Origin of the sequence: Streptomyces sp. NPDC007875, assembly GCF_042868035.1 — a bacterium.
GTDB lineage: Bacteria > Actinomycetota > Actinomycetes > Streptomycetales > Streptomycetaceae > Streptomyces > Streptomyces antimycoticus.
This window is the reverse complement of the sequence record NZ_JBIADZ010000044.1, coordinates 1-57055: the sequence shown is the minus strand read 5'-3', so window position 1 is coordinate 57055 and position 57055 is coordinate 1. Positions and strand designations below refer to the sequence as shown.

Below are 57055 nucleotides of genomic sequence, written 5' to 3'. Positions count from 1 at the left end.
CCTGTACGTACGGAGTCCGGGCGGTCTCCCATTGCCGGTACACGTCAGCGTGTCCGGCGCCTCGGACCAGGGCCCCGGCCAGCCGCTCTTCGTTCACGCCGGGACAGCCCTCCGCAATGTCGAGAATGACCGAGGGCATGCTGATACACCGGCTTTCCGCGTAGAAGGCTTCGCGAAGCGCCGCGTCGAGTTCGTCGCTCGCGGCCAGGCCGCCGACTTCCGGAATCTTGCAGGCTTGCACCGCCGCCATGGCCGGCAGCGTGGTGACCGGGTACGTCGCATCCTGGGCGTTCCACCGGCGCCAGGCCAGTTCGGGCAACGCCTCGAGGATTGCCTTCACTTCGGTGTCGAGAAGCGGCTTCGGGGTGGGGCGACGGTTGAACAGCTCGAGGGGGAACGCCCGGTGGTCGATGTGCAGGGGTATTCCGCGCAGGCCGGCCTCGGCATGGAGGGTCGCCAGGGCCAGTGTCGCCCAGGGGCAGCCGAGGTCGGACCACACCGTGAGGGTGCGGGGGTCGGGATTGACCAGTTCCCCGGCGCCGGGCGGGGCGGATGCGTCGGTCATCTTCTTTTCCCGTCATGGTCGTTGGAGACGAGCGAGGGCGGGCGGGCGGCACGAGAATGAGCGCCGCCTGCCCTCGCCTGCCTGTGAAGTGACACCCGTCAGTGGATCCGCCTGTCCGCGAGGACAGAGAAATTCCGCCGGTACGCCACGAGTTCGTCCAGGTGGAGGTCGGCGATGAGGCACTCCTCTTTCGACCCACCCTCGGCGAGCACCATGCCGGTGGGGTGGACGATCCGGCTGTGCCCGCCCATCTCGGTGCGGCTGTGTGTTCCGGCGGTGTTGCACTGCACACTGAAACACTGGTTCTCCACGGCGCGAGCCCGGCCCAGGAGCCGCCAGTGCTCCACCCGTGGGGCCGGCCAGGCGGCCGGCACGAGGAAGATCTCGCTGCCGGCGTCGAGCAGTCTGCGGAACATCTCCGGGAAGCGCAGGTCGTAACATGTGGCGAGGCCCAGTACCGCCGTGCCAGTCGTGTTCGTGTCGCGCACTTCGGCGGTGACGATCTCCTCGCCCGCGTCAAGCAGTTTGGGTTCGCCCTCGCCGAAGCCGAAGCGGTGGATCTTCCGGTGGGAGCGGAGTAGGGCGCCGTCGGCACCGATGAGTACCGTGGTGTTGGCCGGGCCCCGGTCCCCCTGGGCAGCGCGCTCCACGATCGAGCTCCCGTGGACGGTCGCCCCGATGTGCTGCGCCGCGGCGGACAGTGCCGCGGACATGGGGTCCGTCCAGGCTCTCGGCCCGTTCCTGCCAGTGCCGGTAGGCGAAGCCGCCGTGTGCCCACAGTTCCGGCAGGACGACCAGATCGGCGCCGTTCCGGCCGCGGACCAGCTCGGCCACTCGCTGGATGCGTTCCGCGACGGGTTCGCTGTCGTCGTACGCGATCTGCAGGGCATGGACCCGCAGCGTGTGCCGGGAGGGTTGGTCCCGGGCGGGTTCCGTACGTGCCGGGGATTCGATCATGGAGGTCTCCTTGTCCTCGGCGTATTCCGCGCGCGGTCAGTCCCGCAGGGCCATCGCCAGCGGCCGCAGCGGGGAGCCCGTCGCACCTCGCAGCTTGATCGGCGCGGCCACCAGGCAGAATTCGTGCACGCCGTCCCGCGCGAGCTCCTCCAGGTTGACCAGTTCGATCATGGGTACGCCGGACTCGGTGAGGAAGTGGCAGTGGCCGGGCAGCCAGTTGTCCTCGTGCTCCGAGGGCCCGACCTCCACGCATTCCTGGTCGGCCGCGACGGCGATGATCCCCTGGTCGGTGAGCCACCGGCAAGCGTCCAGGCTGAGGCCGGGGGGCGCGCCGAGGACCTTGTCGCCGTTGGGCCAGAACGCCATGCGTCCCGTATGCACCATGGCCACGTCGCCGGCTTCGAGGGTGAGTTCCTGGCGCTTCAGGGCCCGGCGGCAGTCGTCCGCGGTGATGGAGTACGAGTCCGGCAGGCACTCCACCTCCTTCAGGGCGGCGATGTCGAGCAGCACGCCGCGCGCGACGATCGGCGGGATCTGTTCGGCTCCACCCCGGTTCCAGTGGCGGCTGCCGAGGTGTTCCTCGGCAGTGAACCCGTTGTAGATCTTGCCGTCGACGCCGAAGTGGTTGAGGGAATCGATGTGGGTGCCGGTGTGGGTGTACATGAAGATGACGTCGCCGGAGTAACAGACGTTCCGGTTGATGTCCTCACCGACACCGTTGAGGTTGTCGACCGCGGTGCCCTGCGGGGTGTGGCTCATGAAGATCTGGTACGAGGGGTCGCCGGCCGCCTGGAAGGACGGCATCCCGATGAAGTAGTCGATGCTCAGGTCGTAGACCCGGCCGGCGTCGGCGCGGGACATGATCGCCGCCTGGGAGGCGGGGGTCATCCGGTTCAGGGCGCCGAGCTGGTCGTCGGGACCGTACGGGCTGGAGCCGACCTGGACGTTGGCCTCGATCGTCATCAGGCTGCCCTCTTGTCCTTCGCGTCCTGCTTGCCCTTCTCTGCGTCCACGACGGCGCGATCGGCGACGAGCGGCTTGAGCTGGGCGACGATCTCGATGTGGAACGGGTGGAGGGAGTACTCCTCCAGGCCGGCCCAGTCGTCGAAGTCGGAGATCAGCATCCCGTCCCAGGGGGCGCCGTTGTCGCCGGGGTCGCCCTTGTGCTTGCCGATTTCCCAGCTGCGCAGTGAGGGGATACGGGTCGAGAGCTGGCTGAGCAGGTCGATGACCTGGTCGGGGTCGGCGCCGGGCGCGAGCTTCCAGAGGAAGACGTGACGGATCATGGCGTGTACTCCTTGCTCGAAATGGCTCCCAGGCGGGAGCGGCGGGGGATTCCGGGTCCGCAATTCCGTGATGAGGACGGGGTCCGCAGGCACCTGACCATGGGTCAGGCCAGTTCCACGTCCTTGGTCTCGGGACCGAGGAGGGCGCCGACCGTGGTCAGCAGGCCGCCGAGGGTCAGCAGGACGATGGGCGTGTATTCGTAGGGCATCAGGTCTTCCAGCCACAGCATGTAGAAGCTGTAGAAGGAGGGGATGACCAGCGAGAAGCTGTAGGCGACGCCGTATCCGGAGGCCCTGACCCGGGTGGGGAACGCCTCCAGGAGGTAGACCGTGGCCACTCCATAGGGGCCGATGGCGACGACCAGGCCGATGGTGTACATGGCGGTGGCGGCGGCGAGGCCTCCGCCGGTGCCGAGAGTGTGGAGGGTGGCGTAGAAGGTGAGGGCGGCGACAGTCGCGGTGGCGATTCCGGTGATGATCAGGACGCGGCGTCGGCCGAAGCGCTGGCCGAGCACTCCGTAGAGGAGGTAGCCGGCGAAGAGGAAGATGTTGGCGACGAGGAGCGCGACGGTCACCGCGTCGGCGTCCTGGCCGAGGGACGAGATGAGCAGTCCCGACACGGGCGTGACGATGGACTGCACCGCGAACCACAGCCCGGTCATCAGGGTGAAGACCTGGAGCAGGCGCCGCGCGTTTTCCCTGGCGAACAGCTGCTTGAGCGGTGTCTTCGCCTTGGTTTGATTGGTGGTGGCGGCGGCCTTCTCCCAGACCTCCGACTCCTCGACGGAGCGGTAGAAGTACCAGAAGAACGCGACGCCGAGCAGCCCGCCGATGACGAAGGGGATACGCCAGCCCCACTGCACGTACGCGGAGTCGAGGCCGTCTGAGGGTAGGAGCTGGAGCAGGGGCAGCGTGACGGCGGAGATCGCGATGTAGCCGATGGGGTAGGCGCCGGCGATCAGGGCCCCGACGAAACCGCGCTTCTGAGGGGGACACGTCTCCAGGGCCAGGGGGTTGGCGCTGGTGTACTCGCCTCCCATGAACACGCCGCCGATCAGGCGGAGCCCCATCAGGGCGATGAGCCCGCCGTACCCCCAGGTCTCATGGCCGGGCAGGGCCGCCATCAGCAGGGTGGCCACGGTGAACCCGGCGACGGCGATCAGCGTGGAGCGGCGACGGCCGATCCGGTCGCTGAGGCTACCGAACAGGGCGGAGCCGATGGGCCGCCCGATGAGGGTGCAGGCGAAGGTGAGATAGAACAGGGTGGTTTCGAGCGACCCCGAGATCGAGGCGGGCTGGAAGTAGTGGATGGCCGGGGCGAGGGCCACTACGGGGAGGTAGATGTCGTAGTAGTCGACGGCGAAACCGAAGAACGCTGCCCTGGTCGCGCGGCGTGACCGGTTCGACGTCGGCGACCCGACGGGGGCTGGTGCGGGACTGATGGCCGTCGCTCTGCTCTGTGTACTCTCCATGGGGCGGACTCCTGCCTGGATCTGGACGGTGCGAAGAAGGGCCGGTGTGGGGTCCGTGCGTTGGGGCGGTGCGGTGCCGTCAGCAGGGCGTCGGCCGGGTGAACGGGCTGCCGATCAGGTTCCGGGCCCGGTCCAGATCGGCCGGACGGCCTGCCGTGAGCGCGCCGACGACACGGCCGGCGAGCTCGTACCAGACGGTGAAGTCCCCGTCGTCGAGGGAGCCGTCGATGCGTTCGCTGTCCCAGGTCGGGGCGGCACCGACGTACTCCAGGCGGAGCCAGTCGCTCAGATCGGTCCAGAAGTAGGGGACCTCGGCGTGCGGGGCGGGCTTGCCGAGCATGCCCCGGGCGGCCGTGACGCCCTGCGCCTGGGCGTGGCGTTCGTGCTCCACCCGGACGTGCTGTCCGTGGATCGGGCTGAGGAACTCGCACACGTCGCCGGCCGCGAAGACGTCCGGGGCGCTGGTGCGCAGCTCCGCGTCGCACAGGAGGCCGCCGGTGGCGCCGATGGTGAGGCCGGCGGTGGCGCCGAGCCTGGCGTCGGCTGTCGCGCCGATGCCGACGACCACGAGGTCGGCGGGGAGCTTGCGGCCCGCGTCCGTGACCACTTCGCCGACCCGTCCGGTTCCGGCGAAGGCCGACACGTGCTCGCCGCAGACCAGGTCCACGCCGCGGGAGCGCAGCAGACCGGCGACGGTTGCTGCGACGGTGGGGCCGAAGGCGGTGTGGAGCGGGGCGGGCTCCGGCATGACCAGGGTGCAGTGCATGCCGAGTGCCGTCAGCGAGGCAGCGGTCTCGACGGCGATGAAGGATCCGCCGACGATGACGGCGTGCCGGGCGCCGTGGGCCTCTTTGCGTAGCCGGTGCGCGTTTCCGGGGGCGCGCAGGTAGTGGATGCCTTCGAGAGCGGCACCGTCCACCCGCAGCCTGCGGATCCCCGCTCCGGTCGCTAGCAGTGCCTTGTCGTAGCCGATGACGGTGCCGTCGTCGAGGGTGGTGGTGTGGGCGGCGACATCGAGCGAGGCGACGGCGGAGCGGGTGCGCAGTCGGATGCTGTGGGTCTGCCACCAGTCGTCCGCGTACACGGCCGGGTCGTGGCGGTCGGCGCCAGGGCCGAGGAGGTCCTTGGTGACCGGCGGCCGGTGGTAGGGGGCGAGAGGTTCTCGGGTGACGAGGTCGACGGAGCCGGTGAAGCCCTGTCGGCGCAGTTCGGCGGCGGCGGACGCGGACGCGACGCCTCCACCGATGAGCAGCATGTCGGTACGGCTGGTGCCGCTCATGCCTCGGCCTCGGACATCGGCTCGTAGTCGGACTTGCGGGCGCCGCAGACCGGACACATGTAGTCGTCGGGAAGGTCCGCGAACGCGGTGCCGGGCGCGATGCCGGCCTCGGGGTCGCCGAGGGCGGGGTCGTAGATGTCCCCGCAGGCCATGCAGATCCACTTCTGGGCGGTCTTCGTGTTCATGAGGTGCTGCCTTCTCCGTGCTCGGGGGAGGGTTCGGAGCTCCATCGGGTGCGGCTGGGGTCGAGGAGCGGATCCAGGTCCTGGTGGCGTGACCAGGCGAGGGATTCGAGTTCGAGGGCGTCGAGTTCGACGCTCTGCCGAGTGCGCAAGTCCTCGATCCGGAGGCGGGAACGGCCCTTCCCGGATGCGTGCACAGTGACCGCTACGGCCGCGAATTCGTTGCGGATCACGAGGCGCCCGGCGTCGGGTTCGAGGGCCTCCTGAAGGCACCTGATCCGGGTTTCCTCGGCGGCGGCGGTCTCGGCGTCGGAGGGTATTTCCGTCACGGTCCGCCGCCTCACAGCGGCAGGCTCAGGTTGCCGAAGTGGCCGTCGACGTCGACGAGTTCCACCTTCTTCTCCCGGATGAGGAATCCGTCTTTGCTGCGGCGCAGCCGGTAGCGGCACCGGCCCGCGTAGAGCATCCGCGCGCCGCGGCGGAACTCGGCGACATGGAAGACGGACTCGGCCAGGACCTCGTCGTCCGGGTGCCCGGGCGGGTTTTCCAGGACGCGGACGTTGCCGATCGTCCGTGCCGTACGGGAGCGGGGCTCCTGCGCGTAGGCGAGGCCGCTGTCGAAGCGCCAGACCCGTTCGGTGAGGAAGCCGATGTCGTCGCGGACCAGCGACACCTCGCGGGTCGGGTCGATGTCGTTGCGGGCGGCGGGGATCCAGTAGAGGGTGTCCTCGGTGAACAGGGCGAGCCAGCCGGCGAAGTCCTGGGCGTCGAGGAGTGCCGCCTCGTCGTACAGGAATCGCTGCACGGCGAGTTCGAGGGTGGTGTCAGTTGCCGTCATGGTCGGCCTCCATGAGTTCCAGCCAGCGGCGCAGGTAGGCTCGTTGGGGCACTTCGTCGGACGAGGTGCCGTAGCGCAGTCCGGTGACCTCGTCGGTCTTCTCCCGATGCAGGCCGCGGCTCATCAGGGTGTAGTCGGCGGGGGAGGCGGAGCCCTCGATGCCCGCGGTGACGCGGTCGAAGGCGACCTCGACGTCGTCGGTGGACCCGAAGCCGGAGGGCCCGTAGAAGATCTCGTGGTCGCGCAGGATGCGGGTGCGGGTCTCCTCGTCGGCGCCGCGCGGGAACATCGGGTAGAGGTAGACCCAGGTCTCGTCCACCGACCGCGGGACGACCAGGCGCAGGTGCGCGCCCACGAAGGCGAGGCTGGGGAAGACGTTGAGGTTGAACGGGATGAGTTCGCCGATCGCGATGGCATGGGTGTTGGTCGCGGTGCCGGACAGCGGGCCGAACTCATGGACGGCGTGGCCGCCGCCCAGGTCGATGCCGCGCCAGTCCGGATTGGTCCTGACGTGCTTCACCCAGGGGCTGCTCTTGCCGTTGCGCTCCTTGAGGATGTCGAGCCAGCTCTGGTGGGTGAAGGAGAAGTGGTACGGGTCGATGGTGTTCTCGATCTGCAGCTTCCAGTTACCGCGGAAGACCATCTTGTGTGCGTTGGCGGTGGACTCCGGACCATCCCCGCCGATCTCGGCGATGAAGTCGAGGTAGGTGCGGGCGTTGCCCAGGTACTCGTCCAGCGGCGGCACGTCGGCGGCGAGGCTGGCGAAGATGAGCCCGCGGTAGGTCTCCACGCGGGGCACGTGGACGAGGCCGAAGGACGCCTTGTCGAAGTCGTCGCCGTAACCGTCGTCGAACGGGACGCCGACCAGTTTGCCGCCGGAGTTGTAGGTCCAGCCGTGGTAGGCGCAGCGGAAGAAGTTGGCGTTTCCGGTGTCGCGCTGGCAGACCGAGGCGCCGCGGTGCCGGCACCGGTTGTACATGACGTTGATCGTGCCGTCGTCCGCGCTGCGGTTGACGATCACCGGCTGCCGGCCGATGTACGCCGTGCGGTAGTCGCCCGGATCGGGTATCTCGCTCTCATCGCCGACGAACACCCAGGTGCGGCCGAAGACGGAGGTCATCTCACGTTCGAAGATCTCGGGGTCGCGGTAGATCCTGCTGCTGACCCGCCAGTCGTCGGTGATGAGGGGGGCCTTGGACCCTGCGCTCGGTGAAACCATGTGCCTGTCCTTCCGGGGTATTTCGGGGCGGGTCAGGGGATCACCACGGAGCGGATGGCCGAGGCGTCCTGGCCGGAGAACGTGAGGGCCCGCTCGGTCTGCTCGATCGAGAACCGGTGGGTGTTCAGCCGCTCCAGCGGGTATTTGCCCGACTCGATGAGACGGAGAGTCGGCGGCACGGCCCGGCTGGGGCGACCACGCACCCCGCGGAAGGTGAGCACCTTGCGGTTGAGGGCGTCGACCAGGGCCTCGGCACCGCCACCGCCGTCCTTGGGCAGGCCGACCTGGATCACGGTGGCGCGGTCGCCCGCGACGGCGACCACCATCTCCAGCGCCGCGGAGGAGTCCGCAGTGTTGATCACGGTGTCGGCGAGCCGTCCGCCGGTACGGTCGGCCACCTCGGCGGTCACCTCCTCGACGGAGCCGGCGAGGGTGAGGTCGGCCCCCAGGGCCTTGGCGACCTCCAGGCGGGGTACGTCGCCCGGCCGTCCGACAACGACCACCAGACCGGCACCGGCCTCGCGTGCGCCGACGACGCACGACAGGCCGTGCGGGCCGGGCCCGACGATCACCACTGTGCCGCCGGGCGGCAGTTGCCCGACGCGAGAGACCCAGTCGAGTCCGTTCGACAGCGGGATGTACAGCTGGACGAGCTCGGCCGACGGCTCCTCGGCGACTTTGTGCACGATGGCCTGCGGGTGCAGGTAGACGTAGTCGCTGAAGGCGCCGTAGAGGCCGCTTCCAATGTGGATCGACTTGCCCCCGTAACGGGGTACGTCGCACATCTGGTAGGCGCCCGCCAGGCAGGAGCGGCAGGTCCCGCACGGGAGGTACTCCTCCACGACGATCCGGTCGCCTTCCTTGACGCCCCAGCGCCTGCTCGCCTCCGGCCCGATCTCGACGATCCGGCCGACGAACTCGTGCCCGAGGACACACGGAAGTTCGTAGTACGGGTTGACGCCGTGATAGGCGGCCATGTCGGTGCCGCAGACGCCGGTGGCCTCGACCTTGAGCAGACCGTCGTCCCAGCCGACGGCCGGCAGTGGAAGGGTCTCGATCCGGAGGTCGCCGGCGCCGTGGAGCACGGCCGCCCTGCTGGTGTTGGCCATGGGGGCTCTCCCATTCGCTGAAACAGGGGCGGCGACATCAATCCGGTGCGCATACCGCCCATGATGTATACAACCTTGCTTCTTGGTGAGGTGATCGAAGTTCATTGATCCGCGGTCCCGCTGTCGATTCGACCCGCCCTCGACGCGCGGCTACAGCAGATAGAATTCTGTTTTCAGGACCTTGAAGGCTGGGCAACCCGTCTGTCAAGGGGTTGCGGCAGACATGTCGCTCGGTGAAGATGACGTCAATGCGGAGGGGTGGACTGTCGATGGAGCCGCCGTAGTGATGCTCCCGCGGGGGCGACGGTCGCCCCCTTCGTCGCAAGTTGCATACAACTCTGGCTCCGATGGTCCGGCTGCAGCACGGGCAGCCGACCGCACCCCGGTGCCTCTTCCGGCTCCGGACGGAGCACTGCCCAGGAGGCGATGGATGAGAGACAGCAGTCCCGCACGACGCCACGGGATCGGCGCACGCACTCCACGCCGCGAGGACGACCGGCATCTCGCGGGCCGCGGGCGCTTCGTGGCGGACATGAAGCTCCCGGGCTTGCGGGAGGCCGCCTTTGTCCGGAGCCAGGTGCCGCACGGCCGCATCCGCGCCATCTCTGTGCCCGACGACGTCGAGCCCGGCTCGGTGTGGACGGCTGAGGATCTCGTGCCGCTTGCCGAGCCGCTGACCGCGACCTCGACCCTGAAGGGTTTTCGCGCGGCACCGCTGCCCAACCTCGCCACCGACAAGGTGCGTTACGTCGGCGAACCGATCGCCATCGCGATAGCCGCCACCCGCGCGGAGGCCGAAGACCTGGCCGGCCGGATCACGGTGGACATCGAACCGCTGCCCGCCGCCGTGGGCTTCGCCGACGCGCTGGCCCCGCAGGCGCCGCTGGTGCACGACGACTGGCCGGACAACGTGTACGCCACGACCGGGGGCGAAGTGGGCGACGTCGACCGTGCGGCCGAGAAGGCCGCCGTCACCGTGACCCGCGAATTCACCATGAATCGGCAGGCCGTCGTACCGCTGGAGACACGCGGTGTGATGGCGCATCGCGACCAGGCCACCGGACAGCTGGTCGTCCACTCCTCCACCCAGACCCCGCACATGATCCGGGACATGATCGCGATCCTCCTTCACCTGGAGGCGAGACAGGTGCGGCTGATTGCCCCCGACATGGGCGGCGGCTTCGGCGCCAAGTGCTCCGTGTACCCGGAGGAGGTCGCCCTCGCCGCGGTCGCGGCGCGCCTGCCGTACCCGATCCGCTGGATCGAGGACCGCTGGGAGGCGATGGTCTCCTCCACTCAGGCGCGCGATCACCACTACCGGATCACGGCCCATGCCGCGGCCGACGGCACCCTGCTCTCCGTCGACGCGGACATCCTGGTCAACGCCGGCGCGTACTCGGTGCACCCGTGGACGGCGACGATGGACGCCACCATGTCGGCCGCGATGATCCCCGGCCCCTACCGGCTGCGCGACTACCGGTACCGCACGCGCAGCGTGGCCACCAACAAGACGCCACTCGGGCCGTACCGCGGCGTGGCGCGGCCCGGCGCCTGCCTGGCGATCGAGCGCACCATCGACGAGCTCGCGCACGCGCTCGGCATCGAGCCGCACGAGATGCGCATCCGCAACATGGTGCGGCCCGAGGACATGCCGTACACCTCTGTCTCCAACAAGGTCTACGACAGCGGGGACTACCCGGAGGCGGTGCGCCGCGTTGCGCAGCTCATCGGCCACGACACCTGGCGCAAGCAGCAGCGCGCCGTGCCGGACGACGCCCGCTACCGGATCGGCATCGGGTACGGCTCGTTTACCGAGCAGACCGCGCACGGCTGCATCGAGTGGGCCTCGCGCGGGCTCGCCATCACCATCGGCACCGAAGGCGCCCGCCTGGAGATGGACTCCTCCGGGAGCCTCACCCTCAGCGTCGGCATCAAGAGCCACGGACAGGGCTCGGAGACGACCCTGGCACAGGTGGTTAGCCAGGTCTTCGACGTCGAACCCGCACAGGTCACCGTCGTGCACGGGGACACCGCCCTCACTCCGCGCGGCGACGGCACCTTCGCCTCCCGCTCGATGGTGATGTCCGGCGGCGCCACCCACGGCGCGTCGCAGGCACTGGCCGCCAAGGTGCTCCGGATCGGCGGCGTCCTGCTGGGCGAGGACGTCGAGACGCTCCGGCTCGAAGGCGGAGCGGTCGTCGGCGCCAAGGGCTCGGTCGGCTTCCGTGAGCTGGCCAAGGAGTTCCTGTTCACACCGGACCACGTGCCTGGCATCGAAGCCGGCCTCGAGGTCTCCTACTACTATCGGCCGGACGTGCAGACCGGCGCGTTCACCTACGCCACCCACGCCGCCGCGGTCCGCGTGGACCTGGACACGGGGGAGGTGAAACTCCTCGACTTCGCGATCGTCGAGGACTGCGGCACCGTGGTGAACCCGCTGATTGTGGACGGCCAGATCATCGGCGGCATCGCCCAGGGCATCGGTACGGCGCTGCTCGAGGAGCTCGTCTACGACCACGACGGCCAACCCAAGTCCACATCGTTCCTGGACTATCTGCTGCCCGGGGCGACCGAGATACCCATGATCAAGATCGGTCACATGGAGACTCCCTCACCCCACACCGTGTTCGGCATGAAGGGCGCAGGCGAAGGCGGAGCCATCGCCCCGCCCGCGGCCATTGCCAACGCGGTCACCGACGCCCTGCGCGCCTTCGGCGCCGAGGCCAACGAGACGCCGATGACGCCCGCGCGCGTATGGACGGCTCTGCAGCAGGCCAGGGAAACCGCCGCGACCGGCGCCGCCATGGCGGGAGCCGACCAGTGAAACCAGCCCCCTTCGAGTACCACCGGCCCGGCACCAGTGCCGAGGCGGCCGACCTGCTGCACCGGCTCGGCGATGACGTCAAGGTGATCGCCGGCGGCCAGAGCCTGCTGCCGATCATGAACATGCGGCTGGCCGAGCCCGCGCACTTGGTCGACGTCTCCGCCCTGCCCGAACTACGCCGCACCGTCACCACCGCCGAAGGCGCGACGTACGGCGCCGCGACGACGCACATGATGTTCGAGCACGAGCTGGTGCCCGATGTCACGAACGGCCTGCTCAGCCATGCCGCCGCAGGCATCGGCTACCGGACGATCCGCAACCGGGGCACGGTCGGCGGAAGCCTCGCCCACAGCGACTCCTCGGCCGAATGGCCCACCGTGATGTCGGCACTCGGCGCCACCGTGCACGCCGTCTCCGTGCGCGGCGAACGCCGCATCCCCGTCCCCGAGTTCCTCCTCGGCTTCTTCAGCACGGCGTTGGACGCCGACGAGCTGATCTCGGCGGTGACCGTGCCCCGCGTCGCCGCTGGAACCCGGTGGGGCATGTACAAGATGGCGCGCAAGCCCGGGGAGTTCGCCGAGTCACTCGCCGTCGTCCAGCTGCGCGACACCGAGGGCGACGGTCCCGCCGCCGCGGTGTGGCTCGGCGCCGCCCGGGATGTTCCGGTCCGCCTGGAGCGCGTCGAAGAGGCCATCGCGAACGCACCGGCCAGCGGACTCTCCCCGGCAGACCTGACCGACCCGCTCGCCGCCGACATCGCGGCAGACACCACTACAGCGTCGCCGCACGCCGGCCACGCGCTGCAACTGCACGCCGTCACGGTGCACCGGGCCCTGGCGGCGGCGGAGAGGGCACCTCATGCCGCATGACCCGACCATCGAACTCAAGATCAACCACCGGACCAGCAAGGTGACGTTCCCTGCCCGGACCACCCTTGCCGACCTGCTGCGCGACCAACTCGACCTGACCGGCACCCACCTGGGCTGCGAGCAGGGCGTCTGCGGGGCGTGCACCGTCCTCGTCGACGACCTGCCAGTCCGCGCCTGCCTGACTCTGGCCGCTGCGTGCGAAGGCGCCGAGGTCGTCACGGTGGAGGCCCTGGACGGGCCCGACGCGGATGTGCTGCGCGCGAACTTCGCGCGGGAGGGCGCCCTCCAGTGCGGCTTCTGCACTCCGGGGATGCTCCTCACCGGCTGCGACCTCGTCCGTCGGCGCGAGCACCTGACCTGCGAGGAGGTGCAGGTCGCCATGGCCGGGAACATCTGCCGCTGCACCGGCTACAACGGCATCGTCCGCGCCATCGAGAAGACCATCGACGAGCGGATCGCCGCCGAGGACGGGTGAACTCGTGCCGCCCCTGCGGCGACACCCTCGAACGATCAACCCAGAGAAACATGGAGTACGACATGGAGTTCACCAACGAGTTCATCGTGCCGACACCACCGGACGAAGCCTGGAAGCTGCTGACGGACGTACCGCGCGTCGCACCGTGCCTGCCCGGCGCGGCCGTGACACCCCAGGACGACGGCACCTATGCCGGGACGGTCACCGTCAAGGTCGGCCCGATCAAGGTCAGCTACTCGGGCACAGCCGCTTTCACCGAGCGCGACGCGACCGCACGCCGGATGGTTCTTGACGCCGGTGGGCAGGAGCGCAGCGGCAAGGGTTCGGCCAAGGCCCTGGTCACCGTGGTCCTGACCGGTGAAGGGCCGGACAAGACGCGGGTCGTGGTCGACACCGACCTGCAGATCACCGGAAAAGTAGCCCAGTTCGGCCGTAGCGCGATGGCTGACGTCGGGGCGCGGGTGATCGGACAGTTCGCCGCCAACCTGGAGACGATGATCGGTGCTTCCTCGGACGGGGGCGCCACGGTGTCAGCGGACGCGGGGAACGGCCTAGCGGGAGCCCCTCGCACAGCCTCGGCGGACTCCGAGCTGAACGCCGTGGCCCTGGTGGCCCCGATGGTGCGGCGCAGCGCGCCCGTCGCTGGCGCGTTCGCCGCCGGCGCTCTGATCATCTGGCTGTTCAGCCGCCGTCGTTGACCGTCTCGGGGTCCTGCGCTTGCAGCGCGGCGTTCTCCGCCGCCCGGATATGCACCTTCATGATCATTTCAGCGAGGGGTGCGTCCCCGGAGCGCAGGGCCTCCACGAGCTCGCGGTGGTGCTCCACGCTGCGTTCGAGATCGCGTTGGGAGTAACGCAGGAACGTATGCCGTACGAGGGACAACCCGAGCACCCCGTTGAGCAGCGTGACGAGGCTGTCGCTCGCGGTCGACTCCAGGACCAGAGCGTGGAACTCGTTGTTGAGCTCGGCCGCACGCTGCCGGGCGTCCGGGCGGCCGCCGTGGATGACGCTGAGATACTCCGCGACATTGGCCTCCAGGCGGTCCAGGGCCTCCTCGGTGATGTGCTGCGCCGCGACCGAGGCGACGTAGCCTTCGACGACCGCGCGCAGGCCGTAGATCTCGGAGATCTTGCCGCGGTCCCAGGCCACCACCTGTGCGCCACGGTTCGCCTCGAAACGCACCAATCCTTCGGAGGCGAGCCGCCGCAACGCCTCGCGGACCGGTGTTCGGCTGATGCCGATCGACGCTGCGAGGGACTCCTCCCGGAGCCACGCGCCCGGCTCGAGATCACCCGACGCCATCCGATCGGCGATCGCCGCGTACGCGCGCTGGGCGGCAGACCCCCGGCGTCCCTCTGCCATGGTCACTCCTCGCTGGATCGTGGCACCGCCCGGTGAGGGCACGGTGCCGACGCGGAACAGGAGCCCGTGAATGCGATGATCACCCTGGCTTTCACGGGTTGACCGCCACTCCGCGGGCTTCGAGGGAGCGAAGCGCACTGCTCAGGCTCGCCTCCAGGTGGCGCCCCAGCACGGCCGCAGCCGCGTCCGGATCTCCGTCGCGGATCGTCTCGACGAGGTCGGCGTGCTCCCGTGCGGACTCATCGAACCGCTTGGGGTCGGGCGAGCTGCTCAGGACATAACGCTCGCAGGTGTACCAGAGCATCCGCAGGTGTCGCGGCAGCACCCCGTTCCCGGCGGCCCCGAAGAGTGCGAAGTGGAACTCGCGGTGCGCGAACAGCCGTTCCTTGGACGCTTCCGGGACCTGGCGTTCCGCCAGCCGCCGCATCTCCTGCAGCCAGTGGTCCATGGTCCGCGCGACTTCTTCGTGCCCGGCCATGGCCGCGCGCCGAGCGGCGATGGGCTCGATCGCCTGGAGGATCTCGAAGGAGTCTTGGAGGTCCTCCACCCGCAGGTCACGGACGACCGTTCCCCGGCGCGGCAGGTTGTCCACCAGGGACTCGGCCTCCAGCTGGCGTACGGCCTCCCGCAAGGGGACTCGGCTGACACCCAGTTCCTCCGCCAGCTGGTACACGGGCACCTTCTGGCCAGGCTTCAGCGCGCCGAGCACAATGCGCGTACGGATCTCCTCCGTCACGAAGTCGGTGATCGTACCGGGGGTCTGCACGCCTCCCTGACCTGCGGTAGGTCTCACCTGCCCAGCCATGCTGTTCCACACTCCCTCAGCCTACAGTTTTCTTTCTGCTGTGCGACGGATCTGCCTGACGGGAGGCGGTGCCGGGTGTGTGTCACGCATCCGCAGCTGTGGGTGCTGTGGTGGCGCGGCAGGAGATCTCGTCCACGACCGGCGAAGGGGCACGGTGGATCGGAGCCGACCTGTCGGTGAGGCACGTGCCAGTGCCTCCGTGGTGCTGCGCGATGATCTCGGCCGCCATGGAGACGGCTGTTTCCTGTGGGCTCCCACCGCCGAGGTCGAGGCCGATCGGGGAGGAGACGCGGCCCAACCGCGTGGCGGCGATGCCTCGTTTCCGCAGCCGCTGGTCCCGGTCCTGGTGGGTACGGCGACTGCCCATGGCCCCGACGTAGCCGGCGAGGGCGCGCAGGGCGACTTCCAAAGCCGGGACGTCGAACTTGGGGTCGTGCGTCAGGACGCAGATCACCGTACGGGCGTCGATCTCGTCCGCGATGCCTCAAGGAAGCGGTGAGGCCAGTCCGTCACGACCTCGTCGGCCTCGGGGAAGCGGGCTTCGGTGGCGAACACCGGGCGCGCGTCGCCGACGGTGACGCGCTAGCCCAGGAACTGGCGATCTGGGCGACGGAACGGGCGAAGTCGACCGCGCCGAAAACCAGCATCCGGGGTGCGGGCCCGTAGGACTCGACGAACACGCTCACCGGGAGCGCGTCCGGTCCGGTCGGGTAGATCATCTCGGTCCGGTCCTCGGCGAGGAGGGCGCGGGCCGCGGCGGCGGTTGCGGCGTCCGGCTCCACGTCTCCCAGGGCTCCGGTGTGTGGGCTCGGGCTCACGACGAGCCGGGCACGCCCGGCGCCGGCGGCGCCCTCGACGAGGGCCGCCACCGCTCGAGGGGAACCGCCTTCGATGTCGGCGAGCACCTGGTCGAGGCCGGGAACCAGTCGGCGTCGACCGGGCGCACGAAGATGTCCAGCACGCCGCCGCAGGTCAGACCAACCGCGAAGGTGTCTTCATCACTGACACCGAAGCGTTCGAGGGCTGGTTCACCGCAGGCGAGCACTTCCTTCGCGAGGTCGTACACGGCTCCCCTCTACGCAGCCGCCCGAGAGGCTTCCGGCCGCCTCGCCGGTCTCTGCGACGGCCAGGGTGGCTCCGGCCGGCTGCGGCGAGGAATCCCACGTGCCCACCACGGTGGCCAGCGCGAAGCGCACACCCGCCGCGTACCAGGACTGCGCCCAGCCCCATGACTTGCCGCATCAGAGATCTCGCCTTCTGCTCGACTGCCTGGACGCTCAGGTTGGCCGAGCTCACGGCGCTCCTCCATGACCGCGAATAGTATACAAATCTGGAGATGGCTGCGCCCGCCGTAGCGGTGGGAAATCACGTCGATGGCAGTCAAATGGCTTTATAGACGGGGAACGTCGAGTGAAAAGAGAAGAGGAGTTGGCTCGATCGACGACCTAAGCGTCAAAATTGTATGCAACACAACGGGCTGCATGGCTCTCGGTCGAGTGGCGGATCTGTTGGCTCTACTCGCAGCTCTGCGTGGGGGTGTCGTCGCCTCGTCGATCCGATGGCGGGGCCAGAAGCGAGCGGGGTCGTCGGTGGCAATGGCGTGCCAGATCGAGCTGACGGGTACCCAGGATGGGCAGGGGCGGTGCGACGGTGGTCAGTCCCAGGGCATCGGCATACGCGATGGCCGCATGGGTGGGACGCCGGTCATGATCCGGTTGTCGAAGAAGTAGTCTGGGATCGCGTTCCAGTTCATCTTGCCCTGGGCGGACGCGTAGATGATCACGATGAAGATCGCGATCGCGATGATGGCGGAGACGTATCTCCCGTAATGCTGGACCGGAATGGCCCGGATGGGCTCCACGCCGGCCGGGTATCCTCCGGCCTCGCGGTCTTCTCGATGTCAGTCATGGGCGTCGCCTCTCAGTGCCCGCTGGGGATGTGCGGTCACCTGCCGCCGTTGAGGGCGGACTCCTTGACGGCGGCATTCCGGGCGCCCCACTTCTCGAGGATCTTCTCGTACTCGCCGCGCTTGATGACGGCGTTCATCGCGGCCTGCAGCACGTCCCGCAGTTGGGTGTCGCTGATGGCCGATGCGGCACCCGTTCGAGCCCACACGCGGCACCGGCGGCACGAGAGACCCGGGCAACGAGCACAGGAAGGCCCATGACGCCCCGCTATTCCGCCCGGCACTGCGCGCACGCCGCCGATGTGTCCCTGGCCATCTAGGCCGCACTGCTCGAAGCTCGTACAACGCCTGCTTTGCGAGGCCCTGGACACGGTCGACGCGCGCATCGCGGCCGTCTCCGCTTCACTGCGGCGGCTCCGGCACGCGGCGGCCGAGCCCGACGCTTCCGAGCGGGAGGAGCACCCCCTGTCCGGCCGGACCTGACCGACCCGTTGCGCGCACAACCGAACAGTGGCAAAGTGTGTGGGCTGCGGTGTTGGACGCTGTGCGGCCCGTCGGCAGGCGACCGTGGCGTCGTGCGCTGCTGCCTTTGATGCGCACGGTACCTGTCCGGACGTTCAGGCGGAGTGACGACGCCGGTGAGCTGGGCAGGGACACGGACACGGCTCGAAGGGTCGAGGACGAGAGCAACAGCGATCGTCGGCACCCTCAGCCCTGACCAGCTCAGCTCGAGATTCCGGGCCCGCATCACCACATCCCGTGGGGCCTTCCGCGCCCGCGACAACCGACAAACGACCCGCCCGCTCGTCCTCATCACGTCCCGGCCGTGCCCGTAACACCATCGCCCAGCACCCGCCCCCAGCACCTTCAGCTACCGCGCCACCAGGACATTTACGCAACGGACGAGGAATCCAGCATTAGGCTGTCAGCCTACCGATCCAAGTGCCGGCCTCGGCGATTGCGGCCTGGCCAGTTTGAAGATGTGGATGAAACCAAGGGAAAATGTGGATCATCTGCGCCCAGACCCGGAGGGTTACGTCGGATCCGGCGTGCGCTGCTTCACGGGCCAGAGCCAGGGTGTCGCCGAGCAGTACTTCGTCGGTCCCGACGTGCAGCAGCAGCGGTGGGAAGTTCGTGAAATCGCCGAAGACAGGAGATGCCAGTGGGGACCGAGGGTCTGCGCCGTTGAGGTACATGCGGGCAAGGTCGTGTAGCGAGGTGCGGCTGAGCATGGGGTCATGCGGCCCGCGGATGTCGTAGGACGGGTTGGTCTGGGTCAGGTCGGCCCAGGGGCTCATCGCATACACACCGGCAGGTGCGGGCAGCCCGGCGAGGACTGCCTGCTGAGCTACTGCGATCGCCAAGCCTCCGCCTGCGGAGTCGCCGGCCACGACAATCTTGTCTGCGGGAAACCCCGTTTCCAAGAGGCCCCGGTAGGCAGCCGCGGCATCCTCGACAGCTGCCGGGAACGGGTCCTCGGGCGCCCTGCGGTATTGGGGCACGTACCCGGTGGCATTCGATGCAATGGCCAGGTGAGCTGCGAGTGCTGCGTGGTCTGCGGGATCTCCGCTTGAGTAGCCGCCCGAGTGGAAGAGGAGGAGTGCCCGAGAATCCGAGGCGCCGCCGGAGCGGATGCGCACGGCGGGGATTCCCCCGACCTTTAGGGTGGTGCTTTCGGTGTCGGCAGGCAGCGGTACGGATGCTCCGTATTGGTACTGCGCCAGGCGAGCCTGCGCCACGGGCGGGTTGAAGGACGGATCGACGGACTGCGCAAGGTAGGTGCGCAGTTCGCTGATCTCGCTTTCTACGGTTGACGTCATGTTTTTTCTCTGCAGGTGATTTGCATGCTTTGTTGTCGTCTGTTTGCTTGACGAGTCGGGAGGTCGGCAACGCCTGGTGTGTTTGTTGCAGGGGAGTCGACTGGGATCGAGGCTGACGAACATGATGTCGGTCATGGCGGCGGAGGGGAGGGGGAGCGCTCCGTTCCGCCGTCCGTATCCGGGATACGGACGGCGACTCGAAGTTTCCGCTTCGGGGGTGTGGGCTCAGGTGGCAGAGCTCCACAGGGTGGTGGCCCTCCGCTCGGCAAAACCCCACCGTCCGTCGCGATACGCGAAGTGGTCGAGGTACCTGCCGCTGAGAACGGCTTCCCGGGGGGTTCCGGGCACGGTCCTGTATAGGGTCCAGTAGGCATGGCCAACTGCGGTGGCGGCTGCTTCGTCGACAGAGATCATGATGTTGGTGAGCTCGTGTGTGGTCGCGGACCGGCCGTCTGCGCGTACCTCGATGATGCCGCGAGCCAGTTCCTCGATCTCCGTGCGGCCGCGTGCCGCCGTCCCGTCCAGGGTGAAGACTGCGTCGGCGAAGAGGTCGCCCAGGCCTGAGATGTCGTAGTCGTCGTTTCGATATGCGTAGGCGGACATGAGGTTAGAGATCTCGCACTCGCTGGCGGCGAAGCGCTGCTGTTCGGGGGAAGAAGACATGGTCGTCATTTCTGCGAGGTGGAGTCACCGATCCGTCATGGGAGGGCGCTGCACATTCGGTGTGTGACCCTGTGTCAGTCACTGGACTGTTTGTTCAAGAGCAGACTGGTCCCCGGGTCCCTGGCGGCTGTGCGGCGCTCGGTGAGAGGTGCGGCTGAAGTGCCGCGGGATGAGGACGCGCGGACGTGTGATGGGTGAGCGGCTGAGAGTGCTGAGGCCTGAGTCGGTCGGGGACTTCCGGTCGGCGCAGCGGGCGTAAGCCACCTGTGGCCGGAGCGTCCGTTACGCCGCTGTTCGCGTGACGCCGAGCAATCCGCCGCCGGTAGCGTCGATGACCTGGCCGTTGACCCACCGAGCGTCGTCCGAGGCGAGAAATGCGATGATGTCGCCTATGTCCTCCGGCTGGCCCACCCGGCTCATCGTGTTCTGGGATGCGGCCCATGCCTTCGCCGCAGGGTCGGCGAACCAGTCACTCATGTCGGTGTCGGTGAAACCCGGAGCGACGGCGTTGACGGTGATGTGGCGGTTGCCGAGGTCCCATGCCACTGTTCGGGTCAGGGTGCTGATGGCGCCCTTCGTCAGCGCGTACATGGTGGCCATCGGACTAGCGAGGTAGGCGGCTGCCGACGACAGGTTGATGATCCGTCCACCGTCGCGCAGGCGCAGCAGGCCATGCTGGATGATGAACAAGGGTGCCTTCACGTTGACCGCGAAGAGCTGGTCGAAGTCCTCTTCGACCACTTCAGTCACACTGCCGTAGACGACCATGCCCGCGTTGTTCACCAGAATGTCCACACCGTCCGCGTGCCTGTCGAAGGCTTCCCATAGAGTCTGTGCGGCACGCGGCGCAGCCAGATCCGCGTGCAGGGCGAATGCCTCTCCGCCCTCTGCCCGGATCGATTCCACGACTTCGTGGGCAGCCTGCTCGTTCCTCCCGTAGTGCACACCTACCCGTGCCCCGTCCCGTGCCAGCCGCTGGGCGGTGTACCGGCCGATCCCTCGGCTGGCGCCGGTCACGAGTGCTGTCTTGCCGATGAGTCCAGTCATGTGTGCCTCTTAGCCGTGGTCACCTCATGCGACAGCGGTCGCTGTAACAAGATACGACAGTGAACGCTGTCGTGTGGTCTGTCAAGCGCCGAGTCGGCGACAGCCCTCGCCGTGTAGCAACCGAGCACCAGTCGGCGAGCTCGCTCGGTCGTAAACGGTTCGTCCGGCCGGTCGTCCACCGGCTCGCTCGCTGCGCCCTGCGGTGATCGTCCGCGCGATCCGCACTGGCGAGGGTGTGATCATCCGCTGAATGAAAGTCGTCAGCGGCACCCTTGAGGCGGAGCCGAACGACTTGCGGTCCGGTTCGGGGTGAAGGCCCCTTTGGCGTCGTCCGACCGGCAGTGGCTCAATACGGGCCGGTTGTGCCGCGTCCTGACCGGCTGTCGCTGTCGCAGGCTACCGCCTCGGACTTGACGCAGCCGCGGCTGCGACCGGACGTCGGCAACTGGGTCGATCGGGCCTTGTGGCGCACTTCCTGGATCGAATCAAACGCCAGTGCCTGACGGGTCCAGCTTGTATGGGCTAGATCGCCACCACTCTCGCTTCTGCGGCACTGGGCACTCTCGCAGGACATGACAGTGGGTGCTGTCGTAAGGTGTGTAAAGTGAGTGTCGAGCGGGCGAAGAGGGGCGGAAACGGTGCGCAAGTGGGATTCGGGCAACCCCAAGGCCGGCTTGATGGAGCGCAAGCGCAATGCAATCATTGGCGCCGCGCTGACGGATTTCCTTCAGGACGGATACGCCGGGAGCTCGGTCAACAAGATCGCCGCAGAGGCAGGCGTATCCATCAAGACGCTCTACCGTCATTTCGAGAGCAAGGACGACCTCTTCGTCGCCGTGATCCAGACGGCATGCACGACCACAGCCGAGTCAGAGGACCCTCAATGGTTCACTCTTCCACCCCCCGAAGGGTTGACCCAGGCGGGCGCCGAGCACTTGTCCTTCATCCTTGAACCGGATCAGCTAGCCCTCTACCGTGTGGTGACCCGCGATGCCCAGCGCTTTCCGCAACTGGGGCAGCGCTACCAGGAGAAGGTCGTCGGCGAGCGACTGAACCAGGTCGTCCGCTATATCGACCTTTGGCCTGGCACCCTGCGGACGAAGATCAGTGACACCCGTAGGGCTGCCTGCACCTTCTCCGCTCTCTTGCACGGTGACCTTCTGGAAACCGCCCTTCATACAGGATGTGTCCCGAACCCGGCAGACCTGCGCGAACACGCCGGTTTCGCCGCCACGAGTCTGCTCACCCTGCTCGACGCACACTTGATCTGAAAGCCGCGAGTGGTCCGCAGGTCCCCTTCGGCCGACAGCACGCCATAAAGGCTGACGTGTCATCCAGTAACGCTACTTTTGTCTCCGCGGTCGAACAGGCCAAGATCTCGCTCTACTTCAGCGTTCCCGTCGTTGGGGCCGACTTGCTGACGGGCCGCCGACAGGCGTCTGTCGAAGGTGATGTCGAAAGCGTTCAGCGCGGTCTTCCAGCGCATGGTCCGGCGGGCCCGGCCCTTGCCGGTGGGACCGAGGGACATGATCGCCATGTAGATGCATTGCAGGGCGGCTTGTTCGTTGGGGAAGTGGCCGCAGGCTTTGACCGCCCGGCGGATTCGGGCGTTTACCGACTCGATCCCGTTCGTCGTGCGGACGATGCGACGGGTCTCGGTGTCGCACCGCAGGAAGGGCGTGCATTCCCCTCAGGCGTTTTCCCGCAGCTTCACGAGCGCCGGATACTTCCGTCCTCAGACCTCGGCAAACCCGGCGAACCGCTCCAGGGTGCTTCGGTGGCGACGCTGTAACGGGCCTTGAGGAGACGCGCGATCTTGTCACGGTCCTGGCGGGCGGCATGGCGGAAGATGTGTACCGCCAGTGCTTGGCACCCTCTCCGCCATCATCGGCCCACAGCCCCAGGATCTCCCGCCGTCCCTCGGCTGTGACGGTCAGGGCCATATATAGATCGGCCAACTCTGCCATTCAGCCATGCTGTCCAGGGCCTTGTCAATGATGGTGGAGATCGTCTGCCGGGAGACGTCGGCGCCACAGACCTCCCAGGTGGGCCTGCACCTCGCCGGTGGTCAGGCCCTTCGCGGCCAGCGAGATGACCATCTCGTCGACGCCGGTCAGGCGCTTCTGCCGCTTTTTGACGATCTCCGGCTCGAAAGAGCCATCGCGGTCGCGGGCACGATCATCTCCGCCGGTGTGATGGACGTATCGGCGCGGTCATGGGCCGCAGCTCCCGATTCCACCGGTTCAGGATGCCTGTGTCGCCTTGCGGTAGTCCCTGGGTGAGATGCCGTTGACCCGCTTGAAGGCCGTACTCAGCGCGCTTTCGGAGCCGTAGCCGACCGTGCGGGCGATGGCGGATACCGTATCGGTTCCTTGCCGCAGGTGGCGTGAGGCGAGTTCCACCCGCCACCGGTTCAGGTAGTCGAGCGGCCCGCGGCCGACCGTGGTCTTGAAACGTGCGGCGAGCGTCGACCGCGACACGGCACAGGCCTGCGCGAGCTCGGCGACCGTCCACGGGTGCTCCGGTCGGCTGTGCAAGGAGGTCAGCGCCGCCGCCACCACCGGATCTCCGAGGCCTGCGAGCCAGCCGGAAACAGCCTCCGGATCCCGCGCGAGGTGCAGACGCAGGACGTGTACGAGCATCACGACCGCCAGGTGCTCGGCCACCAGCATGGATCCCATGAGCCCGTCCCGCAGTTCACGGTCGATATGGGCGAGCGCCCATTGCAGGGTCTCGGCCTGAGGCGTTCCGGCAGGTATGTGTATTAAGGGAGGCAGGCCTTCGAGCAGCAGTGTGTGCGCCCGGTCGCTGAACGAGAAACGGCCGCCCACGAGGAGGACGTCGTCCTCCCCGTCGCCCGTGCGCGCGACCCCGCCCACGGGCGACGCGAAGACGCGGTCGGCGTCGACGGCCACGGCTTGCGGGTCGCTGCGAAGGGTGAAGTGTCGCGGCTGGGTCAGCAGATAGCAGTCTCCCTCCTCCAAGGCGAGCGGGCCGCCCATGCCCTCGACCTCGATGAGGCAGTGACCGCGCCGGACGGCGTTGAACTTCACATCGGACGGCGCGTCGAACCGGATGGCCCACCGGCCTCCCGCGACCAGGCTCGAGGAGAGGTGACTCCTTGTGTCGAGCAGGGTCAGAACATCCTCTAGGGGATCCATCCGGGACTCCTTCTGGAGGTTCGAGCAAGTTTCTTGGACTTTTGCTTATAGAGCGTCCACGTTTACGACTGTAGCGTCAAGGAATACCGAAGGCCCCCATGAAAAGGTTCCACATGTACGACGATCACGACCGCGTGACCACCCCCTTCCACTCGCATGCCACCGCCGCGGAGGTCATCCACGGCGTGGACCTCACCGGACGCCGGGCCCTCGTGACCGGCGGAGCCTCCGGGATCGGTGTCGAGACGGTCCGCGCCCTGGCCGGCGCCGGAGCGGAGGTTACGATCGCCACGCGCAATCCCGCCTCCGCCGCCGACTTCGTCCGTGACCTCACGGCCGCTCACGGCTCCGGATCGGTCCGGGTGGCGGCGCTGGACCTGGCAGACCTTCTGTCGGTCGACGCCTTCGCACGCACCTGGCAGGGCCCGCTCGACATCCTCGTCGCCAATGCAGGGATCATGGCCGTCCCGGAGCGCACGGTCAGCGCCCAGGGCTGGGAGCTACAGCTCGCAACCAACCACCTCGGGCACTTCGCGCTGGCCACAGCGCTGCACGGCAGTCTGCGCCAGGCCGACTCGGCCCGCATCGTCATCGTCAGCTCCGGGGCCCATCTGACAGCAGCGTTCGACTTCGACGACCCCCAGTTCGAACGGCGCCCCTACGATCGCTGGACGGCGTACGGCCAGTCGAAGACGGCGGACGTCCTGCTCGCGGTCGGGGCCCGCCGCTGGGCTACAGATGGGATCGCTGCCAACGCGGTCAACCCGGGATGGATCAACACGAACCTGCAGCGCCACATCGACGACGCCACCATGCGGGCCCTCGGCGCCATCGACGAAGAGGGAAACATCATCCCGCAGCCCTACTACAAGGAGCCCACCCAGGGGGCTTCGACATCGGTGCTGCTCGCTGCGTCCCCACTGGTGAGCGGTATCACCGGACGCTACTTTGAGGACAACCAGGAGGCGCGCCCTGTCCAGGGCGCCGAGGAACAGCCCGGCGGGGTCGCCGCCCACGCGCTCGACCATGAGGCCGCCGACCGTCTCTGGGACTACGCCACCGCCACGGTCACCGCGGTCCTCCGCTGAACGCACGCCCCGAAGCTGCAACTCGGTGAGTGCCCTCTCCCCGCGGCCACGGGGAGAAACGGGCCGGGCCCTGTGGCGCTGACTCCGTCTTCACCACCTTCTGTACCTACTTCGAGTATGAGTCCCGACGACGGCAGTACGTCGGCCGCGGCAGGCACATGCGCTCGCAGGGGCCAGTGAGCCTCTTCCAACCTGACTAGTGTTGATGCGCCGGAAATTGGGAGCTTAAGTGGCTGTTGTCGTTTCGATGTTGAGGGGTGCGCGTCGAACGCGAGTCTCGATCGGGTGATCGTCGCTGGCCGCGGGCATGAAGACAGGGCCTCTTGGTAGCTCGGGGTTGCGAAGCCAACCGAGATCCAGGAGACCCTGTTGCCGCAGTTCTACGTCCTCGCGCCGGTGGAGTTCAACTCGGCGTCTCCGTCGTGTGATTGTGTCGCCCACCGGTTCGGAAACGCAGCCGATCACCCGGAACGTGTTCGGCGGTATCCGTCGGACATGACGGAACGCGGAATGGGAGACGGTCCGGCCGCTGCTGCCGGTGCCGGCCTGGCTGCGCGGCCGGGGCGGGCAGCCGGAGGCGTACTGCCACCGCGTGATGCTGGACGCGATCCGTTACCTCGTGGACAACGGAATTAAATGGCGCGGTGTGCCGGTCGACTTTCCGCCGTGGGACCGGGTGTATGCGTTCTTCCGCCGCTGGCGCGACCACGGCCTGGTCAAGGAGTTCCACGACCGGCTGCGCAGGCAGGTCCGCGAAACGCTGGGCCGCGACGCGGCACCGACGGCCGGTGTGATCGACTCGCAGTCGGTCAAAGCGGACGCCGTCGTCGGTGCCGACAGCCGCGGCTTCGACGGCGGCAAACTCATCAACGGCCGTAAGCGGCACGTCGTGGTCGACACGCTCGGCCTGCTGCTGGGCGTCATGGTCACCGCCGCGGACACCGGTGACCGCACCGCCGCCCACGTGCTGCTCGGGCAGGTCGCCGACGTGCACCACCGGCTGGAACTGGTCTGGGCCGACGGCGGCTACACCGGCGGCCTCGTCGCCTACTGCCTGGCCGCGTTCGCGCTGGTCCTGGCGATCGTGAAACGCAGCGACGACATGCGCGGCTTCGTTGTGGGTGCCGGAATCTGTGTCACCCTATGCGACCTGCGAGTACTCGTAGATAAGGCCGCCGAGTCGGTCGCGTCGACGAATGCGAGTGTTGTCCCTGGCGATGGGCGGCTCGGGGCTGGTGAGTTGGTCTGGTGGCCGCTGTCCGAGGGATCGGTGCGGCCGGTGTCTGTTGTAATGCTTCGCGTACTCGCCGATGACGAGACGCAGGTGGCGTTCTCCGGTGATCAGGATGCGGTCGGTGGCCTCGCGTCGGCATGATCCGATCCAGCGCTCGGCGATGGCCTTCATCCGTGGCACAGCGGGCAGGGTAGGTATCACGCGTATGCCGGCCGCCTGGAAGACGGCGTCGAAGCTGGCGGTGAAGTAAGCGCCGCGGTCCCGGATGAGGAATCTGATCGACTCTGCGCGGTCACCGAGGTCCATGAGGTAGTTCCGTGCTTGCTGGGTGATCCAGGGGCCGGTCGGGTGCCGGGTGATGCCGGCGATGTGCACGTGTCGGGTGCCGTGGTCGATGAAGAACAGCACGAACCAGCGCCGCAGGAAGACCGTGTCGATGTGGAAGAGGTCGGTGGCCACGATGGCGGAGGCCTGGGCTTTGAGGAAGACGGGCCAGGACTGGTTGGTGCGCTGGGGTGCGGGGTCGATCCCGGCCTTCTGCAAGATCTCCCAGACGGTCGAGGCGCCGACTTTGCGTCCCAGGCCGAGCAGTTCGCCGTGGATCCGTCGATATCCCCACCCCGGGTTCTCCCGTGCGAGGCGCAGGACCAGCTGCCGCAGTGCTTCCGGCTTCGGTGGTCGGCCTGGACGGCGGTGTGGATAGGTCCACTTCCGGGCGACGAGGCGTGCGTGCCAGCGCAGGACCGACCGTGGAGTGACCAGCAACGCCAGTCGTGCACGCTGGTGCTTGTTCACCATCCGGAGCAGCGCTGCCATGACAGCCCGATCGCTCCAGGAAAGTTGAGGTCGTGGCTGGATGCGTTGCACCACAGCGAGTTGATGTCGGAGCATCAAGATCTCGACGTCTTTCGCCGCACTCGACCGGGCCAGCAGCGCAAGCCATCGGAAGAGCTGACACGCGAGCTGATAGATCAGACGTATCGCCACGACCCAGCATGATGCCGCACAGCACCCGCCAGCCTCCTGCGCTCTGGCAGATCCGAACCGCAGGTCACCTCGGGTGACACGGTTTCCGGCACCCACAGGGTTGGCCCATTCGGAGTTGGATGTCAGCGCATTGCGCAGACTGCGATCACTTTCGGTCATCAAGTACGTTGTGGGCGTCAACCTGGCAGGCGTCGATACGCTCCCAGATAATGTAAAGATTGAAGCCCTGGAGTCGCGAGAATGATGCATGCTGCGCACCGCAGGTACTCACTCCGGCTGCCTGCCAGTCCCCTGCCTTCGTCAAGCATCTGGCCAGCCCGCATCGGCCGAAGGGGTGTCCGGCCCGGGCAGCGTACTCATACAGAGTCTCGGCTTCCTGAAGGTGTCCAGACTCCTGTCGCTGTCCCGCCAGCCAACTCAGCGCATCTCGGCTCCGGGCCTGAGGGCCTGTACGTGCAGTGCTCAGATGTCCGCGGCTGCGTCTCCGCCGGAGACGGCGTCACGTATGACTCGGCCACCGGCGAGATCAGCGCAGACATCGCCGTAGCCTGCGGACTGTGCCCTTGCCGGAAACCTTATCCGTGCAGGTCAGGCTGCATGTTGGTATTCGTGGAGGATGCCGCCGAGGCGATCGTGTCGGCGTATGGCGAGGTGGGCTAACGTGTCCGGATCGTCGATCGGTGGGGGGGGAGGGGGGTGCAGCGGTCTGGCGTTGGCGATGCCCTGGTGTGGTCGGTGTCTGTTGTAGATCTGCTCGAACTCCCGCAGGGTGTGGAGGAGGTGTCGCTGGTTCCAGATCAACGTCCGGTCCAGGAGCTCGCGGCGACAGGTCTGTATCCACCTTTCCATGATCGAGTTCATCCTTGGCATCTGGATGCCGCTGAGCACGACTTCGATTCCCGCGTCCTTGAGGACGGCATCGAACAGTTCGGGGAACTTCCCGTCCTGGTCCCGGATCATGAACCGTGCCCGGCAGCCGAGGTCTTCGAGGTCCATGACGAGGTTCTTCGCCGCTTGGGCTACCCAGGAAGCGGTGGGATGCGTGGTGGCGCCCAGGACGCGGATCCGGGGAGTGCCGTGTTCGATCACCACGAGCACGTATATCCGTACGCCCGACAGGGTGACTGTTTCCATGAAGTCGCAGGCCAGAAGCGCCTCAGCCTGAGAACGCAGAAAACTGGCCCAGGTACTGGAGTTCCGCTCGGGTGCTGGGTCGATGCCGGCCTCCTTCAGGATTTCCCAGACGGTGGACGCACCCACCCTCACCCCCAGCACGAGCAACTCGCCGTGCAGGCGCCTGTACCCCCAGCTCGGGTTCTCCTTCGCCAGCCGCAGCACCAGGATGCGGATCGAGCGCACGGTACGCGGTCGTCCCGGGCGTTTGGGCTGGCAAGAGACGGCATGGCGGCGTGCGACGAGGTCGCGGTGCCAACGCAGCACCGTGTCGGGGCGTACGAGCAGCCGTAACTGTCGCAGGACGTGCATCGGCAGCCGGTGCAACAGCGCCGACAGGAACGCCCGATCGCTCGGCGTGAACCGGATCTTGCCCTTGCCAAGTTGGCGTTCCAGCACGGCGATCTGGTGACGCAGGGCGAGGATCTCCGCGTCCTTGTCCCGATCGGCCATCGGCAGCAGCCGCAGCATCGCGAACGCGTTCGTCACACCCAGGTAAGCCAGTCGCAGCAGCACGATCGATCATCATGACGCGCTGACGGCAGCTGCGCGAGAGTGTCAGCTCGAGCGACCGCGGCCAAGACTTGGGGAAACACGAAGAACTGCCCTCGCCAGGGTGGATGAGATTTCCGGCAAGCGCACGGTCCAGGTGGTGCTCTGGCGTTCGGGGGCGGGTGGGATGCCGTGTTCGCGGAGGATCTCCCAGACGGTGGAGGCGGCGACCTTGATCCCCAGGGCTGCGAGTTCGCCGTGGATCCGGCGATATCCCCACGTGGCATTCTCCCTGGCCAGGTGCAGGGCCAGGGCGCGGATCGACTGAACGGTGGGTGGGCGTCCACGTCGCCTGGGTACGCAGGTTGCGGCATGGCGCCGCCTGAGTAGCTCGCGATGCCAGCGCAACACCGTCTCGGGGCGGACCAGCAGCAGAAGGTGCCGCAGTCTGTCTTTGGCAAGTGGTGGAGCAGGTCGGCGAGGATGGCACGGTCGCTGTCGGTGAAAGGTCGGCTTGCCGACCTGACGCTGCAGGAGCTGCAGTTGGTGCCGGAGAACGAGGATCTCGGTGTCCTTGTCTTTGTCGCTCATCGGGAGGAGGTGTAGGACCGCCAGGGCGTTGGTCGCGGCGAGGTAGGCCAGGCGCAGCAGCACGACAGATCATGATGCCGCCGAGGCCTGTGCGGTGAAGCACTTGGGGCGAATGACAAGGAGAGCCGAAGATCCGTGATCAGGCTTCCGACCTGTGTGGATGATTTACCGGCACCCGCAGTGTCACTGCCCACCCGACCGGCGCATGGGTCGTCCAACTCGCCCGCAACTTGCTCATGGACCTCGAGGAGAGGGCTGGGTGCTTCCGGTTCCTCATCCGTTACCGGGACAGCAAGTTCACCGCCGCGTTCGACGCCGTCTTCGCCGGCAACGGCACAGCCGTCATCCCGACACCGCGGCAAAGCCCTGTGCTTGCCGATAACTTCATCCGTGCAGGTCATGCGGCATGCTGGTATTCGTGGAGGAGGCCGCCGAGGCGATCACGTCGTCGTATGTCGAGGCGGGCTAATGTGTCCGGGTCGTCGATCGGCGCAGGTAATGGGTGCAGTGGGCGGGCGTTGGCGATGCCCTGGTGTGGTCGGTGTGCGTTGTAGAACTGCTCGAACTCTCGTAGGGCGTGGAGCAGGTGCCGGTGGTTCCAGATCAAGGTGCGGTCCAGGAGTTCCCGTCGGCAGGTCTGCACCCACCGTTCCATGATCGAGTTCATTCTCGGCATCCGGACGCCGCTGAGCACGACCTCGATCCCCGCATCCGCCAGGACGGCATCGAACAGGGCGGGGAACTTCCCGTCCCGGTCCCTGATCATGTAACGCGCTCGGCATCCTACGTCCTCAAGGTCTATGGCGAGGTTCTTCGCGGCCTGTGCCACTCACGCTGAGGTCGGGTGCGCGGTGGCACCCAGCACCCGGATCCGTCGGCTGGCATGCTCGATGACGGCCAGCACGTACATCCGAGCCCCGGAATGGGGGACCGTTTCGAAGAAGTCATAGGCCAGCAGGGCATCGGCCTGGGAACGCAGAAAGTCCGCCCACGTGCTGGAGGACCGCTCGGGTGCCGGATCGACGCCGGCCTCCTGCAAGATCTCCCGGACGGTGGAAGCGGCCACCTTGACGCCCAGGACGAGCAGTTCACCGTGCAGGCGCCGATACCCCCAGCCGGGGTTCTCCCGCGCCAGGCGCAGCACCAGGGCCCGCACAGAGTGCACGGTCCGAGGCCGTCCCGAGCGCCTGGGCCGCGAGGCGGCAGCATGGCGGCGGGCGAGAAGGTCGCGATGCCGGCACAGCACCGTGTCCGGACGCACCAGCAGCCGCACTCCGCGGAGCACGTCCACGGGAAGCCGGTGCAGCAGCGCCGCCAGAAATGCCCGGTCGCTCGGCGTGAACCGCACCCGACCCTCTTGCCGAGTTGGCGCTCCAGCACCACGATCTGATGGCGCAAGGCGAGTATCTCGACAACCTTGTCTCGATCGCCCATCGGTAGCAGGCGCAGCATGGCGAACGCATTCGTCACGCCCCAGTAAGCCAGTCGCAGCAGCACAGTCGATCATCTTGCCGCCGCGAGCGCCAGCCTCGCGAGAGCACCCGCTCGGGCGACTCCGCCGGTCGACCTCCCGTACACCGCGCACACCACCTCCCACCAGGGCGGATGATATTTTCGGCAAGCGCAGAGCCATCGGAAGGTCTGGCATCCGAGCAGATAGATCAGACGTACCCGACCCAGCATCATGCCCTGCAGCGCTCGCCAATCTCCGGCGCTCCGATAGATCCGAACCCGCAGGTCACCTCAGGTGACAAAGTTTCCGGCACCCACAGGGCTCACATCCCACCGCTACCGCTGCGAGATGCAAGAGCGCGGGGCCCCATCCATACGGATGGGGCCCCGCGTGGTCTTCGCCGCCGGTTCTCGTCGCGGCAGGGCAGTGACCTGGGCCTTACGTCGGCCTGGAGACCATCATCGAGCCCGTGCGGGCCACGGCTTCATCGCGGGAGCCTGAGGGTGCTCCTTGAGGATCGACCGCGCCTGGGAGGTCAGGGACTTATCGGGCCCCCTGTCTTCGGCTCGTCCACCGCTGGAGTGGTCAGCGGGGATGTCCGGTCGCGCTGCCCCTTCGCACCAGCTGTTCTGGTCGGGGAGCTGCCCCTTGATGAGGTAGTCGTTGATCTTCTGGGTCGCGCACGTGTTGTTCTGGTACACGCCGTGGGTGCCGTCGTCGCGAATCGAGATGAGGCGGTGGCCGAGTTTGCGGGCCATGGCCGGGCCGCCCTCGTACTTCGTCGCGGCGTCGTACTCGTTCTGGACCACGAGTCCGGTCGGGTAGCCCTTGCGCTTGAGGTCCACCGGCTGCTCGGGCGGGGTGAACGAGCGGAAGGTGCACGCCGTGGGCGCGGCCGCCATCGCGCCCTCGCCATAGGGGTACTCCTCCCGGAACTGCCGCATCTTCTGGTAGTACGCCTTCAGATCGGCGGGCCAGTAACGCTCGCAGGTCACGGCGGTGTACGTCCCGTCCTCCTGCTCAGGCTCGTCGCGCTCGGAGGCCAGCAGCCGCATCGCTTCCGAGGCATCACGCGACACCTCCCCGGAGGACGGGAGTTGCTCACGGAAGTGGTTGACCAACTGCGCCAGGACATGCCACCTCGGGCGAGCCGCGCTCAAAAAGCCCAGGATCATGTCGAAGCGGGTCTGGTCCACGGGGCCCGCCTCCGGCACGTCGGGGTCCGGCAACGGGTGTTTGTCCAGCCCGCGTCCCACCTGGTCGATGGCGGCCCGCACCTCGGCGGCGGAGGTGCCGAGGTGGTAGGTGGTGTCGCGCCGGGCGATCCAGGCGGCCCAGGCGTCCACGTTCTGCCGCGCGGCGACGGATTGCTGCCAGGACGCCTCGTAGTAGGACCACTCTGGGTGCATCGAGGAGTCCAGGACGCTCCGGTCGAGTCGGCGGGGGAACAGGCTCCCGTACACCGCGCCCAGGTAGGTGCCGTAGGAGTAACCCAGGTAGTTGATCTTCTCCTCGCCGAGGGCCGCTCGCACGATGTCCATGTCCCGTGCCGTGTTGGCGGTGGTGATGTACGGGCGGAGGTCCCCGCCGGCCCGTCGGCAGCCTTCCTCGCTCTGCCGGGCGTACTTCTCGATGGCGGTCAGCTGGGCGTCGGTCGGGCGGCTGAAGAACGGCTTCGGGCCCGGAGGAAGGTCACACGACAGCCTGTCGGGGCGCGAGGTTCCCCGGGGGTCGACGCCTATCAGGTCGTAACTTTCGGCGAGTGCCGTCTTCTTGTGCATCGCGGGCTGAAGCCTCGCCTGTACGCCGGGCCCGCCTGGATTGAGGAAGAGGACGCCCCGCCGCTGGGCCGCGTTCTTCGCTTGTAGCCTGCTGAGGTTCACCGTGAGCGTGTCACCACCGGGACGCCGGTAGTCCTTGGGAACCTTGATGGCGGCGCAGTCCATGGGCCGCCATGCCTCGTTCCACCTGTCCACCTCCTCCTGCGGTGTTCCCTCCGGCAGCGGAGGTGCCACGCACTGAGCCCAGCGCACGTCCTGATGGTGGAACCGCGCGAGTCCGTTGGCCGAGTCCCGGACGGGGGCCGCGGAGGCCGCCGTCACCGCCGTTCCCAGTACCGCCGCGGTCGCGCTGAGCAGCGCGGTCACTTTGCGCCTCCGCGCCGCCCCCCGTATCCCCGCTCCCACCCGTATTGGTCTTTGTGTCACGATCATGTGCTCCCTTCGTCGGGGCTTCTCGGACCCGGATGGGCCGAGAACGCGCCACCATGACTATCGGGAGAGCGGTTTTGCCGCGGTTAACCGTGTGACCCGCGCGAAACCGGGCCGGGCCGGTCAGTGGGCGGTGACGGGGGAGGCGGCCGCCGCTGGGGCGGGTCGGGAAGACGCGGGGGAAGCTCCACACGGACGGTGAGACCGCCCCCGGGGTTGGGCCGGGCGGTGAGCTTCCCCTGGTGGGTCGCGGTGACCGCGCGGACCACCGACAGGCCGAGGCCCGATCCCCTGCGACGCCCGCCACCGCGCCGGAACGGCTCGAAGAGTGCGGGCAGTTCCCGCTCCTCGATGACCGGGCCGGTGTTGATCACCTCGACGCAGGCGTCGCCCCGCTCGGTCAGCCCTGTCCTGACGTGCACGGATCCGCCGCGCTCGTTGTGCCGCACAGCATTGGTGACCAGGTTCGCGGTGAGCTGGGTGAGCAGGGACTGGTCGCCCCGGACGGGAGCGGAGCGCAGCCGGGCGTCCACGGTCACCTCCGCCTCCCCGGCCTCCGCGAGCACGTCGGCGATCGCGGTCCGCGCTTGTTCGATCAGGTCGACGGGGACCGGAACGAGCACTCCGCTCTCGCCCTTCGCCAGGGCCAGCAGCGCGGCGATCAGGCGCTCGCTGCGCTGGGTGGCGTGCAGCGCCCGGCGGATGTCGGGCAACAGGTCCGGGGGCACCCGGCCTTGGGAGAGCGGGATCTCCAGTGCCGTGCGCTGAAGTGTCAGCGGGGTGCGCAGCTCGTGCGAGGCGTGCGCGGTGAACCGCCGCTGCTCGGCGAAGCTGCGCTCCAGCCGGTCGAGCATGGCGTCGAATGTGTCCGCCAGCTCCTTGACTTCGTCGTCGGGGCCGACCAGGGCGAGCCTGGCGTGCAGGTTCCGGTCGCCGATGTCGCGCGCGGTCGTGGTGACCCGGCCGATCCGGCGCAGCGCGCGCCGGGCCACCCACCAGCTCGCCAGCAGGGACAGGACGGCGACCACGGCGAGGAGCAGCAGTGATCGGGTGAGCAGCTCGTCCAGGACGTCCTGCTGGAACGTCGCGAACCTCTCCGAGCTGCTGGCCCGGTAAGCGCTGGCCGACTGTTCGGCGGGAAAGGCCGGAACGGTCGGAAGGGTGCCGGGGTACACAGCGGGCTCCGACTGGGTGGCCGTGACCGTCGGGCTGTTCTCGCCGAGGATTTCCCGGACGCTGACCAGGGTCAGGGCGAGGAGCGTGCCGCCGCCGACGACGAACACGGTGGCGTTGAGGAGGGCCAGCCGGGTCCGGATCGGCAGCCGGCCGAGGCGTGCGCTCACAGCCGGTACCCGAATCCGGGCACCGTCTCGATGACCGGCGGGTCGCCGAGCTTGCGGCGGAGCTGATGGACGGTGACCTTGACAGTGGTGCTCAACGGGTCGGTGTCGCAGTCCCAGACCATCTCCACCAGGTCGCGGGCGCGCAGCGGGGCGCCGTCGGCGGACATCAGCGCCTCCAGGACACCCAGCTCCTTGGGGGTCAGCCGCAGCAGGCGCCCGTCGCGTTCGGCGATCCGGCGGACGGTGTCCAGACGCAGGTCGTGCCGTTCCAGCACTGTCGGCGTGCCGCTGGGCCCGCGCCTGGCGAGTGCCCGCAGACGGGCGATCAGTTCCGCGTAGGAGAACGGTTTGGAGAGGTAGTCGTCGGCGCCCTGACCGAGGCCGTCGACGATGTCGGACAGCGACCCGGCCGCCGTGAGCATGAGGATCCTCGCCGGGTACCCGCTCGTGCCCAGCATCCGGCACAGGGTGTCCCCGTGGATGCCCGGCAGGTCCCGGTCCAGGACCAGCACGTCATAGTCGGCGGCTGCCGCCATCTCCATCGCCCGGCCGCCGTCCAGCGCGACGTCCGCGGCCATGCCCGCGGCGCGCAGCCCTTCGGCGATCATCCCGGCCAGCTCCTCCTCGTCCTCGATGACCAGCACGCGCATGGCAGCTCCCTCCTCCGCATGGTGAGCCGACTATGCCGAGCCCGGCGTTAAGCGGAGGTTAGCCGCACATCACCAGCGGCTAACCGGCGCGCCCATATACCTGATGTCCGACGGCGCCGACCGGCGCCGCACGCACACCAGGAGGTGTTCGGCCATGGGACGCACGCTCGCGGTACGGATCGCGTTGGCGGTGCTCGCAACGGGAGCCGCTCTGACCATGACGGCCTGCTCGACGGAGCCCGAGGACAAGGCGCCCCACGTCGCCGGGGACCAGGGCAAGCAGAACGCGAAGGGCAAGACGCAGGACCAGGGTTCCATCACTCAGGCATACGCGCAGTGCATGTCCGACCAGGGACAAGAGGTGAAGGTCGACGAGCAAGGCCGGATCGCGGTCCCGGCTGCCGAGACGGGCGGTGACGACGCGGGGGGCAAGCAGGGAGCGGAGGCCGCTGACGACCTGCTCAAGGCCATGAAGAAGTGCGACGTCAAGGTGCCCGGCATGAAGCAGCTCAGGGACAAGGGCGACACGGAAAGGCTCAAGCAGGCCAGGGGTCTCGTCGACTGCCTGCACAAGAACGGCTTCCCCGAGATACCGGACCCGGACCCGAAGGACAGGGGAGCCATCTCCGCTCCCGGGAACACCATGGACAACGAGAAGGTGGCCAAGGCCATTGGCATCTGCGGCAAGAAGTTCCCCGGCGTGCCCTTCAAGGCGGAGCAGGCGAAGTGACCGGCGTGACCGAGGGCCAGGAGCCGGAGCAGGTGGCGGATCTCCGGCCGGGACGTACCCGCCGTCGGGGCAGCCGCGCGGCCGTGGCGGCCGGGGTCGTGGCCGCCATCGTCGCGGCCGGCACGGCACTGGCGGTGCGGCCCTGGACGAACGGCGGCGGGGCATCCGCGCCCGAGCACGGGCCTCGGTCCACGGCGTCCGTCCAGCGCGCCTCGCTGACCTCCGGACTGCGGCTGGACGGTGAGCTCGGCCACGGTACCGTCGATGAGGTGACCGCGCAGGGACAGGGCACGTTCACCAAACTGCCCAAGGTCGGCGACCGGGTCGAGACGGGCAAGCCGCTGTACGAGGTCGACGCGAGACCCGTCGTGCTGTTCCACGGACCTCGCCCCTTCTGGCGCGACCTGGCCAAGGGCGTCGGCGACGGGCCCGATATCAGGGAGTTGGAGCGCAATCTCACCGATCTCGGCTACGCGAACGCGGCCAACCTGACCGTCGACGAGGAATTCACCGAGGGCACCGCCGCGGCGGTCAAGCGCTGGCAGAAGGCGCTCGGCCTGAAGCAGACCGGCAAGGTCGAGCAGGGCCGGGTCGTCGTCCTGCCGCACCGGGCCGTGCGCATCCAAGAGGTGGTCGCCAAGCTCGGCGCGACGGTGGGCGCGGGCTCCGGCGGCACGGTGCTGAAGGTCACCACGCCGGACGTGTACGCCACCGTCAAACCGGATGAGGACCAGCTTGCCCAGCTCGCGCCGGGAAGCAAGGTCACGGTGGAACTGGAGGCAGGGGGCGGCGTCAAGGGCGAGGTCGCCGCCATCACACGGGAGCCCGGAGAGGGGGGCGGAGGAGGCGAGGGCGGCCCCGGCGGGCCGGGTGGCGAGGCCAAGCCCGAAGTGTCCATCCGCCTGGCCGACCAGAAGAAGGCCTGGGCCGCCCTGCACTCCGGCCGCTCCGGCGCCACCGTCACCGTGCCGGAGAAAAAGGCGGAGAACGTCCTCGTCGTCCCGGTGACCGCGCTGCTGGCCATGGTCGGCGGTGGCTACGCCGTCGAGGTCGTCGGGCCCGGCGGGTCCGAGCCGAAGCTCGTCCCCGTGGAGGTGGGACTGATCGTCAAAGCCCGTGCCGAGGTCAGCGGCGGGCTCAAGGAGGGCGACAAGGTGGTGATCCCCGTATGACCCGCGACTGCTCCCAGGGGACACCAGTGCTGCGACTGGAGAAGGTCGTCAAGGAGTACGAGGGCACGCCGCCGCTGCGCATCCTGCACGGTATCGACCTGACCGTCACCGAAGGAGAGCTGGTCGCGGTCGTCGGCCCGTCCGGGTCGGGCAAGTCCACGCTGCTCGCCCTGATCGGCACCTTGGACCGGCCCACGTCGGGACGGATCCACCTGGAGGGGCACGACCTGGCCGCCATGAGCGAACGGCAGGTCGCGGCACTGCGCGCCCGCAGGATCGGCTTCGTCTTCCAGCAGTTCTTCCTGCTACCCGGCCTCACCACGGTCGAGAACGTCGCCACCGGCCTCCTCTACACCGGGGAGAGCGCCCGGCGCAGACGTGAGCGGGCCGTGCGCGCCCTGCACGACGTGGGCCTGGAACACCGGCTCGGGCACCGGCCCAACCAGCTCTCGGGTGGGGAGAAGCAGCGCGTCGCCATCGCCCGGGCACTGGTCGGCAGGCCCGGGCTGCTGCTCGCCGACGAACCCACCGGCTCGCTGGACACCGCCTCGGGCAAGGGCGTCGTCGACCTGCTGCGCCGGCTGAACGAGGAAGGCACCACCGTCGTCGTCATCACCCACGACCGGGACCTCGCCGCGTCCTTCCCCCGGCAGGTGGTGATCCAGGACGGCTGGCTCACGTTCGACGAGCGCAGCGGAGACTCGGCGCCCGCCGCCGGGAGCCGCGCGCACGGGGGGCTGGTATGACCGCCCGCCTCCCGCGCCCGGCCCGGCTGCGCCCGGCCGACCTGCTGCGGCTCGGCCTGCTCGGGCCCCGCACCAGGCGGCTGCGCTCGGCGCTGTCCGCCCTGGGGATCGCCCTCGGTATCGCGGCGGTCGTCGCCGTCACCGGGATCTCCGCGTCCAACCAGGCCCATCTCCTCGACCGGCTCGACCGGCTCGGCAGCAATCTGATCACCGTCTCGCCGGGGGAGGACTTCGCGGGGAAGAAGGTGCCGCTGCCCAAGGAGTCGGTCACGATGCTCGGCAATATCGCGCCCGTCGAACGAGTCAGCGCGACCGGGAACACGAAGGCGAACGTCTACCGCAACGAGTTCGTGCCGTCGAACCAGACCAACAGCCTGCGCGTGCTGTCCGCCCGCCTCGACCTGCTCAAGGCGGTGCGCGGCGAGGTGCGCACCGGTCGCTGGCTGGACCACGCCACCGAGCGACTCCCGGTCGTGGTCCTGGGAAGCAGCTCGGCCGAGCGCCTGGGCGTCACCGCTCCCGGGACAAAGGTGTGGATCGCGGGCGAGGGACTCACCGGGGAGTGGTACGGCGTCCTCGGCATCCTGGAGCCGAACGAACTCGTACCCGAGATCGACGACTCCGTGCTCGTCGGCGGCCCCACGGCGATCGCCCGCCTGGACGGCGACCGCACGCCGTCGACCGTCTACCTGCGCGTCCACCCCGAGCGGGTGAGCGATGTACAGGACGTCGCCGCGGCCACGGCCAACCCTGCGCAGCCCGGCATGGTCGCCGTCTCCCGCCCCTCCGACCTGCTCAAGGCACGTGCCGAGACCGATGACACCCTCACCGGCCTAGTGCTCTCCCTCGCGGGGGTGGCCCTGCTCGTCGGAGGGGTGGGCATCGCCAACACCATGGTGGTCGGCGTCATGGAACGGCGGGGAGAGGTGGGGCTGCGGCGGGCACTGGGGGCGCGCCGCGGCCAGATCGCGGCACAGTTCCTCATCGAGGCGGTGCTCCTGGGGCTGTTCGGCGGGCTGGTCGGTGCCGCTCTCGGGGCCGCGACGGTCTACGCGTACGCGACCGGGCAGGGGTGGCCCGCCACAGTACCGCTGGTCTGGGCGGTCGCGGGGCCCGCGGTGGCCGTGGTCGTAGGGACGGTGGCGGGGCTGTACCCGGCACTGCGGGCGGCCGGGATGTCGCCCACAGGGGCGCTCCGCTCGGCGTGAGCCTCGTCGGCGGCCGTCACTAACGATCGACAGTCGCACTGTGAGTGTGCTTACGCACCATCCCGGGTGGACAGCTCAAGCCAGACCGTCTTGCCGCGGCCGCTGGGTGAGCTGCCCCACGCCGTGGCGAGGCCGTCGACGATGATAAGACCGCGCCCGTGCTCGGCCTGTGCGTTTTCTTCTTCAACGGTCGAGAGCGAAGAAGGCACCGGAGGTGACACATCGGAGTCCCTGACTTCCAGGCGTACGTGGTCCGGGTAGTCGCGCAGCCGCAGTTCCACGTCGCTGTCGGCATGGATCAGCGCGTTGGTCACCACCTCTGAGGCCATGAGTTCCAGATCGTCCGTCATCGCGTCACGGCCCCAGCTGCGTAGATTGTCACGCATGAATGCGCGTGTTGCCCGGACACCTTGCAGATCATGCCGCTGGATCTCCATCCGGCTGATCCGGTGCTGCGAGTCCAGCGTGGCTCGTTCGTAGCGAGCGAGGAGCAGTACGGCGTCGTCATAGCGCTCAGGGGGCTGGGGGGTTGATGCGATCAGTCTGTCGGCGAGTCCCTCAAGGTTGCGTTCGTTGTCCCGACTGCCGGCCGCCAGGAGTGTGCGGACACCGGCTACCGCTTCGGAGGATTGTCTGGGGGTGAGGCCGTCGGTGTACAGGAGGAGCAACGATCCGGGCGTCAAGGTGGTCTCGTATGCCCGGTAGGGAGTGGCGGAGTGGACGCCCAGTGGTACGTCCGCGGGCGCGTCGAGGGTGTCGACGTGGCCGTCGGGACGGCGCACCAGAGGCGCGGGGTGTCCGGCCAGGGCTACTTCGGCCGACCCGTCGGCCACGTCCATGCGCACGCAGCAGCACGTCGCCAGTAGTTCGGTGTCCAGCTCCGCAAGCAGCTGGGAGGTCCGGGTCAGTATCGCTGCCGGTCCGTGGTTCTCGCGCGCGTAGGCGAGGACGGCACTGCGCAACTGGCCCATGACTGCCGAGCTTTCGACACCGTGGCCTTCCACGTCTCCGACCATGAGGCAGATCCGTCCGTCCGGAAGCGTGATCCCGTCGTACCAGTCGCCGCCGGCCCCGACTGTGGGCCGGGCGGGCAGGTACCGGGCGGTAGTGATCATTTCTGGCAGGTCACGGAGGATGCGCGGCAGCAGTCCGCGCTGGAGGCTCTCGGCGAGGGCGTGCTCGCGCTCACTCAGGCGGGCTCGGTCCAGGGCCTGGCCGAGCAGATCCGCCATCATCATCATGACTGCTTGTTCCTCCGGCTCGAAGACGCGCTCCTCCGCGAAGCCCAGGCAGCACACACCTACCGGGTTTCCGCTGGATCTCAGCGGGAGGAACGCCCAAGCACGCTGACCGTCGTCCGGGGCGCCGGGGTAGGCGGCGAGCAGGTGGGCGCGGTCCGGGAAGAGCAGTGGGTCCCGGCCGTGCACCGCGTCGGCGACCGGGGTCGGGCTGTCGCTGCTGGAGCCGTGAAACTGCCGGAGGTGATTGGAGGCGATACCGCAGTGGCCCGCGACCCACAACTTGCCGTCACTGACAATGTTCAGAATGAGGGACTGCGCGCGGTAAGGATGCATGAGCCGAGACCGGGCGACCACGACCACGTCGTGGGTTTCCGTGGCCTGGTTGAGGGCGGCACTGAGTTTGTGCAGCTGGTACATCAACGTCATGCCGGAGGAGCCGGGTGCATCGGACACGCCCCATACGGTGGTCTGTCCACAGGGCTGCCTCGAGTTCGAGGAGAACACTGGTAGCAGCACGGGCGTGGCGGTGCTCGGCAAGGGCAGACAGTGCTCTGTCAGTGGCGCCAGATTCCGTGCCAGCCGGTCGCCGATTCCCCGTAGTCGCTGGCGTTTTTCATCACTCATCAATCCGACCCGGGACGGGATGCGGATGAGGGTGAGCGCCCCGAATCGGCTGCCGTGAGCCTGCAGCGGGGTGGAGGCCACCGCGTAGGGGAAGGGCACCACCCGGGCAAGGCCGGGATCGTCCGCGCGCACCACAGGTTCTCCGAAGACGATTACCGTGCCGGTTCTGCATGCGGTCGAGGAGGCGTAAGGGGCGTCCGAGGTCATGCGCTCCGGCATGGCGAAGATCGCCGGCGGGGCGCCGCCGATCATGGCGGCGCGGAGCCACTCCCCATTGTCCTCCATCAGGTAAACGATGCCCGTGATGGAATCCAGGTCCAGGATGGCCTGACGAAGAGCGTCGGCCAGCAGCGCCTCAAACGCTGCGACATCCGAGGGCGGGCTGGGCGGGCTCCGGTACGGTTCGCCGTTTCCGGCGGCCGGCGGCATGGGGTGACTCCTTGCTTCGCTCTGCGACGGTGTCGCTACCGTGCGACGGGTTCCAGGCGAGCACAGCCGCGGCGAACGGCACTCATGGCCGCGCCTCTGTCCGCTCTAAGACCATGATGCTCCCGTGACCCTTCGGACGGCAGGCCCGAGTCGCCGCGTCCGGCACACGAGGTGCTCTCGTGTGCTCCTTCAAACGTTACAAACGTATCGCTTGTCAGACATGCCGTCCATGTAGCGGGACCAGCTGCCTGGGCTGGTGTGTTCTCTGAGTCACAATGTCCGGCATGGCGAATGAAAACGGCCTGATGATGATCCGCAAGGTGGCGGAGGTCCTCACGTTCCTGGCGCAGGGTGAGGCGACGGTGGCGGAGATAGTCGAAGCCACCGGGGAGCCGAGAAGCTCGGTCTATCGGTTGTTGTCAGGTCTGCAAAGCGAAGACTTCGTCGAGCCGGGTACGCGTCGGGGCCGGTTCCGGCTCGGCATGAAGCTGCTGCCGCTCGGTGCGGCCGTTGTGGCGCGGTTCGACGAGCGGAAACTCGCCCAACCGGTGATGGAGCGACTTCATGACCTGACCGGGGAGACCGTTTTCCTCTGCGTGCCGCACCAGGACGAAGCCATCTGTGTTGAGCGGCTGGCCGGCAAGCGAGTCCAGTCGCTCGCCCTTCGGGTCGGCGGTTCTCTGCCGCTGCATGCCGGTGCCGCGTCGCGAGCGATGCTGGCGCGCCGCGAAGCGGGCGAATGGGACGACTACATCCGACGGAACTCGCCTCTTGCCGGTTTCACGCCCTCCACCGTGGTCGAGCCTGCCGGACTCAAGGCCCTGCTCGCGAAGACCAGGGAGAGTGGCCTGGCCATCAGTGACCAGGATGTCACCGTGGGTGTCGCGGCGCTCGGGGTCGCGATCACCGATTACAAAGGTCAGGTGCGGGGCGCCCTGTCGATCAGCGGTCTTCGCGAGTCGGTGCTCGGTAGCTCCCTCGGGCAGTGGGGCGACGCATTGATTGCCGCAGGTCATGAGGTCTCACGGGCTCTGGGCTGCGGGCTTGTCGGAGGGCAGGTCGCCGACTTCGGCTGAACGGGCGATTCGCGCAGCTCATTTGTCCCACACACTAGACATCGAGTCCGCCTCGTGGGAATCTCCCCATCGAAGGCGGCGCACGTCGCCATGTGAGGAGGCGGCGAATGTCCGGGGATCTGGTAGGGCGAGTGGCAGTGGTGACCGGCGCGGGTGGCGGGATCGGGCTCGCCTGCGTCCAGCACCTGCATGCTGCCGGTGCCCGCATTGTCGGGGCGGACCTCGACGTCAGCGGGCTGGAATCGCTCACGGCCTCCGGAGAGGTTCTCGGTGTTCCTGCCGACCTTCGTGACCCCCGTGGCGCGGCGACCGTGATGGAGGCGGCGGCAGGGGCCTTCGGCCGGATTGACATCCTCGTCAACAACGCCGGCGTCGCCCCCGTGAGGTCCGGCTTCCTCGAGACGGGCGATGCCGACTGGAACGCGACCCTCGAGTTGAACCTGCTGGGCTATGTCCGCGCGGCCCGCGCGGCCATCCCCATGATGCGGTCCGCTGGTGCGGGGGTGCTGATCCACATCGCTTCCGAAGCTGCCCGGATGCCGAACCCCCGCCTGCCCGACTACAGCGTCTCGAAAGCCGCGGTGCTGATGTTGTCGAAGGTCCTGGCCGCGGAGTTCACCTCTCAGGGCATTCGGTCCAACGTGGTCTCTCCGGCCTTCATCCGGTCTCCCATCTATGACCGGCCCGGTGGTATCGCCGAGTCGCTCGCGGAGGAGTTCGGCGTGGACAAGGAGACCGCCTTGCGTCGATATGTCGAGCTCAACCGTATCCCGGTCGGCCGGCTCGGGACCGCCGACGAAGTCGCCGCCGTGGTCGCCTTCCTCGCATCGGAGCGCGCCTCGTTCATTTCCGGAGCCAATTTCGCGGTTGATGGCGGTGTCACGCCAACCGTGTGATTCACCAGCTAGCAAGCAAAGGGAAATTCCATGAAAGTCGCTATCCAGGCCATTTCCACTCCGGGGCGAAGTGGCGCCGTGCTCGCGAGTGCGCTCGTCGTCGCTGCTGGTGGGCTGGTTGGCTGCGCTGTCGGAGACGGCGCCTCCGACGGCAAGACCACAGTGGGTGTTACGCTCAATGCCGCCTCGAATCCCTTCTTCCTCGCCGAGGGCAAGGCGATCAAGGAGGCGGCCCGTAAGAAGTCGCTGGATGTTTCCGTCCAGTACGCGAATGCCGATGTCTCGGTCCAGAGCGATCAGATAGACACGTTCATACGGAAGGGCGTCGATTCCATCGTCGTCGATGCGGTCGACTCCAACGGCATCGGTCCGGCGATCCTGAGGGCCAAGCAGGCCCACATTCCCGTCGTCGCGATAGATGTGGCGGCGACCGGCGCCGATTCCACCATCACCAGCGACAATGAGCAGGCTGGACGGGAGGCATGCACTTACCTCATCGAGCGGATCGGCGGCAAGGGCAAGGTGGCCATCGTCGACGGTTCCGCGGTCTCGGCGATCAATGACCGGATGAAGGGCTGCAAGGACGCCATCAAGGCCAGCCCCGGCATCAAGATCGTCGCGACGCAGCGAGCCGACCTCACGCGCGACAAGAGCATGAACGTGGCGAGCAGCATCCTCACCAGCCATCCGGACGTCGACGGCTTCTTCGGCGTCAACGACCCCACCGCCGTCGGTATCGCTCTCGCGGCAAAACAGAAGCGCGCTGACGTGAAGATCGTAGGAGTGGACGGGGCGAAGCAGCTCACAGATCTTTTCGACAATGGTCTGGTGATCGGCACTTCAGGTCAGAGCCCTGCCCAACTCGGGCGAGAAGGGTTCGACAGGGCGGTCACGCTCGCGAAGGGCGGAAAGCCCAAGTCTAAGTTGAGCCTGGTGCCGACCTTCCTGGTAACCCCCAAGACGATCAGCGACTACGAAAGCTGGGGCTGATGAAATCACAGGTTACTGGGGGGCCTGTCGCACAACTCGTTGGAATAGCCAAGTCATTCGCCCACAACCGAGTGCTGGACGATGTGACGCTGACGCTCGAAGCGCGACGCGTGCATGTACTCGCCGGGGAGAACGGTGCCGGCAAGTCGACCCTGATCAAGGTTCTCACCGGTATCGAGCCGCAGGACGCCGGTGACATTCTGATCGACGGCCGCCCGGTGGAATTCAACGGCCCCGGCGATGCGCGAGCTCTCGGCATCGCGGTGGTCCATCAAGAACTGAGTCTGGTCCCGGATCTCACGGTCGCCGACAATCTCATGCTGGGTGTGGAGCCGCGACACCGGGGCGGGCGGCTTGATTTCCGATCGGCACGTGAGAACGCTGTGGCGGCTCTGAACCGCGTGGGCGCCTCGCTCAGCCCAGGCGTCCGAGTCGGGCAGCTCAGCGTCGGCGAGCAGCAGTTGATCGAGATCGCTCGTGCTCTCTCCGAGGACCCACGGCTCCTGGTGCTCGACGAGCCCACCGCCGCGCTGTCCCAGAAGGAAGCCGGCCACCTGCTGGGCATTGTCGAGGAACTCCGGGCCCAGGGGCTGGCGATCCTTTACATCAGCCACCGGATGGAGGAGATTCATCGGCTCGCCGACCACGTCACCGTGCTCAGGGACGGCCACGTCGCCGACTCGATGCCGCGAGCCGATATGAGCGAGGACCGGATCGTCACCTCGATGGTCGGCCGGCCCGTCAACGATCTCTATGATCATGGACGTGGATCCGCTCAGGGAGAGGTGCGACTGAGTGTCCGCGGCCTGAGGTCGGGCGTCGTTCAGGAAACGTCGCTGGAGGTGCGGGCGGGGGAAGTCGTCGGTCTCGCCGGCATCGTCGGCGCCGGGCGGAGCGAACTGTGCCGGCTGATAGCCGGGTTCGACCATGCCGACGGCGGCGAGGTGACCGTCGACGGACAGCGCGTGGACATCGCGAAGGCCGGCGGAGCAGCCGGCGCCGATATCGCCATGCTGCCCGAAAGCCGCAAGGCGCAGGGACTCTTCCTCGGCATGTCGATCGCCGACAACGTGTGCATGGGCACCGCACTCGCGAAGCGGAGATTCGGCGGCACCTCTCCCTCCAGGCTCCGCACCGCGGCAAAACCCCTGGCCGACCGGTTGAGGGTCAGAGCGACCAGTCTCGACCAGCCCGTCGGGGAACTGTCGGGTGGCAACCAGCAGAAGGTGCTGCTGGCACGGTGTCTGGCCAAGAAGCCAACCGTGCTCATCCTCGACGAACCGACCCGCGGGGTCGACATCGGCGCGAAGGCCGACATCTACGGGCTGATCAATGACATCGCGACGCAAGGTGTCGCAGTCATTCTCATCTCGTCCGAACTGCCCGAGGTTCTCGGCATGTCCGATCGGGTGCTCGTCATGCATCAGCACCGGATCGTAGCCGAACTGACCGGCAAGGACATGACCGAGGAGCACATCGTCCGGTACGCCACCGGGCTGGTGCGCAAGCAAGTGGAGCCTGTCGAGGTGAACTCATGAACGACATCGTGGCCGCTGAACACGAGCGTGCGGTCGACTCGTCACGACCGACCGCACCCAAGCGCATGCGCCTGCATACCGGCCTTTCCACTCTTGCCGACCGCCTCGGCGTCGCCATCGCGCTCATTGTCCTCGTAGTGCTCTTCGCCCTGGTCGCGCCCTATTTCCTCACCGTGGTGAATCTGCTGGACGTCGCGCGTCAGATCTCGGTGACCGCGATCCTCGGCGCCGGTCTGACGTTCGTCATCATGACGGCCGGCATCGATCTCTCGGTGGGATCGGCCGTCGGGGTCACCGCGTTCGCCGCCGTCTCACTCACCCTCAACGGCGCCCCCGCCCCCCTGGCCCTGGCCGTCGCCCTGCTGGCCGGGTTCGCGGTCGGCCTGATCAACGGCGTGCTCGTGGCCAAGCTGGGCCTGGCGGCGTTCATTGTGACGCTCGCGGCGCTGACCTATCTGCGCGGTGTCACCTATGTCGGTACCGGTGGCACCACTATGTTCTCCACCCATCTCAGCTACTCGGTGCTGGGTCAGGGCTCGATTCTCGGCATCCCGGTGCCCATCGTCGTCATGGGCGCCGTGTTCGCCATCGGCTGGTACGTGCTCGAGCGCACCGTTTTCGGGCGCTGGGTGCACGCCGTGGGAGGGAACGCGGAGGCCGCGCGCCTGGCAGGCATACCGGTGCGACGGGTCCTGGTGACCGTCTATGTCATCTCCGGCCTGTGCGCCGGCATCGGCGGGATCCTCTCCTCCGCCAAGCTCCAAAGTGCCGTCCCCGATCTGGGCACCGGCTACGAGCTGTCTGCCATCGCCGCCGTCGTCCTCGGCGGGACGTCCCTCATGGGCGGCCGCGGATCGCTCATCGGCACGCTCGTGGGCGCGGCCATCATCGGCGTCCTGGTCAACGGTTTGACGCTGCTCGATGTGTCGTCCTTTTACCAGCAGATCATCCAGGGAGTCGTCATCGTGATGGCCGTCGGCCTTGACAGGTTGAGGACTCGCAACGCCGTCACCGAGGGAGCATAAGAGTGACATCTCCTCAGCAGCTTGGCGGAGAAAGGTCCGTTGACGCCTCGGCGCACCTTGAGGCCGTCCCCAAACAGCTCTTCATCGGCGGTCAGTGGATCCATTCGAGCACTGGTGGAGGATTGCTGTCGGTGGAGGACCCCGCGCGGGGCCACACCATCGCGGAGGTGGCTGACGCGGGCGTCGAGGACGCCGTGGCCGCGCTCGACGCCGCTGTGGCGGCGCAACCGGCTTGGGCCGCGTGGCCCCCGCGGCGCCGGGCGGAGATCCTGCGGCGCGCGTACGACCTGATGGTGGAGCGTGCCGCCGCGCTGGCCGCCATTATGACGGCGGAGATGGGGAAGCCCTACCAGCAGGCCCTGGCGGAGGTGGAATACGCCGCGGGTTACCTGCGCTGGTACTCAGAGGAGGCCGTGCGCGTCAACGGGCGGTTCGCCGTCCCGGAGAACGGGGTCGGCCGCATCGTCACCATGGGGCAGCCGGTGGGCCCCTGCCTCTTCGTGACGCCGTGGAACTTCCCCCTCGCCATGGGCACCCGCAAGATCGGGCCCGCGCTGGCCGCGGGATGCACCTGTGTCATCAAGCCGGCGTCGCAGACGCCGCTGAGCATGCTGGCGCTCGCCGCAATCTTCGAGGAGGCCGGTCTTCCGCCCGGCGTCCTGAACGTGTTCGTCAGCGGCAGCTCGTCGCGCACGGTCGGCGCGCTGATGAAGGACTCGCGTCTGCGCAAGATCTCCTTCACCGGGTCGACCGAGATCGGGCGACTGCTGGTCAGGCAGTCGGCCGACCAATTGCTACGGGTCTCGATGGAACTCGGCGGCAACGCACCGTTCATCGTCTTCCCGGACGCCGACATCGAGGCGGCCGTCGACGGGGCGGTTATCGCGAAGTTGCGGAACAACGGTGAGGCATGCACCAGCGCCAACCGGTTCTATGTGCACCGCGAGGTGATCGGCGAATTCGCCGAGGCACTCGCCGAGCGTTTCCGTTCCTTGCGGGTGGGGCCCGGCCTGGAGCTGTCCAGCGACGTGGGCCCGCTCATCGACGCCACACAGCGTGCGAAGGTGGCCGATCTGGTACGTGATGCGACCGGGAAGGGCGGTCGGCTGGTCGTCGGCGGTGGAATCCCCGACCGGCCGGGGTATTTCATCGAGCCGACCGTGGTCTCGGACGTCCCCGAGGACGCTCGGGTGCGGACCGAGGAGATCTTCGGGCCTTTCGCTCCCGTGGTCGCGTTCGAGAAGGAACCGGACGTGATCCAGCGTGCGAATGCCAGTGAGTTCGGGCTCGCCGCGTACGTCTACACCAAGGACCTGGACAGGGCCATGCGTGTCGCCGAGCTTCTTGAGACCGGAATGGTGGCCGTCAACCAAGGCATGGTGTCGAACGTGGCCGCGCCCTTCGGCGGGGTGAAGCAGTCCGGGTTCGGGCGCGAAGGCGGCCCCGAGGGCATCGCGGAGTACCTGGAGACCAAGTATGTGGCGCTGAACGCCGGCACCCCTCCGACCACGGAGGCTATTCGATGAGCCGTTCCACCACACTGGTCGTGGGCGCGCACGGTGTGATCGGAGGTGCCGTGGTGCGCCGTCTGGTCGCGGAGGGGCATCACGTCGTCACCCTCGCCCGCCGTGGCACGGTCGTGCTCGAGGACGGAATCGAGATCGAGGACCATGTCCAGGTCGACCTGCTGGACGCGTCCGCGGCGCGGGCCGGTCTCGGCAACCGGGCCGACATCACCGAAATCGTCTACGCCGGCTACACGGAACGCGAGACGATGGCGGCCACAGTGGCGCCGAACGTGGCCATGCTCCGGCATGTGCTCGAAGCCGTTCACACGTCGCCGTCCGAACTCCGGCAGGTCGTGCTGATCGGCGGGGGCAAGTCCTACGGGGAGCATCTGGGCGTCTACAAGACCCCGGCGAAGGAGTCGGACCCTCGGTTCCTCGGGCCAATCTTCTACAACGACCAGGAAGATCTCCTCTACGAGGACGCGAAGCGGCACGGATACGCATGGACCGTCCTGCGGCCGGATGCCGTCATCGGGCTGAGCTTCGGCTCACCGATGAACATGCTCACGGGCGTGGCCGTCTACGCCGGCGTCTGTCGGCACCTGGGCGTCCCGTTGCGTTTCCCCGGCACCCTCAAGGCGTGGTCCGCGCTGCATCAGGCCACCGACGCCTCGGTCATCGCCGGAGCCGTCAACTGGGCCCTGGAATCGGCGGCGGCCCGCGGTGAAGTGTTCAACGTGACCAATGGTGACCACTTCCGGTGGCAACACCTGTGGCCGGAGATCGGTGCGTTCTTCGGAATGGAGACCGCTCCGCCGCAACCGATGTCGCTGGCCGAGCACATGGCCGACAAGGGCGGCGTGTGGGACGACATCGTCGCTCGTCACCGGCTTCGGCCAGAACCGATGGAGCACCTCGCGGCCTGGCCCTTCGTCGACGGGTGGTTCTCGATGGAATCGGACATGGTCCAGAGCACCATCAAGATCCGGCAGGCCGGCTTCGCCGACTGCCGCGACACCCACGAGAGCTTCATCGGCAACCTTGCGCGGCTGCGCGAGCTGTCCATCATCCCCTGACGCCCCCTTGACTTCCCCCTGCATTCACATTGGAGAGCCGCGATGACCTCATCGAACGCCCACCACGTTGATCCGCGCGCCATAGCCGAGTCCTGGTTGCGGCAGTTCGGCACCTCTCTGACGCCGGGAAACGACCTGTCCCTACATTTCGCGCCCGAGTGTTACTGGCGTGATCTGCTGTCGTTCACCGGGGACCTGCGGACCTTTTCCGGCACTCAGGTGGCCGAGGAACTGGCGCGGCGTCAGCCGGAGGCGAAGGCCACTGACTTCCGGCTGGCAGAGGGCCGGACCGAACCGCGCGTGGTCGAGCGGAACGGTGTGACCAGCGTGGAAGCCATCTTCGAGTTCGACGTCCTCGCCGGATCGGGTATCGGCGTGGTCCGGCTCGTCGATGTCCCCGGACAGGGGTACCGCGCCCGGAATTTCTTCACCTCGCTGGACCAGCTCGCCGGGCATCCGGAGCGCATCGGCGACAATCGCCCGCTGGGGAAGGCGGACTCCACGAAGTTCGAGGGCCCCAACTGGCTCGACCGCCGACAGACGGCCATAGCCTACGAGGACCGCGATCCCCAGGTGCTGATCGTGGGAGGCGGCCAGACCGGTCTGGCGCTGGCCGCGCGGCTCGGTCAGCTCGACGTGGACACCCTCATCGTCGATACACACGAGCGCCCGGGGGACAACTGGCGCAAGCGCTACCACTCACTCACCCTGCACAACGCCGTATGGCTCAACGACATGCCATACATGCCGTTCCCACAGACTTGGCCGGTGTTCGTGCCGAAGGACAAGCTGGCGGGATGGTTCGAATCGTACGTCGACGCCATGGAAATCAACTTCTGGGGCTCGTCCACGCTCGAGCACGGCGCCTATGACGAGGACTCCGGCACGTGGGAGGTGCGCATCCGCCGAGCGGACGGCAGCGTGCGCGTCCTGCGGCCACAGCACGTCGTGCTCGCGACCGGGGTGAGCGGCATCCCGTACGTGCCCACGCTCCCCGGACTGGACGAGTTCCAGGGAGAGGTCATCCACTCCAGTGCCTACACCAACGGTGCGGAGCACACCGGCAAGCGCGTGATCGTCATCGGCACCGGAAACAGCGGCCACGATGTCGCCCAGGACCTCCATGCCAACGGTGCGACGGTGACGATGGTGCAACGGCGTTCGACCACCGTGGCCAGCATCGACCCGAGCGCCGCCGCAGCGGACGCGAGTTACATGACCGCTCCCACGATCGAGGACAGCGACCTCATCGGTCTCTCCGTGCCGTACCCCGACATGTACGCCGGGAGTCAGGCGCTCACCGCCACAATGAAGGAGCTCGACCAAGACCTCGTCGCGGCGCTGGAAGCAGCCGGTTTCCGTACGGACTACGGTGAAGAAGACTCCGGATTCCAGATGAAGTACATGACACGCGGAGGCGGTTACTACCTCAACGTGGGATGCGCGGAACTCATCATCTCCCAGGAGATCGGGCTCATCCAGTTCGCGGACGCCGACGGCTTCACCGCTCAGGGGCTTCGGATGAGCGACGGAACGGTGGTCGAGGCTGATCTGGTCGTGCTTGCCACCGGCTACCAGAGCCAGCAGGAGGGCGTCCGCCGACTGATGGGAGACGAGGTCGCCGATGCCGTCGGCCCGATCTGGGGCTACGACGACGAGGGCGAAGTACGCAATATGTGGCGTCGTACCCCCCAGCGCGGACTGTGGTTCTCCGCCGGCAACTTCCAGATGTGCCGCACCTACTCCAAGGTGCTGGCGATACAGCTCCGGCAGGACCTGGACGCGGCCCGCTGACTGAACTGCCCATGGTGTGACGGGAGGCGGCGGACCGTCCCTGAGACGAGGCTGTGCCTTCCGCTCCGGATCGCCCGGACTCGGCGCACTCGGCGCCGGGTCCGAGCCCGGAATCCCTGATACGCGCGGCTCTTGAGTGCGGTGTGGTCACGGTGGCGAACTCGCGCTGCCGGCGAGCGGGCCGTCCGGCCCCGGCGTCCGGCCGCGGTCCGTGTGCCACAGATGTCGCCGTTCGTCGGCGACCCCGCCTGATCGCAGGAACTCCAGTAGTCCCTGGGTACGGAAGGCCCTCGGCCCGGCCCAGGAAGAGCTCTAGGAGAGTCACCCATGACGGCCAACACTTCGCGGCAGGTTCCCGGAACGAACGGCCCGGCAATGGTGCTGCGCGGACTTCGGCGCCACTACCCCGGAACAAAGGCGCTCGACTGGCACGAGGACATGTCGCTCACCATCGACCGAGGACGCGTCCACGGATTGCTGGGGGAGAACGGAGCCGGCAAGTCGACACTGCTCGGTGTCATAGCCGGGCTGTCACCGCTGTCGGCCGGGTCCATGGAACTGCTCGGGGAGCCCTACGCCCCTGACAGCGTGGTTCAGGCCCGCCGGCGCGGGGTCGAGATCGTGCTGCAGGAGCCCGGCCTCGTTCCCTCGCTCACCGTGGCCGAGAACTTCCTCCTCGGCCGAGGACCGGTGGCCTCCCGGGCCGGGATGGTACTGCCAGGCAGGACGGTCCGTGCAGTCGGGGACGCGCTCCAGGAGATCGCTCCACACGTGTCACCACGCGCCCGGGCAGGCAGCCTCAGCTTGGAGGACCGCAAGCTGGTGGAGCTTGCCCGCGCCATCCACTTCAAGCCCAGTGTCCTGCTCGTCGATGAGATGAGTGCCTGCCTCGGCCACACCCGGCTCGAACTGCTCTTCAACGCCCTGCACAGGCTCAGGGACGAAGGCGTCGCCATCGTATACATCTCCCACTATCTGGAGGAGATCCACCGTGTCTGCGACACCGTCACGGTTCTCAAGGACGGACGTCTCGTGGATACCCTGTCGGCCGGTACGGACACGAACACGCTGACGCGTCTGATGGTCGGCAGGGAGATCGCCGCCACGCTGTACCGGACGGATACGACGGCATACGCCGGCGGTGAGCAAGCTCTGGCGGTCAACCAACTCACGCTCGCGGGCGCCTACAGCGACATCAGCTTCACCCTGCGGGCCGGGGAAATTCTGGGTATCGGCGGCCTGGTCGGCTGCGGGTCTGAACAACTGGCCCGGACACTCTTCGGCGACCTCCGCGCCGACTTTGGCAGCATCGCTGTTACAGGCGCCCCATTCGCCCCGGCGGGCCCTCGTGAGGCGATCCAGCGAGGGGTGGCGTACGTTCCGCCGGACCGCGACCGCGAAGGGGTGATCCTGCGGCTCTCGCTGTTGCAGAACATCACCCTGCCCACCCTGCGGAAGAGGTCGCTGCTCGGCCTGTACCCGGGGCGGTCGGACACCGGGCTCTCCACCCGGATGATCAAGGATCTTGCCATCCGCTGCCGGGGAGCGAGCGATGTGCCGTTCTATCTCTCCGGCGGTAACCGTCAGAAGATCGTCATTGCGAAGTGGCTGGTGGATCCGCCGAAGGTGCTGATCCTCCATAACCCCACGCGAGGCATCGACGTCGGGGCGAAGTCGGAGATCTACGCACTCATCCAGCGCCTGGCCCAATCCGGAACGGCAATCTTGTTGCTCTCCGACGAGCTCCCGGAGCTGCTGGGTATGAGCGATCGCATTCTCATCCTGCGCAGGGGCGCCATGACCTATGAAGCGCATCGTGACGACCAACCGACAGAAGAGCTACTCGTCTCCCAGATGATCTGACAGCTCAGGAGCAGCGGAATGACCAAGATCGTGGAAAGTCTTTCGCGGAACCGCAATGCGGCCACGGGTGAAGGCCCGTTGCCCCAACCGTCGTCGGCGCTGTCAAGAGCCCGGGGCCTGGCCAGTATGAGCCGGGCCCTGCCCCTGGCGGGACTCGTCGGACTCATCATTGTCTACACCATCGCGGCCGGCGATCGGTTCATGACGGTCAACAATTGGGCGAACCTCGTACAACAAGCCAGTGTCGTAGCCATTATCGGCTTCGGCCTCACATTCGTCGTCGTAGCGGGTTCGATCGATCTGTCAGTCGGCTCCGTCGCCGCCTTCTCGGGAATGGTCGCAGCCCTGACCGCCACTGGCCACGGGAGTTTCATGGGCGTCGTGGCCGGCCTGGGGATCGGTGCTGCCTGCGGGCTGGTGAATGGGGTACTCTGCAGCATTTTCAAGGTGCCGTCCTTCATCGTGACGCTGGGAATGCTGTCCGTGGCCCGCGGGCTGACCATCGTCGTGTCTGACTCCCGGTCCGAGCCGGTGAGCGGCGCATTGGCCTGGATGGGCATCGCACCAGGCATCTACCTCGTCCTCGGCTGCGCGTTCGTGGTGGCGTTCGTACTCATGAACGGGACGACCTTCGGCCGCTACACGCGGTCGATCGGTGGAGAGGAGCGGGTCTCGGCCCTGTCCGGTGTTCCGGTGCGCCTGGTGAAGGTGGCGGCCTTCGTCGTCTCCGGGCTGCTGGCCGGTCTCGGCGGCATCGTTCTCGGAGGTCAGCTCGGAATAGCGACCGCCCAGGCGGCCACCGGTTTCGAACTGTCGGCGATCGCGGCCGTCGTTCTCGGCGGCACACCCCTGACCGGCGGAATCGGCAATGTGTGGAATACCGCCATCGGTGCCTTCATCATCGTCGTCCTGAACAACGGTCTGGTGATTCTGGGAGTCGCCCCCGAGGTCCAACAGGTCATCCAGGGGGCGATTCTTGTGCTGGCCGTCTTCGTGGCTCTCGACCGGTCCAAGATCGGCATCATCAAATGACCCTCACTGCAACGGGTTCTGTTTCTTCCCGAAGAGGAAAACCATGAACAGACTTCTGGCGCGCCGCAGGGCCATCGCTGCGACGGCCGCCCTGCTCCTCGTAGGGACCGGCGCATGCGGCACCGGCGGTCGGAGCGGCAAACAACTCACCATCGGCTTCGCCGCGCCGGTCCTGGCGAATTCCTACTGGAAGGCGAACGCGGACTTTACCAAGAAGATGGGCGCACAGCTGGGTGTGAAGGTCATCGTGGCGGATGCCCAAGAAAGGGAGGACACCCAGCTGAAGAATGTTCAGGATCTCATCGCCCAGGGTGTCGACGGAATAGTCTTCGGTCCGACGACCACCGAGATCGGACCGGCGCTTCTCCGGGCGTGCCGGCGGGCCGGCATCGTGTGTGCGGCCGCGGCTCGTAAGCCGGGGGTGGAGCCGAGCAGGGAGAACGCTTCCTATTACGCGGGCTACGTGGTGGGGAACGACGCCGGCGACGGGGCGGCAGGGGCGAAGACGCTCAGCGACGCAGGCTGCAAGAAGGTCGTGGCCATGAGCGGTCTGCAGGGCAATTCGACGGCGGATGCGCGACTGAACGGCTTCACAAGGAAAGCACGAGACCTCGGCCTCACGATCCTCGGCACTCCCCAGCGTCCCGTGGAACTGCCTGAATCCGGCCTCAAAGCGACGCAGAACTTCCTCGCCAAGTTTCCTGGCCCTCGCTTCGACTGCCTCTGGGCCTTTAATGACGGCTCGGCTATCGGTGCCATCCGGGCCCTGAGTGCTGCCAGGGCCCAGAAGGTCAAGGTCGCGAGCATCGACGGCACTGCCGAGGGGGTCAAGGCCATCAAGAGCGGACGCATGCTCGTCTCGCCGGGTGGCGAGTTCATCAACGGTGGCCTGGCGCTGATCGCCGTATACGACACCATCAAGCACCATCCTCGGGCGAACCGGGCCGTAGTCCTGAACACCCTACGGGTGACCAGGGACAACGTCGACGCCTATCAGCGCGAATTCATCCACCGACTTCCCCGCTACGACGCCAGAAAACTGTCCAAGACGCGCAATCCCTCGGCCCCCGAAGACGGGCTGAAGATCGTCTTCGGACCACAGGCGTAGAAGTCGGCGCCTGGATGTGCGACCGCCGCTGTCCTCCCTGCCTAACAAGATGTCCACACGAAAGGAACAACCACACATGACCACAGTTCTCGTCACCGGTGCCAATGGCTACATCGGCCAAGCTGTCTGCACGCGGTTCCAGATCGCCGGCCACACGATAGCCGGGCTGGTACGCGGCAACGGCGCGGCCAAGGCGCTCACCGCGCGCGGGATCACGCCGCTGCTCGGAAGCCTCGATGACACTCACGCCCTGGCCGAGGCAGCCCGGACCGCCGACCTCGTCATCGACACGGCCAGTGCCGACCACGCGGACTCCACCAGGGCACTGCTGGACGCGCTCGCCGGAACGGGCAAGACCTACATCCGCACCAGCGGGACAGGCGTCTACACGGATCTGGCACACGGCGAACTGAACGAACAGATCTTCACCGAGGAAACCGAGCATTCTCCGGCGGAGGTAGTCGCGACGCGATGGGCAAGCGACCAGATGGTGCGGGAAGCGGCCGACCGCGGCATACGCACCATCGTCCTGCGACCGTCCATGATCTACGGCAACGGGGCCAGCGAACAGCTGCCACTGCTCATCCGCCAGGCCATCTCCTCCGGCCGCAGCTTGTACGTCGGGCGAGGCGACAACCGCTGGGGCAACGTCTATCTCGACGACCTCGCCGAGGCATATCTGCTGGCCGCGGAGAAGGCGGTGGCAGGCAGCGTGTACAACCTCGCGGCCGGCGAAGCTCGCATGGGCGACATCGCACGCGCAGTGGCCCGAGGGCTCCTCGGCACCGAGGACGCCGAGTCCTGCGAACCGCACGTGGCTTACGCCGCCTTCGGTCAGCGGTGGGTCGACGTGGCGTTGTCCAGCAACAGCCGGGTGGACTCCAGCAAGGCGCGCGCGGAACTCGGATGGCACCCTCAGGGCCCCGACCTGCTGGAAGACCTGGTGTCGGGCTCCTACCGGCGGCTGTGGGCCCACAAGGCGGACCCGCACGACCATGCTGCGCCGGCGAGTCAGAACTGATCGACGGACGTCGCCGGGCCTGACCTGTGTGACCTCTCCCTCCAGAGAGGCCACACTCGTGCCCACTCATCACCGAACGAAGGCGTAGCCCTGTGTGTACATCGAAGGGAGGGGACGCTCCGTGGCACTGCTGGATGACACTGCAGAGGGCCGCGCCCAGTGCTGGCACGCGCTGGCCGCATTGCACGCCAGGATCGATGCGAGGATCGAGCGTGCACTGCGCGTCACATGCCGGCTCGGACTCAAGGAGTACCTGGTACTGGAGGTGCTCAGCCGTGAGGACGAGTGGCGTATGAACCAACTCGCCGCTGTCATCGCACTGAGCCCGAGTGCGACCACTCGCCTGGTCAATCGCATGGAGCAGCAGGGGCTGCTGGCGCGACATCTGTGCCCCACCGATCGTCGTGGCATCTCCACCGAGGTCAGCGATGCGGGCCGCGACCTGCTGGCCGCCGCTCGTCCCGTACATGACGTGGCGTTGCGTGAGGCACTCGCCGAGGCTTCCGCCCTGCCTGGATCCGCACCCCTGGTGGAGCTTCTGGACACCTGGGCTCCTCGAGTCAAGCGAGGCAAACCCTAATCAGGCCGCTGCCCGGTCCAGCGGTTGCTCCTGCCATCTGTCGGCTGCCTCCCCGCGCTTCTCCGGGAACCTTCGCCACTCCCAGGTGTCGGTGCTGCGTCGCACATCCCCACCGGCGGCTGGGTCGTCGCGGGCTCTGGGTGTCCGATGTCCGTCAGCCATCCAGCGCCGACCACATGACAGCCGCCCCGGAGTCCTCGGGCCCTTTGATCTTGCCAATGGCCAGACAAATCTCAGTAAGAAAGGGAGTTTCAATGACTGAGTCAAGCCGCCTGCGCGACTGGTGGGGCGGGGGTGAATACCCGGTTGTCGCGCAGGAGAGCCCACAGCACGCTGGC

General features: G+C 67.7%; 50 protein-coding genes and 6 pseudogenes (1 of these 56 cut by a window edge). 26 read left to right on the top strand and 30 right to left on the bottom strand.

The features are described from left to right. The 11 genes and pseudogenes from ACFYOY_RS45350 to ACFYOY_RS45300 all read right to left on the bottom strand — a co-directional run. Positions 1-565, bottom strand: partial view of a dithiol-disulfide isomerase gene (locus ACFYOY_RS45350; protein ID WP_351905302.1) — the 5' portion only. The gene continues 155 nt to the left of window position 1, outside the view; the window shows 565 of its 720 coding nt (coding positions 1-565); it begins with the start codon at positions 563-565; its stop codon lies off the left edge, out of view. A gap of 98 nt (positions 566-663) precedes the next feature. Continuing rightward, positions 664-1465 (bottom strand): annotated as a pseudogene (locus ACFYOY_RS45345) (carbon-nitrogen family hydrolase). A gap of 93 nt (positions 1466-1558) precedes the next feature. Further along, a complete protein-coding gene (locus ACFYOY_RS45340) occupies positions 1559-2485 on the bottom strand; it encodes a cyclase family protein (RefSeq protein WP_351905309.1) in 927 nt (308 codons plus the stop codon). Beyond that, on the bottom strand, positions 2485-2808 hold the full coding sequence (locus ACFYOY_RS45335) for a Dabb family protein (protein ID WP_330816186.1): 324 nt from the start codon (positions 2806-2808) through the stop codon (positions 2485-2487). The genes ACFYOY_RS45340 and ACFYOY_RS45335 overlap by 1 nt, the downstream gene beginning before the upstream one ends. Before the next feature lie 104 nt (positions 2809-2912). Further along, complete coding sequence (locus tag ACFYOY_RS45330) at positions 2913-4280, bottom strand: MFS transporter (protein WP_351905313.1); 1368 nt, start codon at positions 4278-4280, stop codon at positions 2913-2915. Between the two features lie 79 nt (positions 4281-4359). Continuing rightward, positions 4360-5559: an FAD-dependent oxidoreductase gene (locus ACFYOY_RS45325; RefSeq protein ID WP_330816189.1), complete on the bottom strand. Its 1200-nt coding sequence runs from the start codon at positions 5557-5559 to the stop codon at positions 4360-4362. Further along, positions 5556-5744: a rubredoxin gene (rd, locus tag ACFYOY_RS45320; protein WP_330816190.1), complete on the bottom strand. Its 189-nt coding sequence runs from the start codon at positions 5742-5744 to the stop codon at positions 5556-5558. The genes ACFYOY_RS45325 and rd overlap by 4 nt, the downstream gene beginning before the upstream one ends. Next, a complete protein-coding gene (locus ACFYOY_RS45315; protein WP_351905317.1) occupies positions 5741-6070 on the bottom strand; it encodes a hypothetical protein in 330 nt (109 codons plus the stop codon). The genes rd and ACFYOY_RS45315 overlap by 4 nt, the downstream gene beginning before the upstream one ends. 11 nt (positions 6071-6081) lie before the next feature. Next, a complete protein-coding gene (locus ACFYOY_RS45310) occupies positions 6082-6579 on the bottom strand; it encodes an aromatic-ring-hydroxylating dioxygenase subunit beta (protein WP_330816192.1) in 498 nt (165 codons plus the stop codon). After that, positions 6566-7798 (bottom strand): aromatic ring-hydroxylating dioxygenase subunit alpha, encoded by a 1233-nt coding sequence (locus ACFYOY_RS45305; RefSeq protein ID WP_351905320.1) that lies wholly within the window; start codon positions 7796-7798, stop codon positions 6566-6568. The genes ACFYOY_RS45310 and ACFYOY_RS45305 overlap by 14 nt, the downstream gene beginning before the upstream one ends. Positions 7799-7830: 32 nt before the next feature. Then, complete coding sequence (locus tag ACFYOY_RS45300) at positions 7831-8907, bottom strand: zinc-binding dehydrogenase (RefSeq protein ID WP_351905323.1); 1077 nt, start codon at positions 8905-8907, stop codon at positions 7831-7833. Positions 8908-9337: 430 nt separating this feature from the next. On the opposite strand from ACFYOY_RS45300, the gene ACFYOY_RS45295 reads away from it, so the two are divergent. The 4 genes from ACFYOY_RS45295 (at position 9338) to ACFYOY_RS45280 (ending at position 13773) form a co-directional block, all read left to right on the top strand. Beyond that, complete coding sequence (locus ACFYOY_RS45295) at positions 9338-11731, top strand: xanthine dehydrogenase family protein molybdopterin-binding subunit (protein WP_330816195.1); 2394 nt, start codon at positions 9338-9340, stop codon at positions 11729-11731. Beyond that, the gene (locus tag ACFYOY_RS45290) at positions 11728-12600 is read left to right on the top strand and encodes an FAD binding domain-containing protein (protein ID WP_388593760.1); all 873 of its coding nucleotides are present in this window, start codon (positions 11728-11730) and stop codon (positions 12598-12600) included. The genes ACFYOY_RS45295 and ACFYOY_RS45290 overlap by 4 nt, the downstream gene beginning before the upstream one ends. Then, complete coding sequence (locus tag ACFYOY_RS45285; protein WP_330816197.1) at positions 12590-13075, top strand: (2Fe-2S)-binding protein; 486 nt, start codon at positions 12590-12592, stop codon at positions 13073-13075. Before ACFYOY_RS45290 ends, ACFYOY_RS45285 begins: the two co-directional genes overlap by 11 nt. Positions 13076-13137: 62 nt before the next feature. Further along, positions 13138-13773, top strand: coding sequence for an SRPBCC family protein (locus ACFYOY_RS45280; RefSeq protein ID WP_330816198.1), 636 nt, complete (start codon positions 13138-13140; stop codon positions 13771-13773). On the opposite strand, the gene ACFYOY_RS45275 is transcribed toward ACFYOY_RS45280, so the two are convergent. The 8 genes and pseudogenes from ACFYOY_RS45275 to ACFYOY_RS45240 form a co-directional block, all read right to left on the bottom strand. Further along, on the bottom strand, positions 13757-14437 hold the full coding sequence (locus ACFYOY_RS45275) for a GntR family transcriptional regulator (protein WP_330816199.1): 681 nt from the start codon (positions 14435-14437) through the stop codon (positions 13757-13759). The two genes, ACFYOY_RS45280 and ACFYOY_RS45275, sit on opposite strands and share 17 nt — an antisense overlap. 91 nt (positions 14438-14528) lie before the next feature. Continuing rightward, complete coding sequence (locus tag ACFYOY_RS45270) at positions 14529-15203, bottom strand: GntR family transcriptional regulator (protein WP_330816201.1); 675 nt, start codon at positions 15201-15203, stop codon at positions 14529-14531. A gap of 121 nt (positions 15204-15324) precedes the next feature. Beyond that, positions 15325-16438 (bottom strand): annotated as a pseudogene (locus ACFYOY_RS45265) (XdhC family protein). 458 nt (positions 16439-16896) lie between these two features. Beyond that, entirely contained in the window at positions 16897-17103 is a 207-nt protein-coding gene (locus tag ACFYOY_RS45260) for a hypothetical protein (RefSeq protein ID WP_330816202.1), read from the bottom strand. Between the two features lie 83 nt (positions 17104-17186). Next, a complete protein-coding gene (locus ACFYOY_RS45255) occupies positions 17187-17357 on the bottom strand; it encodes a hypothetical protein (RefSeq protein WP_351905332.1) in 171 nt (56 codons plus the stop codon). Between the two features lie 708 nt (positions 17358-18065). Continuing rightward, the gene (locus ACFYOY_RS45250) at positions 18066-19103 is read right to left on the bottom strand and encodes an alpha/beta hydrolase (protein ID WP_351905335.1); all 1038 of its coding nucleotides are present in this window, start codon (positions 19101-19103) and stop codon (positions 18066-18068) included. A 90-nt stretch (positions 19104-19193) separates the two neighbouring features. Next, a complete protein-coding gene (locus ACFYOY_RS45245; RefSeq protein ID WP_330816204.1) occupies positions 19194-19640 on the bottom strand; it encodes a nuclear transport factor 2 family protein in 447 nt (148 codons plus the stop codon). Between the two features lie 273 nt (positions 19641-19913). Further along, the gene (locus tag ACFYOY_RS45240) at positions 19914-20678 is read right to left on the bottom strand and encodes an SDR family oxidoreductase (protein ID WP_330816205.1); all 765 of its coding nucleotides are present in this window, start codon (positions 20676-20678) and stop codon (positions 19914-19916) included. A gap of 638 nt (positions 20679-21316) precedes the next feature. Between ACFYOY_RS45240 and ACFYOY_RS45235 the strand changes: the two genes are divergently transcribed. Further along, a complete protein-coding gene (locus ACFYOY_RS45235; protein WP_330816206.1) occupies positions 21317-21949 on the top strand; it encodes a TetR/AcrR family transcriptional regulator in 633 nt (210 codons plus the stop codon). A 59-nt stretch (positions 21950-22008) separates the two neighbouring features. Here the strand turns inward: ACFYOY_RS45235 and ACFYOY_RS45230 are convergent, their stop codons facing one another. The 3 genes from ACFYOY_RS45230 to ACFYOY_RS45220 all read right to left on the bottom strand — a co-directional run bounded on the left by ACFYOY_RS45230 (position 22009) and on the right by ACFYOY_RS45220 (position 23839). Continuing rightward, positions 22009-22215, bottom strand: a complete 207-nt coding sequence (locus tag ACFYOY_RS45230; protein WP_388593753.1) for a hypothetical protein — start codon at positions 22213-22215, stop codon at positions 22009-22011. Between the two features lie 454 nt (positions 22216-22669). After that, positions 22670-22795, bottom strand: coding sequence for a hypothetical protein (locus ACFYOY_RS45225; protein WP_388593772.1), 126 nt, complete (start codon positions 22793-22795; stop codon positions 22670-22672). Between the two features lie 126 nt (positions 22796-22921). Next, positions 22922-23839 (bottom strand): AraC family transcriptional regulator, encoded by a 918-nt coding sequence (locus tag ACFYOY_RS45220; protein WP_388593750.1) that lies wholly within the window; start codon positions 23837-23839, stop codon positions 22922-22924. 98 nt (positions 23840-23937) lie between these two features. Here ACFYOY_RS45220 and ACFYOY_RS45215 point away from each other — a divergent pair, with 98 nt between their 5' ends. Together ACFYOY_RS45215 and ACFYOY_RS45210 are read left to right on the top strand one after the other, a co-directional pair. Next, positions 23938-24927 (top strand): SDR family NAD(P)-dependent oxidoreductase, encoded by a 990-nt coding sequence (locus tag ACFYOY_RS45215; protein WP_330816208.1) that lies wholly within the window; start codon positions 23938-23940, stop codon positions 24925-24927. Between the two features lie 538 nt (positions 24928-25465). Continuing rightward, positions 25466-25966 (top strand): annotated as a pseudogene (locus ACFYOY_RS45210) (IS5 family transposase); the annotation flags it as partial. 102 nt (positions 25967-26068) lie between these two features. On the opposite strand, the gene ACFYOY_RS45205 reads toward ACFYOY_RS45210, so the two are convergent. Next, positions 26069-26332, bottom strand: a complete 264-nt coding sequence (locus ACFYOY_RS45205) for an integrase core domain-containing protein (protein WP_388593769.1) — start codon at positions 26330-26332, stop codon at positions 26069-26071. Positions 26333-26509: 177 nt separating this feature from the next. Here ACFYOY_RS45205 and ACFYOY_RS45200 point away from each other — a divergent pair, with 177 nt between their 5' ends. Beyond that, positions 26510-27160, top strand: a complete 651-nt coding sequence (locus ACFYOY_RS45200; protein WP_388593774.1) for a hypothetical protein — start codon at positions 26510-26512, stop codon at positions 27158-27160. Between the two features lie 576 nt (positions 27161-27736). On the opposite strand, the gene ACFYOY_RS45195 is transcribed toward ACFYOY_RS45200, so the two are convergent. Both ACFYOY_RS45195 and ACFYOY_RS45190 read right to left on the bottom strand, forming a co-directional pair. Then, complete coding sequence (locus ACFYOY_RS45195) at positions 27737-28837, bottom strand: integrase core domain-containing protein (RefSeq protein WP_388593746.1); 1101 nt, start codon at positions 28835-28837, stop codon at positions 27737-27739. A gap of 129 nt (positions 28838-28966) precedes the next feature. After that, positions 28967-29467 (bottom strand): annotated as a pseudogene (locus ACFYOY_RS45190) (integrase); the annotation flags it as partial. Between the two features lie 119 nt (positions 29468-29586). Here ACFYOY_RS45190 and ACFYOY_RS45185 point away from each other — a divergent pair. Further along, positions 29587-29814, top strand: a pseudogene (locus tag ACFYOY_RS45185) (integrase); the annotation flags it as partial. Here ACFYOY_RS45185 and ACFYOY_RS45180 read toward each other — a convergent pair. The 4 genes and pseudogenes from ACFYOY_RS45180 to ACFYOY_RS45165 form a co-directional block, all read right to left on the bottom strand. Continuing rightward, a pseudogene (locus ACFYOY_RS45180) lies at positions 29802-30901 on the bottom strand (integrase core domain-containing protein). The pseudogenes ACFYOY_RS45185 and ACFYOY_RS45180 sit on opposite strands and share 13 nt — an antisense overlap. Before the next feature lie 414 nt (positions 30902-31315). Then, positions 31316-33004, bottom strand: a complete 1689-nt coding sequence (locus tag ACFYOY_RS45175; protein ID WP_388593743.1) for an alpha/beta hydrolase — start codon at positions 33002-33004, stop codon at positions 31316-31318. 149 nt (positions 33005-33153) lie between these two features. Continuing rightward, a complete protein-coding gene (locus tag ACFYOY_RS45170) occupies positions 33154-34410 on the bottom strand; it encodes a sensor histidine kinase (RefSeq protein ID WP_388593741.1) in 1257 nt (418 codons plus the stop codon). Further along, positions 34407-35060 carry a response regulator transcription factor gene (locus ACFYOY_RS45165; protein ID WP_388593738.1) on the bottom strand — a complete coding sequence of 218 codons (654 nt, stop codon included), beginning with the start codon at positions 35058-35060 and terminating at the stop codon, positions 34407-34409. Before ACFYOY_RS45165 ends, ACFYOY_RS45170 begins: the two co-directional genes overlap by 4 nt. A 154-nt stretch (positions 35061-35214) precedes the next feature. Between ACFYOY_RS45165 and ACFYOY_RS45160 the strand changes: the two genes are divergently transcribed. The 4 genes from ACFYOY_RS45160 to ACFYOY_RS45145 are packed head-to-tail and all read left to right on the top strand — an operon-like array spanning position 35215 to position 38916. Continuing rightward, a complete protein-coding gene (locus tag ACFYOY_RS45160) occupies positions 35215-35790 on the top strand; it encodes a hypothetical protein (RefSeq protein WP_351905701.1) in 576 nt (191 codons plus the stop codon). Continuing rightward, a complete protein-coding gene (locus tag ACFYOY_RS45155; RefSeq protein WP_351905704.1) occupies positions 35787-36962 on the top strand; it encodes a peptidoglycan-binding protein in 1176 nt (391 codons plus the stop codon). Before ACFYOY_RS45160 ends, ACFYOY_RS45155 begins: the two co-directional genes overlap by 4 nt. Further along, complete coding sequence (locus ACFYOY_RS45150; RefSeq protein ID WP_351905707.1) at positions 36959-37708, top strand: ABC transporter ATP-binding protein; 750 nt, start codon at positions 36959-36961, stop codon at positions 37706-37708. The genes ACFYOY_RS45155 and ACFYOY_RS45150 overlap by 4 nt, the downstream gene beginning before the upstream one ends. Continuing rightward, positions 37705-38916 (top strand): ABC transporter permease, encoded by a 1212-nt coding sequence (locus ACFYOY_RS45145; protein ID WP_351905710.1) that lies wholly within the window; start codon positions 37705-37707, stop codon positions 38914-38916. The genes ACFYOY_RS45150 and ACFYOY_RS45145 overlap by 4 nt, the downstream gene beginning before the upstream one ends. Before the next feature lie 50 nt (positions 38917-38966). On the opposite strand, the gene ACFYOY_RS45140 is transcribed toward ACFYOY_RS45145, so the two are convergent. Then, complete coding sequence (locus ACFYOY_RS45140; protein WP_351905713.1) at positions 38967-41210, bottom strand: SpoIIE family protein phosphatase; 2244 nt, start codon at positions 41208-41210, stop codon at positions 38967-38969. Positions 41211-41494: 284 nt separating this feature from the next. Here ACFYOY_RS45140 and ACFYOY_RS45135 point away from each other — a divergent pair, with 284 nt between their 5' ends. The 13 genes from ACFYOY_RS45135 (at position 41495) to ACFYOY_RS45075 (ending at position 56717) form a co-directional block, all read left to right on the top strand. Next, entirely contained in the window at positions 41495-42286 is a 792-nt protein-coding gene (locus ACFYOY_RS45135; RefSeq protein ID WP_388593733.1) for an IclR family transcriptional regulator, read from the top strand. A gap of 107 nt (positions 42287-42393) precedes the next feature. After that, positions 42394-43182 (top strand): SDR family NAD(P)-dependent oxidoreductase, encoded by a 789-nt coding sequence (locus tag ACFYOY_RS45130; protein WP_137963752.1) that lies wholly within the window; start codon positions 42394-42396, stop codon positions 43180-43182. 30 nt (positions 43183-43212) lie between these two features. Beyond that, positions 43213-44172, top strand: a complete 960-nt coding sequence (locus tag ACFYOY_RS45125) for a substrate-binding domain-containing protein (protein WP_330816687.1) — start codon at positions 43213-43215, stop codon at positions 44170-44172. Between the two features lie 71 nt (positions 44173-44243). Then, complete coding sequence (locus ACFYOY_RS45120) at positions 44244-45710, top strand: sugar ABC transporter ATP-binding protein (protein ID WP_351905721.1); 1467 nt, start codon at positions 44244-44246, stop codon at positions 45708-45710. Further along, entirely contained in the window at positions 45707-46735 is a 1029-nt protein-coding gene (locus tag ACFYOY_RS45115) for a ribose ABC transporter permease (protein WP_330816717.1), read from the top strand. Before ACFYOY_RS45120 ends, ACFYOY_RS45115 begins: the two co-directional genes overlap by 4 nt. 125 nt (positions 46736-46860) lie before the next feature. Then, the gene (locus tag ACFYOY_RS45110) at positions 46861-48261 is read left to right on the top strand and encodes an NAD-dependent succinate-semialdehyde dehydrogenase (RefSeq protein ID WP_388593767.1); all 1401 of its coding nucleotides are present in this window, start codon (positions 46861-46863) and stop codon (positions 48259-48261) included. Then, positions 48258-49319 (top strand): SDR family oxidoreductase, encoded by a 1062-nt coding sequence (locus ACFYOY_RS45105; protein ID WP_388593728.1) that lies wholly within the window; start codon positions 48258-48260, stop codon positions 49317-49319. The genes ACFYOY_RS45110 and ACFYOY_RS45105 overlap by 4 nt, the downstream gene beginning before the upstream one ends. A 42-nt stretch (positions 49320-49361) precedes the next feature. Continuing rightward, positions 49362-51113 carry a flavin-containing monooxygenase gene (locus ACFYOY_RS45100; RefSeq protein WP_388593726.1) on the top strand — a complete coding sequence of 584 codons (1752 nt, stop codon included), beginning with the start codon at positions 49362-49364 and terminating at the stop codon, positions 51111-51113. Between the two features lie 327 nt (positions 51114-51440). Then, positions 51441-52976, top strand: a complete 1536-nt coding sequence (locus ACFYOY_RS45095) for a sugar ABC transporter ATP-binding protein (RefSeq protein WP_388593723.1) — start codon at positions 51441-51443, stop codon at positions 52974-52976. 18 nt (positions 52977-52994) lie between these two features. Continuing rightward, a complete protein-coding gene (locus ACFYOY_RS45090; protein WP_351905736.1) occupies positions 52995-54008 on the top strand; it encodes an ABC transporter permease in 1014 nt (337 codons plus the stop codon). Between the two features lie 43 nt (positions 54009-54051). Continuing rightward, positions 54052-55116 (top strand): sugar ABC transporter substrate-binding protein, encoded by a 1065-nt coding sequence (locus tag ACFYOY_RS45085; protein WP_351905739.1) that lies wholly within the window; start codon positions 54052-54054, stop codon positions 55114-55116. 76 nt (positions 55117-55192) lie between these two features. After that, entirely contained in the window at positions 55193-56137 is a 945-nt protein-coding gene (locus ACFYOY_RS45080; protein ID WP_351905742.1) for an NAD-dependent epimerase/dehydratase family protein, read from the top strand. 121 nt (positions 56138-56258) lie between these two features. Then, the gene (locus ACFYOY_RS45075; protein WP_330815954.1) at positions 56259-56717 is read left to right on the top strand and encodes a MarR family transcriptional regulator; all 459 of its coding nucleotides are present in this window, start codon (positions 56259-56261) and stop codon (positions 56715-56717) included. Positions 56718-57055 lie beyond the last annotated feature (338 nt).

Excerpts from the sequence above, each read along its gene's own strand:
- ACFYOY_RS45275 (WP_330816199.1), bottom strand. The coding sequence starts at position 14,437 with ATGGCAGAGGGACGCCGGGGGTCTGCCGCCCAGCGCGCGTACGCGGCG.
- ACFYOY_RS45215 (WP_330816208.1), top strand. The coding sequence starts at position 23,938 with ATGAAAAGGTTCCACATGTACGACGATCACGACCGCGTGACCACCCCC.
- ACFYOY_RS45285 (WP_330816197.1), top strand. The coding sequence starts at position 12,590 with ATGCCGCATGACCCGACCATCGAACTCAAGATCAACCACCGGACCAGC.
- ACFYOY_RS45335 (WP_330816186.1), bottom strand. The coding sequence starts at position 2,808 with ATGATCCGTCACGTCTTCCTCTGGAAGCTCGCGCCCGGCGCCGACCCC.
- ACFYOY_RS45205 (WP_388593769.1), bottom strand. The coding sequence starts at position 26,332 with ATGAAGGCCATCGCCGAGCGCTGGATCGGATCATGCCGACGCGAGGCC.
- ACFYOY_RS45330 (WP_351905313.1), bottom strand. The coding sequence starts at position 4,280 with ATGGAGAGTACACAGAGCAGAGCGACGGCCATCAGTCCCGCACCAGCC.
- ACFYOY_RS45230 (WP_388593753.1), bottom strand. The coding sequence starts at position 22,215 with ATGGCGATCATGTCCCTCGGTCCCACCGGCAAGGGCCGGGCCCGCCGG.
- ACFYOY_RS45250 (WP_351905335.1), bottom strand. The coding sequence starts at position 19,103 with ATGACCGACATCATGTTCGTCAGCCTCGATCCCAGTCGACTCCCCTGC.
- ACFYOY_RS45135 (WP_388593733.1), top strand. The coding sequence starts at position 41,495 with ATGGCGAATGAAAACGGCCTGATGATGATCCGCAAGGTGGCGGAGGTC.
- ACFYOY_RS45100 (WP_388593726.1), top strand. The coding sequence starts at position 49,362 with ATGACCTCATCGAACGCCCACCACGTTGATCCGCGCGCCATAGCCGAG.
- ACFYOY_RS45115 (WP_330816717.1), top strand. The coding sequence starts at position 45,707 with ATGAACGACATCGTGGCCGCTGAACACGAGCGTGCGGTCGACTCGTCA.
- ACFYOY_RS45325 (WP_330816189.1), bottom strand. The coding sequence starts at position 5,559 with ATGAGCGGCACCAGCCGTACCGACATGCTGCTCATCGGTGGAGGCGTC.
- ACFYOY_RS45310 (WP_330816192.1), bottom strand. The coding sequence starts at position 6,579 with ATGACGGCAACTGACACCACCCTCGAACTCGCCGTGCAGCGATTCCTG.
- rd (WP_330816190.1), bottom strand. The coding sequence starts at position 5,744 with ATGAACACGAAGACCGCCCAGAAGTGGATCTGCATGGCCTGCGGGGAC.
- ACFYOY_RS45220 (WP_388593750.1), bottom strand. The coding sequence starts at position 23,839 with ATGGATCCCCTAGAGGATGTTCTGACCCTGCTCGACACAAGGAGTCAC.
- ACFYOY_RS45145 (WP_351905710.1), top strand. The coding sequence starts at position 37,705 with ATGACCGCCCGCCTCCCGCGCCCGGCCCGGCTGCGCCCGGCCGACCTG.
- ACFYOY_RS45305 (WP_351905320.1), bottom strand. The coding sequence starts at position 7,798 with ATGGTTTCACCGAGCGCAGGGTCCAAGGCCCCCCTCATCACCGACGAC.
- ACFYOY_RS45340 (WP_351905309.1), bottom strand. The coding sequence starts at position 2,485 with ATGACGATCGAGGCCAACGTCCAGGTCGGCTCCAGCCCGTACGGTCCC.
- ACFYOY_RS45105 (WP_388593728.1), top strand. The coding sequence starts at position 48,258 with ATGAGCCGTTCCACCACACTGGTCGTGGGCGCGCACGGTGTGATCGGA.
- ACFYOY_RS45295 (WP_330816195.1), top strand. The coding sequence starts at position 9,338 with ATGAGAGACAGCAGTCCCGCACGACGCCACGGGATCGGCGCACGCACT.
- ACFYOY_RS45140 (WP_351905713.1), bottom strand. The coding sequence starts at position 41,210 with ATGCCGCCGGCCGCCGGAAACGGCGAACCGTACCGGAGCCCGCCCAGC.
- ACFYOY_RS45160 (WP_351905701.1), top strand. The coding sequence starts at position 35,215 with ATGGGACGCACGCTCGCGGTACGGATCGCGTTGGCGGTGCTCGCAACG.
- ACFYOY_RS45080 (WP_351905742.1), top strand. The coding sequence starts at position 55,193 with ATGACCACAGTTCTCGTCACCGGTGCCAATGGCTACATCGGCCAAGCT.
- ACFYOY_RS45165 (WP_388593738.1), bottom strand. The coding sequence starts at position 35,060 with ATGCGCGTGCTGGTCATCGAGGACGAGGAGGAGCTGGCCGGGATGATC.
- ACFYOY_RS45095 (WP_388593723.1), top strand. The coding sequence starts at position 51,441 with ATGACGGCCAACACTTCGCGGCAGGTTCCCGGAACGAACGGCCCGGCA.
- ACFYOY_RS45280 (WP_330816198.1), top strand. The coding sequence starts at position 13,138 with ATGGAGTTCACCAACGAGTTCATCGTGCCGACACCACCGGACGAAGCC.
- ACFYOY_RS45125 (WP_330816687.1), top strand. The coding sequence starts at position 43,213 with ATGAAAGTCGCTATCCAGGCCATTTCCACTCCGGGGCGAAGTGGCGCC.
- ACFYOY_RS45245 (WP_330816204.1), bottom strand. The coding sequence starts at position 19,640 with ATGACGACCATGTCTTCTTCCCCCGAACAGCAGCGCTTCGCCGCCAGC.
- ACFYOY_RS45150 (WP_351905707.1), top strand. The coding sequence starts at position 36,959 with ATGACCCGCGACTGCTCCCAGGGGACACCAGTGCTGCGACTGGAGAAG.
- ACFYOY_RS45130 (WP_137963752.1), top strand. The coding sequence starts at position 42,394 with ATGTCCGGGGATCTGGTAGGGCGAGTGGCAGTGGTGACCGGCGCGGGT.
- ACFYOY_RS45240 (WP_330816205.1), bottom strand. The coding sequence starts at position 20,678 with ATGACTGGACTCATCGGCAAGACAGCACTCGTGACCGGCGCCAGCCGA.
- ACFYOY_RS45300 (WP_351905323.1), bottom strand. The coding sequence starts at position 8,907 with ATGGCCAACACCAGCAGGGCGGCCGTGCTCCACGGCGCCGGCGACCTC.
- ACFYOY_RS45085 (WP_351905739.1), top strand. The coding sequence starts at position 54,052 with ATGAACAGACTTCTGGCGCGCCGCAGGGCCATCGCTGCGACGGCCGCC.
- ACFYOY_RS45090 (WP_351905736.1), top strand. The coding sequence starts at position 52,995 with ATGACCAAGATCGTGGAAAGTCTTTCGCGGAACCGCAATGCGGCCACG.